Source organism: Vogesella lacus (assembly GCF_979366295.1).
In genome coordinates this window covers 394494-451504 of the sequence record NZ_CEETQT010000001.1, presented here as the reverse complement: position 1 = coordinate 451504, position 57011 = coordinate 394494, and the positions used below count along the sequence as shown (strand labels likewise).

General features: G+C 59.1%; 50 protein-coding genes (2 of these 50 cut by a window edge). 29 read left to right on the top strand and 21 right to left on the bottom strand.

Annotation, left to right across the window (positions count from 1 at the left end; genetic code table 11):
* The 12 genes from hypA to ACZ9W6_RS02015 all read right to left on the bottom strand — a co-directional run.
* Window positions 1-247: the 5' portion of a hydrogenase maturation nickel metallochaperone HypA gene (gene hypA / locus ACZ9W6_RS02070; protein ID WP_465189400.1), read on the bottom strand. Its footprint begins 95 nt before the window's first position; the window shows 247 of its 342 coding nt (coding positions 1-247); the start codon lies at window positions 245-247; its stop codon lies beyond the left edge, outside the window.
* Window positions 240-1235: a hypothetical protein gene (locus ACZ9W6_RS02065; RefSeq protein WP_465189399.1), complete on the bottom strand. Its 996-nt coding sequence runs from the start codon at window positions 1233-1235 to the stop codon at window positions 240-242. The genes hypA and ACZ9W6_RS02065 overlap by 8 nt, the downstream gene beginning before the upstream one ends.
* Complete coding sequence (gene hybE, locus ACZ9W6_RS02060; RefSeq protein WP_465189398.1) at window positions 1232-1717, bottom strand: [NiFe]-hydrogenase assembly chaperone HybE; 486 nt, start codon at window positions 1715-1717, stop codon at window positions 1232-1234. Before hybE ends, ACZ9W6_RS02065 begins: the two co-directional genes overlap by 4 nt.
* Complete coding sequence (locus ACZ9W6_RS02055) at window positions 1714-1926, bottom strand: rubredoxin (RefSeq protein ID WP_465189397.1); 213 nt, start codon at window positions 1924-1926, stop codon at window positions 1714-1716. Before ACZ9W6_RS02055 ends, hybE begins: the two co-directional genes overlap by 4 nt.
* Window positions 1923-2810: a hydrogenase expression/formation protein gene (locus ACZ9W6_RS02050; protein ID WP_465189396.1), complete on the bottom strand. Its 888-nt coding sequence runs from the start codon at window positions 2808-2810 to the stop codon at window positions 1923-1925. The genes ACZ9W6_RS02055 and ACZ9W6_RS02050 overlap by 4 nt, the downstream gene beginning before the upstream one ends.
* Complete coding sequence (locus ACZ9W6_RS02045) at window positions 2807-3259, bottom strand: thioredoxin domain-containing protein (RefSeq protein ID WP_465189395.1); 453 nt, start codon at window positions 3257-3259, stop codon at window positions 2807-2809. The genes ACZ9W6_RS02050 and ACZ9W6_RS02045 overlap by 4 nt, the downstream gene beginning before the upstream one ends.
* Before the next feature lie 18 nt (window positions 3260-3277).
* Window positions 3278-3595 (bottom strand): HypC/HybG/HupF family hydrogenase formation chaperone, encoded by a 318-nt coding sequence (locus ACZ9W6_RS02040; RefSeq protein ID WP_465189394.1) that lies wholly within the window; start codon window positions 3593-3595, stop codon window positions 3278-3280.
* Complete coding sequence (gene hybD, locus ACZ9W6_RS02035; protein WP_465189393.1) at window positions 3595-4212, bottom strand: HyaD/HybD family hydrogenase maturation endopeptidase; 618 nt, start codon at window positions 4210-4212, stop codon at window positions 3595-3597. Before hybD ends, ACZ9W6_RS02040 begins: the two co-directional genes overlap by 1 nt.
* A 145-nt stretch (window positions 4213-4357) precedes the next feature.
* Window positions 4358-4672 (bottom strand): HigA family addiction module antitoxin, encoded by a 315-nt coding sequence (locus ACZ9W6_RS02030; RefSeq protein WP_465189392.1) that lies wholly within the window; start codon window positions 4670-4672, stop codon window positions 4358-4360.
* A gap of 114 nt (window positions 4673-4786) precedes the next feature.
* Complete coding sequence (gene cybH / locus ACZ9W6_RS02025; RefSeq protein ID WP_465189391.1) at window positions 4787-5491, bottom strand: Ni/Fe-hydrogenase, b-type cytochrome subunit; 705 nt, start codon at window positions 5489-5491, stop codon at window positions 4787-4789.
* Between the two features lie 160 nt (window positions 5492-5651).
* Window positions 5652-7442 carry a nickel-dependent hydrogenase large subunit gene (locus tag ACZ9W6_RS02020; protein ID WP_465189390.1) on the bottom strand — a complete coding sequence of 597 codons (1791 nt, stop codon included), beginning with the start codon at window positions 7440-7442 and terminating at the stop codon, window positions 5652-5654.
* Window positions 7442-8548, bottom strand: a complete 1107-nt coding sequence (locus ACZ9W6_RS02015) for a hydrogenase small subunit (protein WP_465189389.1) — start codon at window positions 8546-8548, stop codon at window positions 7442-7444. The genes ACZ9W6_RS02020 and ACZ9W6_RS02015 overlap by 1 nt, the downstream gene beginning before the upstream one ends.
* 335 nt (window positions 8549-8883) lie before the next feature.
* On the opposite strand from ACZ9W6_RS02015, the gene ACZ9W6_RS02010 reads away from it, so the two are divergent.
* Window positions 8884-11361: an EAL domain-containing protein gene (locus ACZ9W6_RS02010; protein WP_465189387.1), complete on the top strand. Its 2478-nt coding sequence runs from the start codon at window positions 8884-8886 to the stop codon at window positions 11359-11361.
* Here ACZ9W6_RS02010 and ACZ9W6_RS02005 read toward each other — a convergent pair.
* The 5 genes from ACZ9W6_RS02005 to ACZ9W6_RS01985 form a co-directional block, all read right to left on the bottom strand.
* Entirely contained in the window at window positions 11342-12127 is a 786-nt protein-coding gene (locus ACZ9W6_RS02005) for a substrate-binding periplasmic protein (RefSeq protein WP_465189386.1), read from the bottom strand. The two genes, ACZ9W6_RS02010 and ACZ9W6_RS02005, sit on opposite strands and share 20 nt — an antisense overlap.
* A 56-nt stretch (window positions 12128-12183) precedes the next feature.
* Window positions 12184-13965 (bottom strand): aminopeptidase P family protein, encoded by a 1782-nt coding sequence (locus tag ACZ9W6_RS02000; protein WP_465189385.1) that lies wholly within the window; start codon window positions 13963-13965, stop codon window positions 12184-12186.
* 168 nt (window positions 13966-14133) lie between these two features.
* Window positions 14134-15315, bottom strand: coding sequence for an acetyl-CoA C-acetyltransferase (locus tag ACZ9W6_RS01995; protein ID WP_465189384.1), 1182 nt, complete (start codon window positions 15313-15315; stop codon window positions 14134-14136).
* Window positions 15316-15385: 70 nt separating this feature from the next.
* A complete protein-coding gene (locus tag ACZ9W6_RS01990) occupies window positions 15386-17152 on the bottom strand; it encodes a PHA/PHB synthase family protein (RefSeq protein WP_465189383.1) in 1767 nt (588 codons plus the stop codon).
* A gap of 189 nt (window positions 17153-17341) precedes the next feature.
* Entirely contained in the window at window positions 17342-18952 is a 1611-nt protein-coding gene (locus ACZ9W6_RS01985; protein WP_465189382.1) for a methyl-accepting chemotaxis protein, read from the bottom strand.
* Window positions 18953-19081: 129 nt separating this feature from the next.
* Here ACZ9W6_RS01985 and ACZ9W6_RS01980 point away from each other — a divergent pair, with 129 nt between their 5' ends.
* From ACZ9W6_RS01980 to ACZ9W6_RS01970, 3 genes are all read left to right on the top strand, one after another.
* Window positions 19082-19714 carry a fumarylacetoacetate hydrolase family protein gene (locus ACZ9W6_RS01980; protein ID WP_465189381.1) on the top strand — a complete coding sequence of 211 codons (633 nt, stop codon included), beginning with the start codon at window positions 19082-19084 and terminating at the stop codon, window positions 19712-19714.
* On the top strand, window positions 19711-20121 hold the full coding sequence (locus ACZ9W6_RS01975; protein WP_465189380.1) for an RNA-binding S4 domain-containing protein: 411 nt from the start codon (window positions 19711-19713) through the stop codon (window positions 20119-20121). Before ACZ9W6_RS01980 ends, ACZ9W6_RS01975 begins: the two co-directional genes overlap by 4 nt.
* 103 nt (window positions 20122-20224) lie before the next feature.
* Window positions 20225-21388 (top strand): MFS transporter, encoded by a 1164-nt coding sequence (locus tag ACZ9W6_RS01970; RefSeq protein ID WP_465189379.1) that lies wholly within the window; start codon window positions 20225-20227, stop codon window positions 21386-21388.
* 199 nt (window positions 21389-21587) lie between these two features.
* Here the strand turns inward: ACZ9W6_RS01970 and ACZ9W6_RS01965 are convergent, their stop codons facing one another.
* Window positions 21588-22382: a helix-turn-helix transcriptional regulator gene (locus ACZ9W6_RS01965; protein WP_465189378.1), complete on the bottom strand. Its 795-nt coding sequence runs from the start codon at window positions 22380-22382 to the stop codon at window positions 21588-21590.
* A gap of 312 nt (window positions 22383-22694) precedes the next feature.
* Between ACZ9W6_RS01965 and nagB the strand changes: the two genes are divergently transcribed.
* The 18 genes from nagB to ACZ9W6_RS01875 all read left to right on the top strand — a co-directional run bounded on the left by nagB (window position 22695) and on the right by ACZ9W6_RS01875 (window position 42523).
* Entirely contained in the window at window positions 22695-23426 is a 732-nt protein-coding gene (gene nagB / locus ACZ9W6_RS01960; RefSeq protein WP_465189376.1) for a glucosamine-6-phosphate deaminase, read from the top strand.
* A 203-nt stretch (window positions 23427-23629) separates the two neighbouring features.
* The gene (leuC, locus tag ACZ9W6_RS01955; RefSeq protein WP_465189375.1) at window positions 23630-25036 is read left to right on the top strand and encodes a 3-isopropylmalate dehydratase large subunit; all 1407 of its coding nucleotides are present in this window, start codon (window positions 23630-23632) and stop codon (window positions 25034-25036) included.
* A gap of 62 nt (window positions 25037-25098) precedes the next feature.
* Window positions 25099-25221 carry an entericidin A/B family lipoprotein gene (locus ACZ9W6_RS01950; protein WP_465189373.1) on the top strand — a complete coding sequence of 41 codons (123 nt, stop codon included), beginning with the start codon at window positions 25099-25101 and terminating at the stop codon, window positions 25219-25221.
* Window positions 25218-25856, top strand: coding sequence for a 3-isopropylmalate dehydratase small subunit (leuD, locus tag ACZ9W6_RS01945; protein ID WP_465189372.1), 639 nt, complete (start codon window positions 25218-25220; stop codon window positions 25854-25856). The genes ACZ9W6_RS01950 and leuD overlap by 4 nt, the downstream gene beginning before the upstream one ends.
* A 72-nt stretch (window positions 25857-25928) precedes the next feature.
* A complete protein-coding gene (gene leuB, locus ACZ9W6_RS01940; RefSeq protein WP_465189371.1) occupies window positions 25929-26993 on the top strand; it encodes a 3-isopropylmalate dehydrogenase in 1065 nt (354 codons plus the stop codon).
* A gap of 149 nt (window positions 26994-27142) precedes the next feature.
* Window positions 27143-28249, top strand: coding sequence for an aspartate-semialdehyde dehydrogenase (gene asd, locus ACZ9W6_RS01935; protein ID WP_465189370.1), 1107 nt, complete (start codon window positions 27143-27145; stop codon window positions 28247-28249).
* 63 nt (window positions 28250-28312) lie between these two features.
* Window positions 28313-29326, top strand: a complete 1014-nt coding sequence (locus ACZ9W6_RS01930) for an aspartate-semialdehyde dehydrogenase (RefSeq protein ID WP_465189369.1) — start codon at window positions 28313-28315, stop codon at window positions 29324-29326.
* Between the two features lie 201 nt (window positions 29327-29527).
* On the top strand, window positions 29528-31711 hold the full coding sequence (locus ACZ9W6_RS01925) for a motility hub landmark protein FimV (protein ID WP_465189368.1): 2184 nt from the start codon (window positions 29528-29530) through the stop codon (window positions 31709-31711).
* Between the two features lie 20 nt (window positions 31712-31731).
* A complete protein-coding gene (locus tag ACZ9W6_RS01920) occupies window positions 31732-33825 on the top strand; it encodes a type IV pilus assembly protein FimV (RefSeq protein WP_465189367.1) in 2094 nt (697 codons plus the stop codon).
* Window positions 33826-33972: 147 nt separating this feature from the next.
* Entirely contained in the window at window positions 33973-34440 is a 468-nt protein-coding gene (locus ACZ9W6_RS01915; protein WP_465189366.1) for a hypothetical protein, read from the top strand.
* Window positions 34437-35234 (top strand): tRNA pseudouridine(38-40) synthase TruA, encoded by a 798-nt coding sequence (gene truA / locus ACZ9W6_RS01910; RefSeq protein WP_465189365.1) that lies wholly within the window; start codon window positions 34437-34439, stop codon window positions 35232-35234. Before ACZ9W6_RS01915 ends, truA begins: the two co-directional genes overlap by 4 nt.
* Window positions 35231-35887, top strand: a complete 657-nt coding sequence (locus tag ACZ9W6_RS01905) for a phosphoribosylanthranilate isomerase (protein WP_465189364.1) — start codon at window positions 35231-35233, stop codon at window positions 35885-35887. The genes truA and ACZ9W6_RS01905 overlap by 4 nt, the downstream gene beginning before the upstream one ends.
* 49 nt (window positions 35888-35936) lie before the next feature.
* Window positions 35937-37139, top strand: coding sequence for a tryptophan synthase subunit beta (gene trpB, locus ACZ9W6_RS01900; RefSeq protein WP_465189363.1), 1203 nt, complete (start codon window positions 35937-35939; stop codon window positions 37137-37139).
* Window positions 37136-37465 (top strand): antibiotic biosynthesis monooxygenase family protein, encoded by a 330-nt coding sequence (locus tag ACZ9W6_RS01895; protein ID WP_465189362.1) that lies wholly within the window; start codon window positions 37136-37138, stop codon window positions 37463-37465. Before trpB ends, ACZ9W6_RS01895 begins: the two co-directional genes overlap by 4 nt.
* Window positions 37462-38256: a tryptophan synthase subunit alpha gene (trpA, locus tag ACZ9W6_RS01890; RefSeq protein ID WP_465189361.1), complete on the top strand. Its 795-nt coding sequence runs from the start codon at window positions 37462-37464 to the stop codon at window positions 38254-38256. The genes ACZ9W6_RS01895 and trpA overlap by 4 nt, the downstream gene beginning before the upstream one ends.
* A gap of 77 nt (window positions 38257-38333) precedes the next feature.
* Window positions 38334-39209, top strand: coding sequence for an acetyl-CoA carboxylase, carboxyltransferase subunit beta (accD, locus tag ACZ9W6_RS01885; RefSeq protein ID WP_465189360.1), 876 nt, complete (start codon window positions 38334-38336; stop codon window positions 39207-39209).
* A 378-nt stretch (window positions 39210-39587) separates the two neighbouring features.
* Window positions 39588-40190 carry a hypothetical protein gene (locus ACZ9W6_RS01880; protein ID WP_465189359.1) on the top strand — a complete coding sequence of 201 codons (603 nt, stop codon included), beginning with the start codon at window positions 39588-39590 and terminating at the stop codon, window positions 40188-40190.
* Window positions 40190-42523 carry a putative bifunctional diguanylate cyclase/phosphodiesterase gene (locus tag ACZ9W6_RS01875; RefSeq protein ID WP_465189358.1) on the top strand — a complete coding sequence of 778 codons (2334 nt, stop codon included), beginning with the start codon at window positions 40190-40192 and terminating at the stop codon, window positions 42521-42523. Before ACZ9W6_RS01880 ends, ACZ9W6_RS01875 begins: the two co-directional genes overlap by 1 nt.
* A gap of 267 nt (window positions 42524-42790) precedes the next feature.
* Here the strand turns inward: ACZ9W6_RS01875 and astE are convergent, their stop codons facing one another.
* Window positions 42791-43843 carry a succinylglutamate desuccinylase gene (gene astE / locus ACZ9W6_RS01870; protein ID WP_465189357.1) on the bottom strand — a complete coding sequence of 351 codons (1053 nt, stop codon included), beginning with the start codon at window positions 43841-43843 and terminating at the stop codon, window positions 42791-42793.
* Window positions 43844-43946: 103 nt separating this feature from the next.
* Entirely contained in the window at window positions 43947-44744 is a 798-nt protein-coding gene (locus ACZ9W6_RS01865; RefSeq protein WP_465189356.1) for an alpha/beta fold hydrolase, read from the bottom strand.
* A 166-nt stretch (window positions 44745-44910) separates the two neighbouring features.
* On the opposite strand from ACZ9W6_RS01865, the gene ACZ9W6_RS01860 reads away from it, so the two are divergent.
* From ACZ9W6_RS01860 to ACZ9W6_RS01830, 7 genes are all read left to right on the top strand, one after another.
* Window positions 44911-46677 (top strand): GGDEF domain-containing protein, encoded by a 1767-nt coding sequence (locus ACZ9W6_RS01860; protein WP_465189355.1) that lies wholly within the window; start codon window positions 44911-44913, stop codon window positions 46675-46677.
* A 475-nt stretch (window positions 46678-47152) separates the two neighbouring features.
* On the top strand, window positions 47153-48277 hold the full coding sequence (locus ACZ9W6_RS01855) for an ABC transporter ATP-binding protein (protein WP_465189354.1): 1125 nt from the start codon (window positions 47153-47155) through the stop codon (window positions 48275-48277).
* 10 nt (window positions 48278-48287) lie between these two features.
* Window positions 48288-49202, top strand: coding sequence for an ABC transporter permease subunit (locus ACZ9W6_RS01850; protein WP_465189353.1), 915 nt, complete (start codon window positions 48288-48290; stop codon window positions 49200-49202).
* Window positions 49195-50049, top strand: a complete 855-nt coding sequence (locus tag ACZ9W6_RS01845) for an ABC transporter permease subunit (RefSeq protein ID WP_465189352.1) — start codon at window positions 49195-49197, stop codon at window positions 50047-50049. The genes ACZ9W6_RS01850 and ACZ9W6_RS01845 overlap by 8 nt, the downstream gene beginning before the upstream one ends.
* Window positions 50050-50153: 104 nt before the next feature.
* Window positions 50154-51443, top strand: a complete 1290-nt coding sequence (locus ACZ9W6_RS01840) for an NAD(P)/FAD-dependent oxidoreductase (RefSeq protein WP_465189351.1) — start codon at window positions 50154-50156, stop codon at window positions 51441-51443.
* 358 nt (window positions 51444-51801) lie between these two features.
* Entirely contained in the window at window positions 51802-53682 is a 1881-nt protein-coding gene (speA, locus tag ACZ9W6_RS01835; protein ID WP_465189349.1) for an arginine decarboxylase, read from the top strand.
* Window positions 53683-53842: 160 nt separating this feature from the next.
* Window positions 53843-55216, top strand: a complete 1374-nt coding sequence (locus tag ACZ9W6_RS01830; RefSeq protein WP_465189348.1) for a UPF0149 family protein — start codon at window positions 53843-53845, stop codon at window positions 55214-55216.
* A 72-nt stretch (window positions 55217-55288) separates the two neighbouring features.
* Here the strand turns inward: ACZ9W6_RS01830 and ACZ9W6_RS01825 are convergent, their stop codons facing one another.
* A protein-coding gene (locus tag ACZ9W6_RS01825) for a M48 family metalloprotease (RefSeq protein WP_465189347.1) crosses the window boundary here: on the bottom strand, window positions 55289-57011 show its 3' portion. It continues 137 nt past the right edge of the window; only the last 1723 of its 1860 coding nucleotides appear in the window; its start codon lies off the right edge, out of view; it ends in the stop codon at window positions 55289-55291.

Here is a 57011-nt window from a genome sequence, read left to right as displayed (position 1 = left end):
GCACCGTCACCGGCGTGCTGCAGGCCAGGCACCAGCCTTGGCCGGGGATGCGTTCGATGTGCACCTGTGCACCGTCGGCCAGGGTGTCGCGCAGTACCACGTCGAGACAGAAGCTGAGTGCCTCGACTTCTACGCCGGCCAGTTCGCCCACTTGCAGCCACAGCTGTTTGACGCGGCGAAATTGCTGCGAGGTGGCGTGTTCTTCTAGTAGCTGGACAATGCCTTCGGCCAGTGACATTTCATGCATGGCAGCTTTCCTTGTCATTTTGGTTTGCCAGTGTAATGGCAACGCAGGGGTCGATCAGCAAGAGTCGGCGATAAATGGCTTCATCACTGCCGCTTTGCGCTGCTTGTGCCATGCAGCCAGCGGGGTGGGCATGCCATAGCGTCGGCGGCAGGATGCGGTAAGCCGCCACGCGGCCATCGTCGCCCAGTGTGGCCAGATGCAAGAGCGGGCCGCGGGCGGTTTGCACACAGGCCAGCCCGGCCGGGCCCAGCCGGCTGGATGTGGCGGCGGGCAGTTGGCCGCACAGGGCATCGGCCAGCCCCAGCAGGCGGGCAAGCAGACGGTCGGCGCTGACGTGGCCGGCGTCCAGCCAGTCTTGCAGCAGCGGCTGGTAAGTGGCGAGTGCGCCGGTTTCTACCGCGCGGCCTTGCCACTGCGGCTGGGTGCTTAGCCAGTCTGTCTCTGTGGCGAGGGTTGCTGCATCGGGCAGGATCTGCAACACCGGCAGGGGCTCGGGTTTATCATCCAGCAGCCTGGTCAGCGCGCGGGCGGCGGCGGTGCTGCCCTGGCTTGCCCAGTGTTGCCAGCCCGCCAAGTCGCAAGCTCGCCAGTTGGCGATATCACCGCCGAAAACGCTTTCAGCGGCGAGTCTTTGCAGGGCTGGCATCGACCCGGCCTCGCCCAGTGCGCGTACTTCGTTCGCGGCAATGCGTTGGCCGCAGGCTGGTGCCCAGTCCAGCAGCCAGCGGCGCAGGGTTTCGCGGATCGCTTCTTGCTGCACGGCGTGCAAGGCATCGTCACCGGCGCGAATAGGCATGCCTGCGGCAGCAGCCAAGGCCAGGCGTGCGGCCAAGCCTTGGGCGTGGCCACACAACGCAAACAACGACGGTGCCAGCCAGCTCACCTCATCCGGCAGACGGCCGACAAACAGCTGCTCGGCCGCCAGTCGTGGCCAGTGCACGCGCACGCCGTCGGCGCTGCGATGGATGCTGATGGCGTCGTTGCTCATGCACGTAGCCCGAACAGACGGCGCCGACTCAGGTCCGGCCCGGTGGACGGCGGCGGCGCGGGCGGCGTGCACAGCAGCTGCAACACCTCGCGGGCGGTGGCTACTGCGCTGTCGTGATCGGCAAACTGTGGCAGCGGCGAAAACAGCGAACACATCAGGTAAGGGCCGATGGCCGCCTCGTGCCCGCCGATAAACGGCATCTGGCCTTCTGGCAGCGCCAGCAGGGTTTCTTCGCCGCTGGCGACCGCCGGCAAGGGCGCTTCCCCCGGCAACAGCATCAGGTTGATGAACCACGGCGTTACCATCACCCCCAGCCAGCCGCCTTGCCAGGCGTGAAACCCCACCGCCTCGACGCGGATGGCCGGATTCAGGATGGGCACATCCTGCATGCGGGTGGCGTGGATCAGCCGGTAGGTGGTTTCCAGCTCGAACGAGGGGTCATGCGGCCAACCTTCGCGGGCAGGGTGCGGGCGGGCGCTCATGGCAGCACCATGAACTGCTCGTGCGCACCGTCGCACACCGGGCAGCGCCAGTGCGCCGGCAGCGCGCTGAACGAGGTGCCGGGCGGAATCTGCCACACGGCATCGCCCTCGGCCGGGTCGTATACCCACCAGCAGATTTTGCATTCCAGCCGTGCGTCGTCGGCAATGCGATTGTCGTGGCCGAGGAAACTGCCTTCAAAGGTATTCATGCGGCCTCGCCATTCAGCCAGAGCAGTGCTTCTTGCAGGCGGTCGATGGCATCGGCGATGTCGTCGGCCGCGGCCAGCGCCACCTCGGGCAGGCGGCTGATTTCCAGCGTATCCAGCAGAATGGCGTTCATGCCGTTGAAGTACTGTACCCGCCACACGTTTTGCAGGCGGGTGGCCATCACACGGCACTTGCCGTAACCGCGCGAGAACACACCGCTGTTGCCGCCGCCCAGGTTGGCGTCGATATAGGCCATGTCTTCCGGCGTCATCGGCAGCAGGCTGAAGTTGATCACATGATCTTCGTCGCCATCGTGATAATTGGCCACCCGCTCGGCCACCTCGGCCAGTACTGCCGGCGCATTCATCAGCGCCACGCCGGCCGGGTCGAAGGGGGTGAAGTCGCGGCTGCCAAAGGCTCGCGCCTGTTGCCAAACCGCCACCGGCATCGGGCCGGCCTCGATGCTGTCGGTCAGCGGCTGGCCATCGGCGGCCAACTCCAGCACGCGCCACACGCCAGCAAACACCGACTCCTGGATCAGCAACTCGCGGCCATCCACACATTTGACGCGGGCGCTGACTTCACCTTCGCCCAGCAGCTGGCTGATCAGGGTGCGGCTTTCGCGATCCAGATGGTTGAGTGTCAGCGACGGGTAGGGCTCGCTGTGGCCATCCCACGCCTGCATGCGGCGAATGAGCTCGCCGACCAGTGCCTTGGCATCAGACAAATGGGCGGTTTCTTCGGCCGTTGGCAGATAGGGCATGTCGAAGCCGTCCAGCTCGCGCGGCATCGGCATGTAGCTCAGGTCGGGGTCGACCGGTTGCGAGCCGGGGCCGATGCCGACTACCGGAATCGGAAACGCTTTGGGCATGATGAACTGGCTCATGACTGGCAGGCTCCGGCAGGGGTGGCACGGTTGACGGGGATGCCGACGGACGGCGGGCGGCGGGTCGGGGCGGCCAGCAGTTCGGCAAAGCGGTGCACCACCTCCGGCCAGTCCATCAGCCCGACAATCACGCCGGTGTACTCGCCACCACGCAGGAAAACCAGTGCCGGAAACTTCAGGACACCAAAGCGTGCGGCCAGCTCGCGGCTGTCGGCCGGATTGGCCCAGCAGACCTGACAGGTGTGGCCTGGCAAGGCTTTCAGCACTTCGGGCACGATCACCGCGTTATCGGCGACTTCGGGAAACTGGTGCGGGTCGGCGCTAAGCATCACGATCAGGTGGTCGTGGCTGGCGGCCAGGGCGTCAAGGTTGGCCGCAGCGGTCTGCGGGTAGCCCAGCGCGCTCAAGCGGCTGGCAACGCTGTCAAAAGTGGGGATGAAGGATTGCATGACAGGCCTTTGCAGGAATCAGGAAAGCGGTTTGGCTGGAGGCTGCAGATGTGGCGGCAGTTGCGGCTCGCGCGACAGCAGGTCGGCGAAATAGTGTTCGGGCTGATAGTTGCCGGCTAGTGCGGCTTCCAGTGCGGCAATGGCAGCGAGCAGATCGGCGGCGCGGTGCTCGTCCAGCTGTTCGCGGGCCGCGCCGGTAAAGGTGAGCAGCCAGTCGCCGGCAGCGGCTTCGCCGACCAGGCGCGTGTCGATCTCGACCAGCTGGCCATCACGGTCGCGGCAGCGGGCGCTGAACCAGCCCGGCTCGACCACCTGCATCGGTACGCCCAGGCACATCAGCTGCACTCCCCGTCAAACAGTACGCGGGCGTCGCCCACGCGGCAGGCTTGCTCGGCGCTGGGGCGTTCGTTCTCGTAACGCTGCATGTCGAGGCTGGCATCGTTGAGGCGGCTCTCGCCCGGTGATCTTGGCGTGGCGGTGATGCCCCATACGGCCAAGGTCTGCACCGCCAGCTCGAGCGCGGCCGGCAGTTGGCCGCGCACCGCTGGTGACAGGCTACCGCCGTAGTCTTCCAGCTCCACCGGCTGTACGCCGATCAGGGTAATTGCCTGCGGCAGTGCGCCTTTGAGGTCGGCCAGTGCCAGCACCTCGGAAAAACCGGTCTGGTGCAAGCTCATTTTCTTGGCGGTGAGGTAGGCGGGCACGGCGTCGTCGTGATAGGCGCGCAAGGTGCCGGGTGGCAGGCCAAAGTCGATGGCGTCGAGAATCAGCAGCTTGTCGGCCTGTTCGACATAGGGCAGCAACAACAGCCCCTGGGTGCCGCCATCGATGATCTCGACATTGGCCGGCCAGTCAAAGCGGGCGTACAGCGCTTCGGCCAGGCGCACGCCGAAGCCTTCGTCGGCCCACAGGATGTTGCCCAGGCCAAGTATGGTGATATTGGGAGCTGTCATGCCGCGTCTTTGCTATGTAACGGATGGCGTTACATACACAAAAGCCGTGCCAACTTTGGCAGGGCACGGCAGGGCGGGCAAGTGACTGATTTTATGGAGTTAAGCAGTGATCGTGCAGCGGAAGTCATGCGGCATGTGGTAAGAGTTATTCCACTTTGGCAGTTGTGCTGGATGATTGCTTTTCGTTGTAGCTCGGGCGGGCCAGCTGTGCCAGATCCCAATCGCCCTGCAGGGCCAGCCAGAAGCGCGCATGCAGGCCGAACAGCTGGCCCAGCTTGATGGCCGTGTCGGGGGTAATGGCGCGGTGGCCCTGGATGATCTCGTTCAGCCGGCGGCGCGAGATGCCCAGCAGCCGTGCGGCTTCGGTCTGGCTGAGTCTGGCCGGCTGCAGAAAGCGGCTGTGCAGGAAGCGGCCGGGTGCAATGGGGGTGCGGGGGGCGGCTGACCGTCTTGTTTGCATATCGGCTCCGGAAAAAGAGGGCCGGTCAAAGACCGGCCCAAGCACTACTACACTCACAACACAGTTACCTGCTGGCCAGCGCTGCCGGGGCAGCGTGTCGTGGCCATGACTTGATCAATCCTTGAACATGCGAAAGCCGCTGATCATGGTGGAGACCATGCTCTGCTTGGACATGATGTCTTCGCGAATGGCGGCATAGACGTGAATCATCACGAACAGCAGGATCGCCCACATGCCGAGGCGGTGCCAGCTGTGTACATCGAGGCTGTTGCCGAAAGCGACGATTACCCAGTGGAAGGCGCTGTGTGCCCAGCTGCCTTCGCCGGTGCCTTCGCCATATAGCGCAAAGCCGGTGGCAATCATGAAGATGCAGGCCCACAAAAAGCTGGCCATTGCAATCTGGCCGACCGGGTTGTGGCCGATGTACTTTTTCGGATAGCGCTCGAGAAACAGATACCAGCGGATCTCGAAGAAGAATTCCTGCCACCATGCCTTGTCCCACACCGGCACCAGAATGATTTCGCGCGCATGGTGATTGCCGACCAGTGCCCAGTACAGGCGGCCGATCAGGCCGGCGGCCAGGATGTAGCCGGCGGCAAAGTGGGCAAAACGGATATAGCCCATCAGGTACTGGAAGGTGGCTTCGCCGGGCATGCTGGGCAAGGGCTTGCCGATAAAGTAGCCGGTCAGCGACAGGGTGATGATGCAAAGCACGGTTACCCAGTGCCACAGCCTTACCGGCGCCTCGTAAACATAGACCGAGGTTACCTTGCGACCCAGCCCTTGCGGAGCCTTGCCGTCAAAGTCGTAACTCTTCATATTCTTGCTCCTGTTGAATCGGCAGTAACCCGCGGCAATGACTGCAGCCATTGCCGCGGGGCTGACGATGATCCGGGCCGGTGCGGCCATGTGCGCGGGATAGCACCGGCTGGCGGATCAGAGGGGTAAACAGGGTTGGCCGCAGGCGGCCAACGTTTGCCTAGCGCACCTGTACCTTGACCAGCTCGCCACCGTCATCGCCGATGACGTGGGTGGAGCAGGCAAGGCAAGGGTCAAAGCTGTGCAGGGTGCGCAGGATTTCCAGCGGCTGATCCGGCACGGCCATTTTTGTGCCCATCAGCGAGGCTTCGTAGGCACCGATCTGGCCCTTGTCATCGCGCGGGCCGGCGTTCCAGGTGGTGGGGACCACGCACTGGTAGCTGTCGATCTTGCTGTCCTTGATCTTCAGCCAGTGACCCAGTGCCCCGCGTGGTGCCTCGGTAAAGCCCACGCCCTTGACCTCGGCCGGCCAGGTGGATGGGTCCCACTTTTCCACGTTGGCGGTGGCGGTATCGCCGTTCTTGATATTGCTGATCAGCTGGTCGTAGAAGCTGCTCATCTGGCGCGCTGCCCACACCGATTCGAGGGCGCGCGCAGCGGTGCGGCCAAGGGTCGAGAACATCACATCGATCGGCGCATTGAAGTGCTTGAGCAGCGCATCGACCGGTTCCTTGAATTCGGCCTTGTTCTGGTGGTATCCAATCACATAGCGTGCCAGCGGGCCGACTTCCATGGCATGGCCTTTCCAGCGCGGCGATTTGATCCACGAATACTTGGCCGATTCGTCCAGCGATTCGATGCGCGTCTTGGTGCCTTTGTGATTTGGGCCCAGCTCGAATTTCGGCTCGGTGATACCGTCAAACGGATGCAGGCCTTTCTTGTCATCGCCATAGCTGTACCAGCTGTGGGTGACGAATTCCTGGATTTCGTCCGGCGCGTACAGGTCCACCGGATGGATTTCGCTGAACTTGCCATTGATGATGGCGCCGCGTGGCAACAAGAGGTTGGCCGCAGAGTAATCGTTGGCCTTGTCGGGGAAGTCGCCGTAAGACAGCAGGCTTTGGCTGGCAATGCCGCCGCCGATCTTGAACCACTCCGGATAAAAGCCGGCGATGGCAATCACGTCCGGCACATAGACCTGTTCGCAGAACTCGATGGTGCGGTCGATCACCTGTTTCACCAGATTCAGACGCTCCATGTTTACCGCGCCGACGGCACCAGTGTCGTGCACATTGATGGCGCATGGCATGCCGCCGACCAGCCAGTTCGGATGCGGATTCTTGCCGCCGAAAATGGTGTGGATCTTGACGATTTCCTTCTGGAAATCCAGCGCTTCCAGATAGTGCGCCACCGCCATCAGATTGGCTTCCGGCGGCAGTTTCATCGCAGGGTGACCCCAGTAGCCGTTGCGGAAGGGGCCGAGCTGGCCGCTTTCGACAAAACGTTTCAGCCGCGACTGCAAGTCACGGAAGTAGCCGGGGCTGGACAAGGGCCAGCTGGAGATGCTTTGCGCCAGCTCGCTGGTTTTTTTCGGATCGGCCTTCAGCGCCGAGATCACATCGACCCAGTCCAGCGCGTGCAGGTGGTAGAAGTGCACCAGGTGATCGTGCACATACAACGCCGCCTGCATCATGTTGCGGATCAGGTTGGCATTGGCCGGGATGTCGATTTTCAGTGCGTCTTCCACTGCGCGCACCGAGGTCAGTGCGTGGGTGCCGGTGCAGACGCCGCAGATGCGCTCGACAAAAGCCCAGGCATCGCGCGGGTCGCGGCCTTTCAGGATGACTTCCAGCCCGCGCCACATGGTGCCGGTGGAGACGGCATTGGTAATGATGTTGTTGCTGTCGATGTTGACTTCGCAGCGCAGGTGGCCCTCGATGCGGGTTACCGGATCAACCACCACGCGACGACCGCTGTTGTCGAGGGTGAAGCCTTGGGTCTGGTAGGCCATTACACGTTCTCCTTGCTCTTGTCGGCTTCATCCACCGGCTTCAGGTCCTGTTTTTTCAGGGTGGTGCTCTTGATGGCGCTGACGGCGGCGTGAGCCGCAATCGCCGCGCCGACACCGCCGGCCACGGTCAGGCCGATCTGGTCGGCATTGGCCTCGATGCCGAATTGCGGAATGCTGGTGACGCGGTCGTAGAAAGAGCCCTTGTCCCAGAAGCCGTCTTCCGAGCAGCCGATACAGCCGTGACCGCTTTGCACCGGCCAGCTGACGCCGCCGTTCCAGCGGATCGTCGAGCAGGCGTTGTAGGTGGTCGGGCCTTTGCAGCCAACCTTGTACAGGCAGTAGCCCTTGCGCGCGCCTTCGTCGTCCCAGGTCTCGACGAACTGGCCGGCGTCGAAGTGCGGGCGGCGATAGCATTTGTCGTGAATGCGCTGGCCGTAGAACATCTTGGGCCGGCCCTGACGGTCCAGCTCCGGGATGCGGTCGAAGGTGACCATATAGGTGATGACGGCGGCCATGACCTCTGGGATCGGCGGGCAGCCTGGCACCTTGATGATGGGCTTGTCGAGGATCACCTGATGCACTGGTGTAGCGCGGGTCGGGTTGGGTTTGGCGGCCTGCACACAACCCCAGCTGGCACAGGAACCCCAGGCAATCAGTGCCTTGGCATCGGCCGATACGCGTTTGAGTTTTTCGACGAAGGGCTCGCCACCCGGAAAACAAAACATGCCGTCTTCGTTCAGGGGCGGATTGCCTTCGATGGCGACGATATATTCGCCTTTGTGCTTGGTGATGATTTCTTCAAGGATGGCTTCGGCCTGATGACCTGCGGCCGCCATTATTGTATCGTCATAGTCAAGCGAGATCAGAGACAGAATGGCATCTTTGGCCAGCGGATGTGCCGAGCGGATAAATGATTCGGTACAGCAGGTACACTCAAGACCATGCAGCCAGATCACCGGGGTGCGCGGCTTGGTTTCCAGCGCCTGGGCGATGCGGGGCACGAATGCCGAGCCCAGCCCCATCGAGGTGGCGGTCAGGCTGCAGAACTTGAGAAAGCTGCGACGGGTAACGCCTTGTCGCCGCATGGCCTGGTAGAAAGTCTCCATCTTGGTCTCTGCCTTGTTCTGGTTGTGGGTGAATCAGGACCGGACAGAAAGACAAAATGCGTGCCAAGTGGCGGGGTGAGGATTAATTCATTTAATTCAATGGCTTGGCGGTTTGCGTCGTAGCGTGGACTGGAAGTTGCTTGTGTAAAGTGGAAAGCTGGCTGGCAAGCCGGATTCCGCTTGCGACTTGATAGCAGTAGCCGGGCTTGCCGCTGAGCTGCTGCATGTGAAATTTATTGAACTCTGATGATATTTGAAATTTTTATTGCTAACCGCAATTGAGAATATAATTCACATCATTCATATCAGAATGTGTGCCACCGTGGAGCCATGGCGTGAGTGTTCACTACCCCGTTGAGACGATTATTACCAGGGACATCCTGACCTGTAGTCCGGATTTGCCCGTGCGTGAGGCAGCCAAGCTCATGTGCCATAATCGTTGCGGCTCTATTCTGGTGGTGGACGATAGCGGTGATCCGATAGGCATCTGGACGGAGAGTGACGCTCTGCAAACGGCGCGCAGCGCTGATGTCCCGGTTGCCGAACTGATGTCGTCGCCGGTAATGAGCGTGCCGGTTGACTCCGCCATTCAGGATGTTGCCGAGATTTTCTACTCACGCAAGATCCGCCATCTTCTGGTGCGTGATCTCGAACACAAGCCTGTCGGCATCGTCTCCGCCACTGATGTGGTGATCAATCAGGAATCCGAGTTTTTTCTGCATCTGAAACGACTGGATGCCGTGGCGCACGCACCCCTGCTGCGGGTTGAGCCGCAGCTGCCCATGCATCAGGTGATGCAGCGCATGCACGATGCCAAGGTCGATGCCGTGGCTGTCGAGGGTAGCCCGCTGGGCGTCGGCATCATTACCCAGCGCGATATCGTGCGCTGTATTGCCGAAAACCAGTTTGATGCACCGGCTGGCGAGCTGGCGAGTTTCCCATTGCAAACCATTGCCATCAGCAGCACCTTGCTTAATGCGCGCAAGCTGATGATGGCTCAGGGCGTACGTCATGCAGGGGTGTTGAACGAGCATGGTGGCCTGCTGGCCATCATCAGCATGCGTGACATTCTCGATACCATCGAGCACGAAATGCTGCTGGAGCTGCGCAGCGCCTTGAAGGAACGTGACCAGGCGCTGTTGCGCTCGCAGCAAAGCCTGCTTTTGGCTGACAAGGTATTCGAGTCGACAATGGAGGGCATCGTGATTACCGATGCCCATGCCCGCATCCAGTCGGTTAATCCGGCGTTTACCCGCATAACCGGTTACAGCAAGGAAGAGGCGCTGGGCCAGACGCCGGCGTTGCTCAAGTCAGGCAAACAGGGCGATGACTTCTACCAGAAAATGTGGGGACAATTACTGCTGAACGGTTTCTGGCAGGGCGAGGTCATCAACCGGCGCAAGAATGGCCTCCTGTATACCGAGCATCTGACTATCACCGCAATCAAGGATGAACTCGGCGAAGTGCGCCATTATGTGGCGGTTTTTGCCGATATCACCCAAAGAAAGCAGGCCGAGGAGCGTTTGCATTTTCTGGCCAACCACGATGCGCTGACCGGCTTGCCCAATCGCACGCTGTTTGGCGAACGGCTGCAAGGTGCCGTCGAGCAAGCCATGGAAACCGGCCGGCCATTTGCCTTGTTGTTTATTGATCTGGATCGTTTCAAGCTGATCAACGATACCCTCGGTCACCAGGCTGGGGATGAGTTGCTGATCAAGATTGCGCAGCGCCTCCAGGGCTCTGTGCACAAGGCGGCGTCCGCGGCCAGATTGTCGGGTGATGAATTCACCGTGCTGCTACAGGATGCCGACAATCCCAATCAGGTGGCCACGGCAGCCCAGCGGCTGCTGGATGCGATTACCGGCGAAGTCATTCTGAATGGCAGTAACAAGGTGATCGTGTCGGCCAGCATGGGCATTGCGGTGTGGCCGGCTGATGGTCGTAATGCCGAGACTTTGCTGGTCAATGCCGACGCCGCCATGTATCGCGCCAAGAGTCGCGGCAAGAATGCCTTCCAGTTTTATACCTCGGACATGAATGCCAGTGCGATGGCGCGATTGAAGCTCGAGTACAGCCTGCATCGCGCGATTGGCCGGCAGGAGTTCGAGGTCTGGTATCAGCCCAAGGTTGCGACGCAAGACCGCAGCATTGTCGGTATGGAGGCATTGATTCGCTGGCGTCATCCCGAAATGGGGCTGGTGCCGCCGGCAGATTTTATCCCGGTAGCCGAAGAATGTGCCTTGATCGTCCCGATCGGCAGCTGGGTGCTGGAAGAGGCGTGCGCTTATACCGCCAAGCTGGTCAAAGAGTGCGGGTTTACCGGGAAGGTGGCCGTCAATCTGTCGGCGCGCCAGCTGAAACTGGGCAATATTGTCGCAGTGGTTGCCGATGTTCTGAGCCGGACAGGATTGGCCGCACGCCATCTTGAGCTTGAGATTACCGAGAGCACCGCCATGGACAGCGATGTCGAGGTTAGTCGTGCGCTGGATGGCCTTTGCGACATGGGTGTGGCGATTGCGATTGATGATTTCGGCACCGGTTACTCTTCGCTTTCTTATCTCAAGCAGTTGCCGGTTCAGGTGCTGAAGATTGACCGCTCCTTCATCAAGGATCTGGATCACGACAAGGACGATGCGGCGATTGCCTCCGCGATCATTTCGATGGGCAAGAGCCTCGGCCTGGCTATCGTGGCAGAGGGTGTCGAGTGCGAGGCACATCTGACTTTCCTGCAGCAGGCAGGCTGCCAGATGGCGCAAGGCTATCTGTTTGGCAAACCGATGACAGCTGACGAATTTACCGGCCTGCTTCGCTGACGCCATCAGGGTTGGCCGCAATGCCGATGACTTCGGTCAGCATCGGGGCGGGCAGGCCGGGCAGCCAGCGCTGGTGTATACGCTGAAAACTGCCATCTTTCTTCATGTCACGCAGGGCATCCTCCCAGAGCCGGATCTGGCTGCGCGTAGTGCCGGCAGAGAATGCCAAGTATAGCGATAGGCTTTGCAGGGTAGCGACTTTCTCTACCTTGTCTGCAGCAATGCCCAGCTCGCGTAAAACCCCGCCCATGACCAGATTGCCTTCTGACCATAATTGCACCCGCCCGGCCAGCAGCATGCGTGCTGAATGGCTTGGCGAATCGGTGCGATAGACTTGCAGGCCGGCATCGCGTGCAGCGGTTTCAAAAATGCTGCCGCGGTAAGCTGCGGTCAGCTTTTGCGGCCAACTTGCCGGTTGCTGACGCAGTGTTTCGGCATTGCCTGCCAGTGCAAACAGGTCGGTGCTGGAGATGGCAATCGGGCCGAGCAGGGTCATCCTTTTTTCGCGTTCGGTATTGCGGCCAACAGAAAACAGCATGACATCAGGGGTGCTGAGCAGTATCTGGTAGGCGCGAGCCCAAGGTAGAACCTGGATGGGTTCTTTGCGACCCAGGCGTTTTTGCAGTTCGCGGACAACCTCGACCGCCATGCCATCCGCCTGGCCTGCCTGATTGGTGAAGCTGACCGGTGGCCAGTCTTCGGTATAGATAGCCATGGCCTGAGCGACGATAGGCAGGCAAAGCAGCAGGGCAAGCAGGAGTCGCATCGGTGTGGCGGTACCTATACAGAAAAATGCCGCCCCATGCAGGGGCGGCAACGTTATTACAAACTTCGAGTCGCGTTCTGCAACCAGGCAAGCGGCTCGCCTTGCAGATGCGGCGCCAGCTTGTCGTGTACCAGTTGATGATAGGCGTTCAGCCAGCTGATGTCAGCTTCGCTCATCAGGCTACGTTCGATGCAGCGCAGATCGATAGGGCACAGGGTCAATGTTTCGAATGCCATGAAGTCACCGAAAGCATTGCTGGCGTGCGGGACGTTCAGCACGAGGTTCTCGATACGCACACCCCACTGGCCAGGACGGTAGATACCCGGCTCGTTGGAGGTGATCATGCCCGGCAGCATGGCCATCGTGGCATCCGGCACGCTGCGCGAGATCGATTGCGGGCCTTCATGCACATTCATGAAGTAGCCCACACCGTGGCCGACGCCATGACCGAAGTCGATAGCGTGTTCCCAGATTGGAGCGCGCGCCAGCGCATCCAGCATCGGCGACAGCGTGCCTTGCGGGAAACGGGTGCGCGACAGATTGATCATGCCCTTGAGCACCAGGGTGAAGTCACGCTTTTGCTCGGCAGTCGGGGTGCCGACTGCGACCACGCGGGTGATGTCGGTGGTGCCGCCCAGATACTGGCCGCCGGAGTCGATCAGCAACAGGCCGTTACCTTCGATAACCGCATGGCTTTCTTCGGTGGCACGATAATGCGGCAGCGCGCCATTGGCATTGAAGCCGGCAATGGTCGCGAAGCTGGCGCTGACAAAGTTTGGACGACGGGCGCGGGCGGCGGTGATTTCGTCATCGATAGTCAGCTCGGTGATGCGGGTCTTGCCGATATTGGCTTCGAACCAGCAGAAGAATTCGGCCAAGGCAACGCCGTCCTGCATCATGGCGGCGCGCACGTGTTCCGCTTCGGCTTCGGTCTTGCAGGCTTTCAGCAGGGTGCTCGGATTGATAGCTTCCACCACCGTGGCCGCAATAGCCTGGCGCAGGCCGAAGGTGACGCGGCGCGGATCCAGCAGCACTACCGACTGCGCTGGCAGTGCGGCCAACGTTTGCTTGCTGTTTTCGTAGTTGACGAGCTGTACGCCGTCTGCGGCCAGGGTTTGTTGCAGCTCGGCTGGGATTTTGCCTTCACCGACAAACAGCCAGGCCTGATCGGCAGCCAGCAGCAAGTGCGAAACGAATACCGGATTGTAATTGACGTCGGCACCACGCAGATTCAGCAACCAGGCAATATCATCAAGCGTGGAGATGAAATGGTGGCTGGCACCATGCTGCTGCATCGCCTTACGCACTGCGGCCAACTTGTCGTGGCGGCTGGTGCTGGCGAATGGTGGCAGATGTTCGTAAATGGCTTGCTGCGGCAGGCTCGGGCGATCTTGCCAGATGCTTTGCAGCAGATCGATATCGGTACGCAGCTTGATGCCGGTATTTTGCAGTGCAGCCTGCAGTGCCTTGCTGGCGGCAAGGCCAAGTACATCGCCATCAACCGCAACAGTCTGGTCTGCCTGCAGGTTGGCCGCAAGCCAATCCAGATGCAGTGCTTGGGCGACGGTCTGGATCTTCATCAGCGCAATGCCGCTGCCAGCCAGCTCTTGCTCGGCTTGCACCCAGTAGCGGCTATCGGCCCACAGACCAGCAAAGTCAGCCGTGACAACCAACGTGCCGACCGAGCCGTGAAAACCGGACAGCCAGCGACGGCCCTGCCAGTAGCCCGGCAGGTATTCGGACAGGTGCGGATCGGAAGAAGGGACCAGTACGGCATCAATGCCGGCCGCCGACATGGCTTGGCGCAGGGAGTGCAATCTGTGGGTAATGGCTGTCATGATTTTTAGTGATACTTAAATTTGAGAGGATCCCGCGCATTTTGCGTGGCATGACAGCACGTTGGCAAAATTTTTATGTGCTTTCGGGGCAGGCTATGCTGTGATGTAGGCGTAGCAGCAACAAAAAAGCCGGGTTTCCCCGGCTTTTTTGCTATGGCGAGAGTGTGATCAAGGACGCTCGACCGCCAGTGCCACGCCCATGCCACCACCGATGCACAGGGTAGCCAGACCTTTTTTGGCATCACGACGCTGCATTTCATGCAGCAGGGTAACCAGCACGCGGCAACCGGACGCGCCAATCGGATGGCCGAGGGCAATGGCGCCACCATTGACGTTGACCTTGTCGGCACTCCAGCCCAGTTCGCGAGCCACGCCCAGAGCCTGTGCGGCGAAGGCTTCGTTGGCTTCTACCAGATCCAGGTCTTCCACGCTCCAGCCGGCCTTTGCCAGCGCCTTGCGGGTAGCGGCAACCGGGCCGATGCCCATGATTTCCGGCTCGCAGCCGGTCAGTGCGTAGGACTTGATCACGGCCAGTGGTTTCAGACCCAGCTGGTCAGCCTTGGCGGCAGTCATCAGCATCACGGCGGCTGCGCCGTCATTGATGCCGGAGGCGTTGCCGGCAGTTACCGAACCATCTTTCTTGAAGGCTGGACGCAGTTTGGTCAGCGCATCGGCGGTTGCGCCAAGCTTGATGTACTCATCCTTGGCAAAGGCAACCGGGTCGCCTTTGCGCTGCGGTACCAGTACCGGCACGATTTCAGCATCAAACTTGCCGGCAGCCTGGGCGGCTTCGGCACGGTTTTGCGAGGCCAGTGCCAAGGCGTCTTGCTCTTCGCGGCTGATGCCGTATTTGGCAGCAACGTTTTCGGCAGTGATGCCCATATGGTACTGGTTGTACACATCGGTCAGGCCGTCAGCCACCATGGTGTCTACCAGCTGGGTATTGCCCATGCGGAAGCCATCACGCGAGCCCGGCAGGATGTGCGGGGACAGCGACATGTTTTCCTGGCCACCGGCAATCACGATTTCGGCATCGCCATTGGCAATGGCCTGAGCAGCCAGATGCACGGCGCGCAGACCGGAGCCGCAAACCACGTTCAGGGTAGAGGCGGGGGTAGTAACCGGCAGGCCGGCCTTGATGACCGCCTGACGCGCCGGGTTCTGGCCAACGCCGGCAGTCAGAACCTGCCCCAGAATCACTTCACTCACGTCTTCAGCTTTGACGCCGGTTTTCTCCAGCAGGCCTTTGATGACGGTAGCGCCCAGTTCCGGTGCGCCGATCTTGGCAAGGGAACCACCAAAGCTGCCAACGGCGGTACGCAGTGCTGCAACAATCACGACTTCTTGCATTTGTTTCTCCATGATCTTGTCGGGGTGTACGGCATTCTACTCTGCAAGCAGGGTAGGGTTCGGGTGCAAATCAGCTCAAGGTCGCCAGCTGTGGCAAGGCCTTGGCCAGTACATATTCGCCGGGCGCATCGCACAGCGCAGGCAGCTCTTTGCTGCCGAAGGTCTTCGGTGCGGCGACTTTTTCGCCAGACTGTGGCGCCAGCCAGTTGTCCCAGTCTTTCCACCAGCTGCCAGGCTGGCTGCTTGCGGTCTCCAGCCAGGAGTCGGCATCCTGGGCAATATTGTCATTGACCCAGTAGTTGCGCTTGTCCTTGGTAACCGGATTGATGGAGCCGGCAATATGACCGGACGCGCCGAGGATGAAACGACGCGATGCTGCGCCCTTGAGGTAAGGCAGGCCGGTAAATGCAGACTTCCATGGCACGATATGGTCTTCACGTGCGGCAAAGATATAGACCGGAATGTCGATGGTGCCAACGTCGATGCTGATGCCGCACAGGGAGATGCTGCCCGGCTTGGTCAGCGCATTGTTGCGGTAGAACTCTTTCAGGAAGAAAGTGTGCATCGGCATCGGCAGGTCGACCGCATCGTTGTTCCAGTACAGCAGGTCGAACGGTGGTGGGGTTTTGCCCAGCAGGTAGTTGTTGACGACGTAGTTCCAGACGAGGTCGTTGGCGCGCAGGCTGGCAAAAGTGCGACCCAGCTCCTTGCCGCTGACGATGCCGCCATTGCCCTGAGCCAGCTTGGCATCGCGGCCTTTATAGAAATTGTCGTCAAGGAAGACCTTGATCTCGCCCGGATCGGTATGGTCAATCAGCGAGGTCATGAAGGTAGCGGAGTCGAAATACTTGAGTCCTTTGGCCTTGGCCACGCACAGCGCGGTGGTCAGGATCACGCCGCCGATGCAGAAGCCCAGCACATTCATGCTGGCCTGGCGGGTAATCTTTTTCACGGCCTCGGCGGCGGCAAACACACCCTCTTCGATGTAATTGTCCCACTTGTACTGACGCATCTCGGGTGTGGCCGAACGCCAGCTGACCAGGAAAACACGATAACCCTGGGCGACAAAGTGACGCACCATCGAGTTATCAGCCTGCAAGTCCATCAGGTAGTACTTGTTGACGCATGGCGGCACGATCAGTAGCGGCTTTTCGTACACTTCGCCGGTGGTCGGGGTGTACTGGATCAGTTCGATCAGTTCATTGCGGAACACCACTTTGCCGGGTGTGGCCGCGATATTCTTGCCGATCTCGAACTTGCTTTCGTCCGACATCGAGATGTGACCCTTGTTAAAGTCTTCCAGCATGTTTTTCATGCCATCCACCAGGCTTTCGCCCTTGGTTTCGATGGCCTGTTTGATGACTTCGGGGTTAGTCAGCATGAAGTTGGTCGGTGCCATGGCGTCGATATACTGACGGGTGGCGAAAGACAGTCTTTCCTTGTCATCGGCATCGAGTTGCGCCTGATCGGCCAGCTCGGTCATCCATTTGGCGGTCAGCAGATAGCTTTGCTTGATGAAGCTGTAGAAAGGGTGGTCATTCCATTCCGGCGCGGAAAAACGGCGATCGCTGGCCGGTGTCTGGGTGTTGGCCGCAGGGGACGCCTGGCCAAGAAACTGCATCCACAGATTGAGTTGTTGCTGGTACAGACTACTTTGCAGGCTGATGAACTGGTTGGCGTTATTCATCATCTGCTGCCAGGCATTGGCTGGATTAGCCAAGTCATCAGTGTTCAGACCATTGCTCATGGTGTTGACGAACTGTTGCATCCATTGCTGATTGCTTTGCGACAAATTGGCAAAAAAACTGTCTAGCGGGGATTGGGTTTCCTGGGTCATGACGTCTCCTTCGAAATTGGGAATCAGGCAGCATCCGAGCCTTGTAGCGGCGATTTGTTTTGCTTGATGCGGAGATTAACTCTGACTGTAACACTGCTTTATGACAAAAAGCATATTAAATGTTGCAGTGCATAAATGTCGTTGCGGCCGTGCAAATCTGCACGGCCGCAAGCGAAAGGCGAGGGGGGGTCAGACAGTGAAGTCGCGCACTTTGGTTTCCAGGTGTTGCGATTGGCTGGAGAGTGTCTGGGCATAGCCATTCAGTGCATCGGCATTGCTGGCATTTTCTTCTGACAAGGCGGCGATCTGCTCGACCTGATGAGCAATGCCGTTACTGGCCTGTCGCTGTTCGGCAAGTGCGTCTGCAATGTCATTGGCGCTGTCGGCGACGGAGGAGACTTCGCTGCGGATCTGGTTGATGGCAGTCTGCATCGATGCAGTCAGTGCCTCCCCCTTGGCTACCCGCTCAACACTGTCCTGCATTGCGATCGTCGCTTCCTTGGCCGACTGGCTGACGGCGGTAATCATGGTGTCGATTTGCAAGGTGGACTGTGCGGTGCGCTCGGCCAGTTTGCGTACTTCATCCGCCACTACGGCAAAGCCTCGCCCCATTTCGCCGGCGCGGGCGGCTTCGATGGCGGCATTCAGGGCCAGCAGATTGGTCTGGTCGGCAACGTCACGAATCACATCGAGGATGCTGGTGATCTCCTGGCTCTGGCGTGCAAGGGCATTGACCTGCTGTTCGCTATGGCGGATGGCACTGCCAACGGCGGTGATTTCGCGTAGCGTTTCCTGCAGGGCTGCATCGCTGTCTACCGTGACTTTGCCGGCGATATCAGCCTTTTGCCGAGCGAGATTAGCGCTCTCGGCAACGTGGGCAATGCTGACGGCAAACTGCTCGATGGTGGAGGCGATGGTGGCGGTGGCGTCATTCTGTTGTTTGGAGCTGTTCATGATGCCGTTCGAGGCATGATCCACCTGGATGGACTGTTGATGAATGCTCTGGCTGCTGTGGCGAATGTCGCCAATGATCATGGCAAACTGGCTGAGCAGCTCATTCAGGTATTGGCCGATCTGCGCCAGTTCGTCGCGGCTGTCGGTCGGTACTCGCAGGCTCAGATCACGACTCTTGGCAATTTGCTGGCAAGTCTGCTGAAACTGGCCGACATTGCGGCTGAGGCGGCGCGAGATGCGCCAGGTGATGATGATGCCTATCAGCAGACCGGCAGCAATTGCCAGCGAGGCGAAGGTGGTGCTGGTGTGCAGATCGGTTACGCTGCTGTTGTAGTTGTGCTCGGCTTCGGTAAGCTGCAACTCGGCCAGCTGGCTGATGGTATTGCTCAAAGGGTCTACGGCCGGGTAGAGCTTGCTGTCGGCCAGTGCCTTGAGCGCGGGCATGTCGCCGGCCTGCATCAGGCTTTTTGCTTCGTTGGCTACCCCAAGCGCCTTGCTGATCTGGGCATTGGCCTGATCTATCAGCTTTTGCTCGTCAGCGGTCAGCTGGGTTGAGGTGTAGGCTTGCCATTGCTTATTGAACTCCTCTTCCGCGGTGGCAATTGATTGACTGCCTTGTGCAGGTTGCATCGTGCCGGCGTTGGTCTTGTGAATGGTGTCGACGACATTGACGGCAAACATGTCGGCACTGATCTTCAGCTGCTTGAGCGGAACGACACGGTCGTGAAAGGTCGTGGCAAAGGCATCGTTGCTGTGATTGAGCAGGTACATCAAGGCGCCGCTGATCAGGATCATGATCGCAAGCAGGGTACCGGTTAGCCATGTGATACTTGATTTTATGGTCATGGAGCGTTTCCTTTGGATAACAGGTAGACGGGTTAGTCTTATTATTAAGTTTTATTTATGAGCGCCACTTTGCCCTTGGGCAAAGACATGACAAATTTACCCTTTAAACATATTTCTATGGAAATTTTGATGTCCAATTTGAATGTCAAAAACATATTTTGCATCGGGCGGAATTACCTTGCACACGCTGTCGAACTGGGGAATACGGTTGAGGAAGAGCCGCTGGTGTTTCTGAAGCCTGACAGCGCCCTGCTGGCCGCAGGTCAGCCATTGCATTTGCCGTCGTGGTCGCGCGATGTGCATTACGAGTGCGAGCTGGTGCTGCAGATTGGCGTGGATGCCGACAATATTGCCGAGCAAGACGCGATGTCGGTGGTGAGTGGCTACGCTATCGGGCTGGATCTCACCGCGCGTGATGTGCAGAGCGAGGCCAAGAAAAAAGGCCTGCCGTGGACCAAGGCCAAGGGCTTTCGTGGTGCGGCTTGCCTGTCGGATTTTGTGCCTGCGGCCAACGTTGCCGATCCGCATGCGCTGAGCTTTACCCTGCATATCAATGACGAGTTGCGCCAGCGTGGCGATGTCGGTTTGATGGTTTACTCGCTGCCGGTATTGATCAGCTATCTGTCGCGGATTTATGGTTTGCGCGCGGGCGATATCATTTATACCGGCACGCCGGCCGGCGTCGGGCCGTTAAACGTCGGGGATGTCTGCCGTGTCGATCTGGATGGCCATGTGCAGGCTGAGTGGCAGGTGGTGGCATGAGCAAGGCGAAGTTGGCCGCAGAGGCTGATGACAAGGTCAGGCTGGATAAATGGCTGTGGGCCGCGCGTTTTTTCAAGACGCGACAGCTGGCACACGAAGCGCTCGAGCTGGGGCGGGTGCTGGTTAACGGCGAGCGGGTGAAGGCCTCGCGGGTGGCGAAAGAGGGCGATCTGCTGCAGATCCGCATCGAGCAGCTGCAATATCAGATCACTATCTTGCAGCTGGCCACCCAGCGCCGCCCGGCGGCCGAAGCACGCTTGCTGTATAGCGAGTCTGAAGAGTCGATGGCGGCGCGCGAGCATCAGCTTGGCCTGCAGAAAGCCGAGCGTGCCAGCTTCCCTTATGGTGATGGCCGTCCGACCAAGAAGGCGCGACGCGACATCATCCGTTTCAAGGATGGCTGGTAGTTTTCACGGCTAGCACGGCGGGCTTGCCGTCTTCATGGTGGCGGGGTTTTGCGCTATAGTGATGCCCCGGTGCCTGGCACCCGCTTCCCGGCTTTGCTTCAAGATGTCTGCTTCCAATCCGCTTGCTGCCATGGCGGCATTCTATTTTTCTTATTTCGCCCTGCAGGGTTTGTTCGGACCGTTCTGGTCGCTCTATCTCGAATCCCTGTCTTTCAATACTGTCCAGATTTCCATTCTGATGGCCTTGTCGACGCTGGCGCGTATTGTGGCGCCAATGTTCTGGGGCTGGCTGGCTGACCGGCGCGGCAAACGTCGCAGCATCATGTTGTGGACCTCGCTGGTCTCTGCGGCCAGCTTCGTGATGGTGGCCTGGCAGCAAAGCTTCTGGGGCATGTTCATCTGGCTGGCGGTCAATCATTTCTTCTGGGCAGCAGCTTTGCCGCTGGCCGAGGCCTCAACCGCCCATCTGACGCGCAGTCAGCCAGGCATGTACAGCCGGGTGCGGGTGTGGGGCTCGATCGGCTTTGTCTGCCTGGCCGCCAGCGGCGGTTATCTGCTGGATCTGGTGACGCTGGCCAATCTGCCGTGGTTGCTGGTTGGCGTGCTGTTTCTGATCGTACTGTCGTGCTGGCGCGTGCCCGAAGTGCGCATCGAGCCGCGTAAGACGCAATCCAGCCCGATCTGGCATACCGTGCGCCAGCCGCATGTGTTTGCGCTGTTTGCCTGCTGCTTTTTGCTGTCGTTTGCGATGGGGCCGTATTACAACTTCTATTCCATCGGCCTGAAAGAGGCTGGTTATAGCGCGACGATGACCGGCTTGCTGTGGTCGGCCGGCGTGATGGCCGAGATCGTGGTGTTCTGGCAGATGCCGCGGCTGATGGGGCGCTTCTCGCTCGAGCGGCTGATGCTGGCTTCTTTGCTGGTGTCGGCTGTGCGCTTTGCGCTGATGGCGACCCTGCTGCCGGTGGCGGCGATCGCGGTGCTGGCCCAGCTGGGTCATGCGTTTACTTTTGGCGTACACCATGCCGCGGCTGTCGGGCTGATTCACCGCAATTTTGCCGATCAGCACCAGGGGCGGGCGCAAGGGCTGTACACCGTGGCGTCCTTTGGTATCGGTGGCAGTCTCGGTGGTTTGCTCGGTGGTGTACTGTGGCAATACGGCGGGGTCGGGCTGACTTTTGGTGTGTCGACACTGACCCTGTTGTTGGGTGTCGCGGTGTGTGTGAAATGGCTGAAGCCCGCCGAGGCAGGGGCGAACCCTGTCTAGTCTTGTTGCGGCCAAGGTTGGCCGCAACAGGTTTTACCGTGGCCAGCATGCTGCCGCTCTTTAGGTTCCAGCCGCTTGGTGAAGATCTGCCAAGCCGGCTGGCAATCATGCCGAATTCAGCCTCGGGATCGGCTATCCCATGGTCTGTGCTGGTGATGGCCCGGCGTTCACCAGGCTTGGTGAAGTTGGTCGTTGCGGCTTAGCTGCTGGGGGCCTCTGGCAGTAGCATCACCAGCTTTAATTCCGGGTTGGGGGCGAGGCGCAGCGTCAGCTGCTGAAAATGCAGCTCGCCGGCGCTGACGTGCATGAAACGGCGCGAACCACCCTCGCGAGCCTGTACCGCTTGTTGTTGCCACAGCAGGGCGAACTCCTGGCTGGCGGCGCGCAGGCTGTCGACCAGTGCACTGGCTTCGGCATGCTCTTCCAGCCGGCTGTGCTCGGCACGGAATTCGGCCACCATTCTTTGTGCCCGTAGCGGCCAGTCGGCTACCAGTCTTTGTGCCAGCGGCTGCAGAAACATGAAATGCAGCAGGTTCTTGGTGGTATCAGACTGGTCTAGCCAGCCGCTGAACAAATCGCCGGCTGCTTGATTCCAGCTCAAAACCTGCCACAAACCATCCAGCACATAAGCTGGTGTGCTGATATTGGCGGTGGCCGCTTGCAGTAAAGCGTGATCGATGGCGTGGGCTGCCATCAGCGGCGCGGGGTCTTTCTGGCCGGCAAGGTCAAACAGGTAGGCGCGTTCGGCGGCATTCAGCTGCAGTGCGCCGGCCAGTCGTGACAGGGTGTGGCTGGATACCGCCTGCGTGCGTCCTTGTTCGATCCAGGTCAGCCAAGTGGTTGAAATGCCGCACAAGCTGGCAACTTCCTCGCGGCGCAAGCCGGCTACCCGCCGGCGACTGCCGGCTTGCAGGCCCAGTTGCTGGGGTTGCAGTTGTTCACGGCGAGTGCGCAAGAAAATGCCGAGGGTGTTGTCGTGTGTAGCTCTTGTCACGGTACTTGGCGATGTAGGCAGGTCAGGAGTGCCGGATTATAACCCCAAGCGTTGCGGCGACCCGGCCTGACGGGCGCGGTCAGACCGGCTTGATGTTGCTGTAAGCCACAGTTCGCCAGCGGGAGCACGGTAAATTTATCGAGCAGCTGGGTATTTTGGACTTGCAGTGGTATTAGTGTGGTATGTATTCTGTGCGTTTGTCCCTGAAGGCAGAGAGTATTCATGCGATCAGGGTGTTTCAACACAGGGTGAGAGCGGGTGCCGTATCGGCATGTCCTTGTTTTCATCCCGCCCGTATCTGAAAGCTGTCCCATGATTCTGCATAAATTCAAGACTCAGGCGGATCTGGATCGTGCCGCTGCCGATCTGATCATTTCCACTGTCCGCATCAAGCCGAATGCCATCCTTGGCATGGCAACTGGTGGCACACCAGTGGGTTTGTACAAGGAAATCGTCAAGTCCTACCAGGATGGTCTGGTCAGCTTCAAGGATGCGCGCACTTTCAATCTGGACGAGTATGTCGGCCTGCCGGTTACCCATCCGGAGTCCTACCGTGCCTTCATGCAGCGCAATCTGTTTGATCACATCGATATCCGCGCGGAAAACACCCACGTACCCAATGGCAATGCGACGGATATCGACGAAGAGTGCCGTCGTTACGATCACATGATGTATGAGCAGGGCGCGGTTGATCTGCAGCTGCTGGGCATTGGTCACAATGGCCATATCGGTTTCAACGAGCCGGACACCCATTTGTCCCGCTTCACCTACAAGGTGACGCTGAAGGAAGAAACGCGCGAGGCCAACAAGCGCTTCTTCAACAGCCTTGAAGAAGTGCCGACCCACGCCGTTACCATGGGCATGGGCTCCATCATGCAGGCCAAGACCATTCTGCTGGTGGTGAAGGGTGCTGAAAAAGCCGCCATTCTGGATGCTACGCTCAACGGTCCGATTACCACCCAGGTGCCGGCATCGCTGCTGCAAACCCATCCGCGCGTCATCGTGATGACCGACTGTGATGTGGAGTACAAGCGCCAGCCTTGATGCTTGCATCGTTGCTGGATTAAGAAAGGGCTGGCCATGTGCCGGCCCATTTTGCATTTTGGCGCAGCTGGCTGTTAGTTTCAGTACTAGTATAAATCCTTATCTTGTACTAGGAGTCAGGCTGGTTCAAGATAGCCTCATCCGCCGCGCATTGCGGCCAACGTTGGCCGCAAGCCGGCACCGGACGAGGAGAAGATCAAGCCATGACCGCCAAGACGCTCTACGACAAACTGTGGGACAGCCATGTCGTCCATACCGAGGCCGATGGCACGGTATTGCTGTATATCGACCGCCATCTGGTGCACGAAGTCACCAGCCCGCAAGCCTTCGAAGGCCTGAAGCTGGCCGGCCGCCCGCTGTGGCGCGTGGATTCGGTGGTTTCGACTGCCGACCACAATACCCCGACCAATGATTGGGACAAGGGCATTCAGGACCCGATCTCGCGTCAGCAGGTCGAGACGCTGGACGCCAATATCAAGTCTTTCGGCGCGCTCGCTTACTTCCCGTTCAAGGACAAGGGTCAGGGCATCGTGCACGTAATGGGGCCGGAGCAGGGGGCCACCCTGCCGGGCATGACTGTGGTCTGTGGTGACAGCCATACTTCCACCCACGGTGCGTTTGGCGCACTGGCGCACGGCATCGGCACTTCGGAAGTCGAGCACGTGATGGCCACCCAGACGCTGGTTGCCAAGAAATCCAAAAACATGCTGGTGCGCGTCGATGGCAAGCTGCCGGCCGGCATCACCGGCAAGGATGTGGCGCTGGCGATTATCGGTGTGATCGGCACCGCCGGCGGTACCGGCTACGCCATCGAGTTTGGTGGCGAAGCGATCCGCGAGCTGTCGATGGAAGGTCGCATGAGCTTGTGCAATATGGCGATCGAAGCCGGAGCGCGTTCCGGCCTGGTGGCCGTCGACCAGAAAACCATCGACTACGTCAAAGGCCGTCCGTTCGCGCCGAACGCCGAGCAGTGGGATGCCGCTGTGGCCTACTGGAACACGCTGCACTCCGACGAGGGTGCACACTTCGATGAAGTGGTGGTACTCGATGCGGCCAACATCCAGCCGCAAGTGACCTGGGGCACTTCGCCCGAGATGGTGACCGACATCAACGGTCGCGTGCCGGATCCGGCGGCCGAGGCTGATCCGGTGAAGAAAGGCTCGATCGAGCGCGCGCTGGCCTATATGGGCTTGCAAGCCGGCACGCCAATGAGCGAGATCGCAGTGGATGTGGTGTTTATCGGCTCCTGTACCAACTCGCGTATCGAAGACCTGCGCGAAGCCGCAGCGGTGGCCAAGGGGCGCAGCAAGGCGGACAACGTCAAGCAGGTGCTGGTGGTGCCGGGCTCCGGCCTTGTCAAGGCGCAGGCCGAGGCCGAGGGGCTGGACAAGGTCTTCGTGGCTGCCGGTTTCGAATGGCGCGAGCCGGGCTGTTCGATGTGTCTGGCGATGAATGCCGACCGTCTGCAACCGGGTGAGCGTTGCGCCTCGACCTCCAACCGTAACTTCGAAGGCCGTCAGGGCCAGGGTGGCCGTACCCACCTCGTCAGCCCGGCCATGGCCGCGGCGGCAGCAGTGGCTGGTCATTTTGTTGACATCAGAACCCTGTAAGTCGCGGCAGGTCAGACGTATCATTGACTGATTGCTGACCTGTACCGAAAAGGATTATTGCCATGACTACCCGTATTCTGACTGCGCTTGCCATTGTACTGAGCCTGGCCGCCTGCAATACCGTCTCCGGTGTGGGCAAAGACATCAAGAAGGCGGGGGCTGCCATAGAAAGGGCTGCACAATGAAAGCATTTACTACTCTGAACGGCCTCGTGTGTCCGCTGGATCGTGCCAACGTTGATACCGATGCCATCATCCCCAAGCAGTTTCTGAAGTCGATCAAGCGTTCCGGTTTCGGCCCCAATCTGTTTGATGAGTGGCGTTATCTCGATCATGGCGAGCCAGGCATGGACAATAGCGTCCGTCCGCTGAATCCGGATTTCGTGCTGAACTTTGCGCGTTATGCTGGTGCCCAGGTGCTGCTGGCGCGCGAGAACTTCGGCTGTGGCTCCTCGCGTGAGCACGCGCCGTGGGCACTGGAAGACCAGGGCTTTCGCGTGATCATCGCGCCGTCTTTCGCCGACATTTTTTTCAATAACTGCTACAAGAACGGCCTGCTGCCCATCGTGCAGCCTGCCGAAGTCGTCGATCAGCTGTTCCGCGAGTGCGAAGCGACCGAAGGCTATCAGCTGAATGTCGATCTGGCGGCGCAAACCATCACCACGCCAGCCGGCCAGACATTTGCCTTTGATATCACCGAGCATCGCAAGCATTGTCTGCTTGGTGGTCTGGACGAAATTGGTCTGACTTTGCAGCACGCCGACAAGATCAAGGCTTATGAAGCGCAGCGTCGCGCCGCTCAGCCGTGGCTGTTTGCCTGACATCAACAAAGGTTGGCCGCATGCGGCCAACCTTTGCCAAAAGAACAACGCCGTAAACAAGGGATAGAGATCATGAAAATTGCAGTTCTGCCGGGTGACGGCATCGGTCCGGAAATCATTAGCCAGGCAAAACGCGTGCTGGAAGTACTGCGTAGTGACGGCCTGCCGATCGAGATGGAAGAAGCGCCACTGGGTGGTGCGGCTTATGACGAATTCGGCCAGCCCTACCCGTCGTTTACCCAGAATCTGTGCCGTCAGGCAGATGCGGTGCTGCTGGGTGCGGTAGGCGGCCCGCAGTACGACAAGCTGGATCGACCGCTGCGTCCGGAGCGTGGCCTGCTGGCAATTCGCAAGGATCTGAACCTGTTTGCCAACCTGCGCCCGGCGATTCTGTATCCGGAGCTGGCCAATGCCTCGACGCTGAAGCCAGAAGTCGTGTCTGGCCTCGATATCATGATCGTGCGCGAGCTGACCGGCGATATCTATTTTGGCCAACCACGCGGTATCGCGGTGAACGAGCTGGGCGAGCGCGAGGCTTATAACACCATGCGCTACAGCGAAAGCGAGATTCGCCGCATCGCCCACGTGGCCTTCGGTATTGCGATGAAGCGCAACAAGAAGCTGTGCTCGGTGGACAAGGCGAATGTGCTGGAAACCACCGAGTTCTGGAAAGAAATCATGATCGACGTGGCACGCGAGTATCCGCAGGTGGAACTCAGCCATATGTATGTCGACAACGCCGCCATGCAGCTGATCCGTAATCCGAAACAGTTCGATGTGATGGTGACCGGCAATATCTTTGGTGACATCCTGTCCGACGAGGCCTCGATGCTGACCGGCTCGATCGGCATGTTGCCGTCCGCTTCTCTGGATCAGAACAACAAGGGCCTGTACGAGCCTAGCCATGGTTCCGCCCCGGACATCGCCGGCAAGAACCTTGCCAACCCGCTGGCAACCATCCTGTCGGCGGCGATGATGCTGCGTTACACCTTCAACCAGGAAGAGGCCGCACAGCGTGTCGAAAACGCGGTCAAGCGCGTGCTGGCACAGGGTTATCGTACGGCGGATATTTTTGAAGCCGGCTGCGAGAAAGTCAGCTGCTCCGGCATGGGTGACGCGGTGATTGCTGCGCTGTAACTGGCTGTTTTAATGCAGTTGCAATAAAAAACGGCTACCCCATTGTGCAGAGCGCTGTTGCCCTGCACAATGGGGTAGACCACTTCATAGCCACCGCCAAGAATGGTGGCGGATAAATTTGAACACCCGAGACATTCAGGAGAAATATCGTGCGAGTAGGTTTTGTAGGCTGGCGCGGCATGGTCGGTTCCGTGCTGATGCAGCGCATGCTGGAAGAGAATGATTTTTCTGTCATCAAGGAGCCGGTGTTCTTCACCACCTCCAATGTCGGTGGTCAGGCGCCAAACGTTGGCCGCGACGTACCGCCGCTGAAAGATGCGCGCAATATCGACGAACTGAAGGCCATGGATGTAATCGTGACCTGCCAGGGCGGTGATTACACCACCGAGGTGTATGGCAAGCTGCGCGAAGCCGGCTGGAATGGCTACTGGATTGACGCAGCCTCCACACTGCGCATGGCTGACGACGCTGTCATCATCCTCGACCCGGTAAACCGCAACGTGATCGACGCGGCACTGGCCAAGGGCGTGAAGGATTACATCGGCGGCAACTGTACCAACTCCATCATGCTGATGGGCATGGGCGGTCTGTTCCGTGAAGGTCTGGTCGAGTGGGTTTCCTCGATGACCTACCAGGCAGCTTCCGGTGGCGGTGCCAACCACATGCGCGAACTGCTGAAGGGCATGGGCGTAGTGCATGCAGCCGTCGCTGACGAGCTGGCGACTCCATCGTCCGCGATTCTGGATATCGACCGCAAGGTGGCTGCCTCCATCCGCGAAGACGTGCCGACCGAATACTTCGGTGCACCGCTGGCTGGTGGTCTGATCCCGTGGATCGACAAGCAGCTGGAAAACGGCCAGTCCAAGGAGGAGTGGAAAGGTCAGGCCGAAGTGAACAAGATTCTCGGCACCGACGCTACCATTCCGGTAGATGGCCTGTGCGTGCGCATCGGCGCCATGCGCTGCCACAGCCTGGCGCTGACCGTAAAGCTGAAGAAAGACCTGCCGCTGGCAGAAATCGAAGCCATCATCAAGTCGGGCAACGACTGGGTGAAGTGGGTGCCGAACGATCGCGAGATCAGTGTGAAAGAGCTGACACCGGCATCGATCACCGGTGGCCTGCAGGTTGGTGTTGGCCGCGTGCGCAAGCTGAACATGGGTGGCGAGTATCTGTCGGCCTTCGTGATCGGCGATCAGCTGCTGTGGGGCGCGGCCGAACCGCTGCGTCGTATGTTGCGCATCCTGATTGAGCGTTAAAATAGACGTATAGCTGTCCCGAGGGCGCCGCTGGCGCCCTTTCTCATTTTTACAGGGTTGATCATGTCTGAACTGAATATTGCCGTAGTGGGTGCAACCAATCTGGTAGGCGAGGCCGTGCTGGAGCTGTTGTCTGCCCAGTCTTTGCCGATTGGTCGCGTTTTTGCGCTGGATGCTGCCGAAAAGGAAGACGAGGTGGTTTCCTATGGCAATCTGGAGCTGGAAGTCGTTTCGGTAGAGGATTTTGATTTCGCCAATGTTTCTGCTGCCATCTTTGTTGCCGGTGGCGAAATGTCGCGTCGTCTGGTGCCCGAAGCACGCCAGGCCGGTTGTGCGGTCATCGATTTCAGTGGTGTGTATCGTCACGAGCAGGATGTGCCGCTGTTTGTGCCGGGTGTGGGCGAGCGCTTGCTGGATGGCCTCGATGCGCCGGTGCTGGTGTCGATCCCAAACTGCACCGTGACACCGGTGGCGCAGGCGCTGGCTGCCTTGCAGGCACTGGGTCTGCAGCGCGCAACCGTAACGACCTACCAGTCCGTATCCGGCACTGGCCGCGAGGCGCTGGAAGAGTTGGCAAACCAGACAACGGCATTGTTCGGTGCGCGCGATGTCGAGATTGAAGTCTATCCGAAGCGCATCGCCTTTAATGTTTTGCCGCAAGTGGGCGATATTGCGGAAGACGGCATCAGTAGCGAAGAGCGTTCGCTGGAGCGTGAGCTGCAGAAAATTCTGGCACAGCCTGAGCTTGAAATTGAGGCCAGCTGTCAGCGTGTGCCGGTCTTCTTTGGCCATGGTTGGTCGGTAACGGTGAAGACTGCCGGCGAGGTGACCGCGATCAAGGCGCGCGAGCTGTTTGCTGCGGCAGGATTGCAGGTGGTGGACGAGCCGGCTGGCGAGTTGCCTTATGTTACGCCACAAGAAGCCTCAGGCAATGAGGCGGTGTGGGTAAGTCGTGTGCGCTGCAATACCTCGGGTAGCCTGTCTTTTTGGTTGGCCGCCGACAATGTTCGTGCCGGTATTGCACAGCCAGCAGTGGCGCTGCTTGCAGCATTAATGAAACGTGGGTATTTTGCCTAAGGCGCCACGCTGAATTGATATTTGGGTATACTTCATGCCGTCAGATTGCAAGTCTTGTTATATGCTCTAACAAGAAGTGTGCTGACGGTATGAGTTCGCATGTTATTTCAGTCTTTTGCTGCTTTTGTTTGTAACTATTGTTGATAGCATGGCTGTGACGGCGTAAAACAGAATAATCAGACCGAAGGGTAGCCCGTGAGAATGCTGGCCAAGAAAAAACTGAGTGTAATGGTATTGTCTCTGGCATTTGCGTCGAGTGCATTTGCCGGGCTTGGCGGTATTGCTGTTCGCTCGAATCTTGGTGAGCCTTTACGGGCAGAGATTGATTTCAGTGGTAGTGACGGTGATTTGTTGCGTGTTGGCTTGGCCTCGCCAGACACTTTCAAGGATCTTAAGGTTGAATACACCGGCATTCTGAACTCTCTGCGCTTTACGCTGGCACAACGCTCCAATGGCCGTTCGTATATCCGTGTGACGTCCAATGCGGCAGTCAGTGATCCCTATTTGCGCTTTGTAGTCGAGGCCCGGATGCCGAATGGCCGTTCGATCCGCGAATACACCATCCTGCTGGACCCGGTTGATTACGAGCCACGTCAGCAAGTTGCCAAACCAGCTCCTGTGCCGGTTTTTGTTCCTGAAATTCCAGCTGCTGGCAAAAAGCCGGTGCTCACTCCGTCTTTGCCAGTACGGCCGTCCGTAGCAAGTACCCCTGATAACATTTTGGTCCGTCCGGGCCAGACGCTGCAGTCGATTGCCTCTCGCTTGTCTATGCCCGGAGCAAGTCAGCGCCAGATTATGGCCGCTATCGTTCAGGAAAACCCGGGTGCATTTACTGCTGGTGATCCTTCGAAGCTGAAAGCAGGCTCGCGCTTGCGTGTCCCTGGTCAGGTCAAGGCAAAGGGGCTGTCTGCGGCGGAAGTCGACACTATCTTGCGAGCTCGAACTGAGCCATCCGCGCAGGTAGTTGAGCCAGCCAAGCCTGCACAGGCGATGCCGAAGCCGGCTGCTGCGCCTGTCGCGCCAACGCCGGTTCCTGAGCAGGTTGTGAAGCTTGAACCAGTTGATGCCGGTGCTTCTGCCGCTCATGCCGAGGCCAGCTCCGCAGCACTATCCGAGCAGGCGTTGTTGCTCCAGCAGGCCCAAAAGAAAATTACCGAGCTTGAAGAGAGGCTAAAAGCAATGCAGGCTACTTCTGCCGCCAAGGCTGTAGCCCCTGCTGCGCATGAGGAAGAAACTGGGCCTTCATTCCTCGACAGTATCATGGACTTCCTGCCTGCGATTGGCGCGGCAGTAGCAGCTGGTTTACTTGGCGTTGCCGGCCTGATCCTGTATCGCAGAAGAAAGTCCAAAAAAGGCGTAGCCAGCAACCTCGGTGCCGTTGGTGCCATGCTCGACCAGGATTCGGTAGAAAAGCAGAATCTGGAAGCTGCTGCGGGTGGCAATACATTCCTGACTGATTTTACCCGTACCGGCATGCCTGCCTCTGAGGATGGTGATGTTGATCCGATTGCCGAGGCTGAGGTTTATCTGGCTTACGGGCGAGATCAGCAAGCTGAAGAAATCCTCAAGGATGCCCTGAATAAAGACCCGACCCGACATGATGTCCGTGCCAAGCTGCTTGAGGTTTATGCGGCACGGCAGGATAAACAGTCATTCGAGCATCACGCCAAATCCTTGCACGCTGCGATGGATGGGCAAGGCTCTATCTGGGAAAAGGCTGCCAAGCTTGGTCGCAGTATTGACCCAGGCAATCCGCTGTACGGTGCTATTGCCGCTGGTGCGGTAGCTGCCGAGACAGGTTCAGCAATGACGGCAGTGGACATCGATCTGGATAATGAGCTGATGGGCATGTCCGCTGACGAGCCGAAGCCTCAAGCACCTGCGCCGGTAGAGGATCTCGATGATGATTTGCTGCGCGCTGCATTGCTGGGCGATGAGCCTGCCATAGAAGCGACCCCGGTGCCAGATGGCGAAGCAGCCGAGCTTGATATCGAGGCCTTGCTTGATGCGGAGCCCGAGACCGAAGAACCACCGGCCAATGAAGATAAGCACATGCTGGATTTTGACTTTCAGCTTGATGATTTGCCTGCCCCGGTTGCCGAGTCAGTGGAGGTTTCGCCGCCAGCTGATGACAATTCGGTAGATTTCGACTTTGGTCTGGATGTTCCAGATCTGGCTGCCGACGCCGCGGCAGAAGAAGCACCCGCAGTGAGTACCGAGGGCTTGTCTGTTTCGGATGATCCTTTGGCAACGCGCCTGGATCTGGCCAGGGTATATCTGGATATGGGTGACAAGGACGGCGCGCGCGAGGTGCTGGAAGATCTGGTGGCAGAGGCCGATGGTACCCTGAAGAAAGAAGCTGAAACACTGCTTGCTACCCTGTAACCAACCGGCGCGCTCGCTAAATGACAGTTAACAAGAGTAAGCGTTGTCTTCGTCTTAAGCCGGTTGTCACCGGCTTTCTGCTGGCATTGTCGGCTCAATACGCTTTCTCCGGGCTTGGAGCATTGCGGATATTGTCTTCGCCTGGCGAGACTTTCTATGCAGAGGTTGCCGTCGAGCCCGAGTATGGTTTGACTTCGCCCTCCGCTGTCCTTGCCCCGCTTGAACGCTACTCCATGTTTGGGCCTTACTCGGATAAGGCCGGGCAGCTGCGCTTTCGTACGATTGAGGTCGAGCCAGGCAAGTACATGATCAGTATTGCCGGTCCGGTATTGCCGCGAGAAGAGAATCTGCATTTCGCGCTGGAGCTATCCTGGGCTTCGGGCAAGGTGGTGCGCGAGTATCATGTGCCTGCCGGTGGTTTGCCGCCTGAGCGCCCGATCAGAAAAGAGCCTACCCCGCTCGCACCGCCTCACGAACAAAAGTTGATGGCTGGGCCGCAGCCGCCAACACTTGGCGAGGCGAGGCTGCTGTCGTCCAGGGGGGTGCCGTTCCGGGTAGAACTGGAGTTGTTGGGTAGTTGGCCGCAAGAGGAGGGGCTGGCGCAGCAGTTCTATCTGACGGATTTGTCTGGCGTGCCGGGAAAGCAGGCTAGTCGGTTCGAGCTGCTCAAGCGCAAGGGGAGGACCTGGTTGCGGATTGCTGGGCAGGAAATACCTGCGGATGCCAAGCTGGCTTTCAAGTTGAATATCGATCTGGGGCAAAGCAAGCTGAGTCGTCAGTTTTCATTCCGTGTGCCGGATGCAGGACGGCGTGTACACCGTCAGGCGCTTGTGCAGCCGGGGGAAACCTCGACTGCGGGCTATCAGGTCAAGGCCGGTGACTCTCTCTCTGCCTTGGCCAGAAAGTACGCGCCAAAATCTGGCGAAGCGGAGTGGATGGCAGAGGTAGTGCGCAAGAATGCACATGCATTTGCCAAAGATAATCCCGATATCCTGTTTGCCGGTTCCTGGTTACGGTTCCCGAATGGTGAAGCTGCAATGCCTGACGCTGCCCTGGAAGGCAAGGCAGTGGTTGGCGAAGTGCCTGTAGCACCCAAGACCGAAGCCTCAGCAGGCAAGGCTGTGCCGCCGCCTGCGCATAATCAGGCTTCTGCACCGGTCATGAGTAGTGCCGAGCAAGCGCTGATCAGCAAGCGCCTGCAAGAGGCACAGGAGCGAATGCGCTGGCTCGAAGACGAGATTGCGCGCCTGTCTGCGGCCAGCACCATGAAGGAGTCCATACCTGCGCCGCTGGCGAAAGAAGAAGAGCATTTTCTGGACGAGAATCTGCATGACTGGCTGCTGTGGGGTGGTGGCGGTATTTCGGTTGCCAGTCTGCTGGCATGGATGCTGTGGCGGAGCCGACAAAGAAAGGCTGTCAAGCCTGTGAAGTTGTTCACTGCGCTGGCTCAGCCGGTAACTGCCTCGATGTCCTTGCCGGATGGTCAGCGTCCCTTGGTGCAGCCTACTGTTGATGCCATCAATATTGATGCGATCGACGTGTTTGCCGAGGCCGATGTGCTGATGGCTTACGGTCGTTTTGACGCGGCTGAAACCCTGCTGCGCGACACGCTGCGTGCCGAACCGGAGCGCGAGGATGTGCGCATCAAGCTGCTTGATCTGATTGCCCGCAAAGGCAACAAGGGCGAGTTTGAGGAGGTCGCGCTGGATGTGCTGGCGGTGTTCGGACCAGATAGCGGTTTGTGGTCAAGAGTGCAGTCGCTTGGCCAGACGGTGGATGAGGCCAACCCGCTTTATCGCAATGTCGAGCGTCAGGCTCGGGCAACTTTCGTGCTGGATGAAATGGCTGCCGCGCCTGCGGCTGAGCCGGAGCAGACAGATCCGGATGAAGGACGTGATTTGCTGGCTGAACTGGCTTGGCCGGAAGAAGAAAACGTTACCGTGATGGATATGGCGGCCAACGACCGGCGCGAGATATCCATGGCCAAAACGTTGCCGCCTAGCGCCGAAATTGCCGAGCTAGTGAAGCTTTATCGCGAGATGGGGGATAACGAATCAGCCGATGCCTTGCTGCGCGAGGCCGGTATTCTCCCCGAGGCAAGAGAGTCAATCTAGTTGGCCGCAGGCTTTCATCCGGTTTTGCTGCTGCTGGGCTGGCTCTTGCTTGCCATTCCGTTTGCCCGGCTTGGCTGGTCTTTTCCACTTTTAGTGCTGCTTGTTTATTTTCCGGTCTGGTCTATTGCCTGGCAGTCTTGCCGGCGGATGAAATGGTTGCTGCTGGCCATGGTGTTGTCACATGGCTGGGCGCTGCCAGGGCCTGCGCTGCTGTCGGCCTATGCATGGTCTCCATCGCTAAGCGGCTTGCGTTACGGTCTTGAGCAGGCCTTGCATTTGCTCTGGCTGGTCTGCGGCCTGCGTTACTGCTGGCAATTACTGGGCAGGCAGGGTATGTGGATGGCGTTCTCTGCGCTGCTGTCTCCCTTGCGGCTGTTGGGACTGCCCGTCGAGCGCTTGCTGCTGCGGCTGACGCTGACCATGCAGCTGGCCGAGTACTGGATGCAGCATCCGCCGCGCTGGCGGCTTGACGAGTGGCAGCGAGTGCTGGCCGAGCCGCCACCACAAGTCACGCCGGATGAGGTAAAGTTGCTTACTTTGCCATGGACATGGCGTGACAGCCTGCTGCTGTTGATCCTGCTTGCTGTGTCCTTTCTGCTTTGGAATCTGGGATGACGAGAATCGTTTTGGGTGTGGAGTATGATGGCCGCGCCTATGCCGGCTGGCAGACCCAGCCCTGCGGCAATACCGTGCAAGACAAACTGAATGCGGCGATTGCCGCCATTGCCGGTCACGAGATTACAACCTTGGCTGCAGGTCGCACCGATGCCGGCGTGCATGCGCTGGTGCAGGTCGTGCATTTCGATACCACGGTTACACGCCCTTTGAATGCCTGGGTGCGCGGCGTCAATGCGCACTTGCCGGCTGGCGTGGCTGTGCTGTGGGCGCGCGAAGTGCCTGATGAATTTCACGCCCGTTTTTCTGCTTTTTCCCGCTCTTATTGTTATTTCCTGCTGACCCATCCGGTACGACCGGCACTGACGGCTGGCCGGGTTGGCTGGTATCACCAGCCGCTGGATGTGGCCGCCATGCGGGCGGCGGCGGCGGTGCTGATCGGCAAACATGATTTTTCCAGCTTCCGGGCCGCCGAATGCCAGGCCAAATCACCAGTCAAAGACCTGCAGAAACTGGCAATCACCGAGTCCAATGGCCTGTTGCGCTTTGATCTGACGGCCGATGCCTTTCTGCATCATATGGTGCGAAATATCGTGGGTGCCTTGCTGTATGCCGGCAAGGGCGCGATGACGGTGGAGGAGATGATCCGCCTGCGCGATGCGGCAGACCGCAAACTGGCCCCGCCTACCTTCATGCCTGACGGCCTGTATCTGGCCGGTGTCGGTTACCCCGAACACTTTGATTTGCCGACGGCGGTGCAGCCGGAGCGACTCACCTTGTGGAGCATGGCATGACGGTTCGTATCAAGGTTTGTGGCTTTACCCGAGCGGAAGATGCCCGTGCCGCGTGCGAAGCCGGTATTGACGCCATAGGTCTGGTGTTTTACGAGAAAAGCCCACGGCATGTGACGATTGCCCAGGCGCAAACCATCATCGCGGCCTTGCCGCCGTTTGTGACGGTGGTTGCGCTGTTTGTGAACGCCTCACGCGAATTTGTCGAATCCGTGCTGGCTGCCTGCAGCATCGATGTGCTGCAGTTTCATGGCGAAGAAAGCGGCGAGTTCTGCCGCCAGTTCCAGCGCCCTTATCTGAAAGCGGTGCGTGTACAGCCGGGTCTTGACTGGGCTAGGTTGGCCGCAGAATACGCCGATAGTCGCGGCCTGCTGACTGATGCCTTTGTCGAGGGGGCGCATGGCGGCACCGGCAAGACCTTTGACTGGACACTGCTGCCAGCGCAGTGTGCCTTGCCGCTGATCCTGTCGGGCGGGCTGGATGCGGCCAACGTTGCCGATGCCATTGCCCGTACCGGCCCTCTTGCCGTGGATGTCTCCAGCGGGGTGGAAGAGGGCAAGGGTATCAAGTCAGCCAGACGGGTTGCCGAGTTTGTGTTGGCGGTGCGTACTGGCGAACAATTGCGTTCTGTGGCAAGGTTGGCCGCAGACAAATAATCCATTTCAAGCATTACCTAAACCGAATCGATCCATCAAGGAGCAATACATGGGCAGTTACGACTTTCCGGATGAACGCGGCCGCTTTGGCCCGTACGGCGGTGTCTATGTCGCAGAAACATTGATGGCAGCATTGGACGAGCTGAAAGCCGAGTATGCCCGTGCCAAGGCTGACCCGGCTTTCTGGCAAGAATTTCATTACGAACTCAAACATTTTGTCGGTCGCCCGAGCCCGATCTACCACGCCAAGCGCTGGTCCGAACTGCTGGGTGGCGCGCAGGTTTACCTGAAGCGCGAAGACCTCAATCATACTGGTGCGCACAAGATCAACAATGCCATCGGCCAGGCCTTGCTGGCACGCCGCATGGGCAAGAAGCGCGTGATTGCCGAGACCGGTGCCGGCCAGCATGGTGTGGCAACAGCAACGGTCGCTGCCCGCTACGGCATGGAGTGCGTGGTGTATATGGGCGCGGAAGACATCAAGCGTCAGGCACCGAATGTATTCCGCATGAAGCTGTTGGGCGCGACGGTCGTGCCGGTCGAGAGCGGTTCCAAAACCCTGAAAGATGCGCTGAACGAAGCGATGCGGGACTGGGTAACCAATATCGATCACACTTTCTACATCCTCGGCACCGCCGCCGGTCCGCATCCTTACCCGATGCTGGTGCGTGACTTTGTCTCGGTGATCGGTGACGAAGCCAAAGTGCAGATGCCTGAGATCATCGGTCGTCAGCCGGATGTGGTGATGGCTTGTGTGGGTGGTGGCTCGAATGCGATCGGTACCTTCTACCCGTATATTGATGTGCCGAATGTGCGCCTGGTGGGTGTCGAGCCGGCCGGTGACGGTCTGGAAACCGGCCGTCACGCCGCGCCGCTGGCATCCAACGCGCCGGTTGGTGTGCTGCACGGTTCGCGCAGCTATCTGATGCAAGATGACAATGGCCAGATTGTCGAGACCCACTCGATTTCTGCCGGCCTCGACTATCCTGGCGTTGGCCCCGAGCATTCCTGGCTGAAGGACAGCGGTCGCGCCGAGTATCTTGCCGTAACCGATGACGAAGCGTTGGCCGCATTCCATGATTGCTGCCGCCTGGAAGGTATCATCCCGGCACTGGAGTCCAGTCATGCGCTGGCACAGGCCGTCAAGCTGGCACCAACCATGGGCAAGGACAAAGCCATTCTGGTGACGCTGTCCGGTCGTGGTGACAAGGATATCAACACTGTTGCCGGCCTGATGGGTATCACGCTGTGATAAGCGCCCCCATTCTCGAGGCGGCTTATCTGCAGGTGAAGACTGGCGAAGAAGCTGCTTTCGAAGCAGCTTTTCGCACAGCCTCGCCCTTGATTGCGCAAACGCCGGGCTATGCCGGGCATAGCCTGCAGCGCTGCCTCGAAGTGACTGGCCGCTATCTGCTCTTGGTGCAGTGGCAGTCGCTGGATGCTCACACGGTGGGATTTCGCCAGTCGCCGCAATATCAAGAGTGGAAAGCACTGCTCCATCATTTCTATGATCCGTTCCCGGTGGTCGAACATTTCGAAACCGTGTTGAACCATCCCTGCAAGGACGCTGCCGTATGAGCCGTATTGCTGCAACATTTGCCCGCCTGCAGGCTGCAGGCGAAAAGGCACTGATCCCGTTTATCACTGCGGGTGACCCGCACCCGAACCTGACACTGGAGCTGATGCACGGTCTGGTTGATGGCGGTGCCGACATTATCGAGCTGGGTATTCCGTTCTCCGACCCGATGGCTGATGGCCCCGTCATCCAGCGCGCCAGCGAGCGTGCACTGGTGCACAAGGTTGGCCTGCGGGACGTGCTGGCCATGGTGAAGGCTTTCCGTGAAACCAACCAGACCACGCCTGTGGTGCTGATGGGCTATTTGAATCCGGTGCATGTGCTGGGTTACCAGCAGTTTGCCGCTCTGGCGGCAGAGGCTGGTGTGGATGGCGTGTTGACGGTTGACTGTCCGCCAGAAGAGGCGGAGGAGCTGAGCGCAGCGTTGGTGGCTGCCAAGCTTGATCCGGTTTTCCTGATCGCCCCGACCACACCGGCCGAACGGGTAGCAGAAATCGCCCGTCAGGCACGTGGTTATGTCTACTATGTATCATTAAAAGGCGTGACAGGTGCCGGAAATCTGGACATTGCCGACGTAGCGCGTAAAATTGCCGCCCTTAGAGAACATATCTCCGTGCCTATCGGTGTCGGCTTCGGTATCCGCGATGCCGAAACTGCCCGCGCGATTGCCGTTACGGCAGACGCCGTGGTGGTGGGTAGCCGTCTGGTGCAGGAGATCGAGGCAGCAACGCCTGCTACTGCCAAAGAGCAGCTCACCCGTCTGGTGGCCAGTCTGAAGGCAGCCACCCGTTAAGATTATCTGGACACCCGTGCCAGAACTTGCGGCCAACCGGCAACGTTGGCCGCATTGTCATGTTTCAAGGAGTCAGCATGAGCTGGTTGAACAAACTCCTGCCGCCTAAGATCAAGCGCGAACCGCGTGCGAGCAAGGCGTCGGCGGTACCTGAAGGCTTGTGGAGCAAGTGCCCCGCTTGCGAAGCCGTACTCTACCATACCGATTTGCAGAACAATCTGCAGGTCTGCCCCAAGTGTGACCACCATCACCCGCTGTCCGCGCGCGAGCGTCTGGATGTCCTGCTGGATGCCGAAGGCCGTCGCGAGATCGGCGCCGAGGTCAAGCCCATCGACATCCTGAAGTTCAAGGACAACAAGAAGTATCCGGATCGTCTGGCGGCGGCTATCGAGTCCACTGGCGAGGATGATGCGCTGGTGGTGATGCAAGGCAGCATGCACGGCATGCCTGTTGTCATCGCCGCATTCGAGTTCCGCTTCATCGGCGGCTCGATGGGTTCGGTGGTGGGCGAGCGTTTTGTTCGGGGTGTGCAGGCAGCAGTCGAAGCGCGTTGCCCGTTCATCTGTGTGGCAGCCTCGGGTGGCGCGCGCATGCAGGAAGGCCTGAACTCGCTGATGCAGATGGCCAAGACCTCGGCTGCGCTGCAATTGCTGACAGACCACCAGCTGCCGTTCGTCTCGGTACTGACCGATCCGACCATGGGTGGCGTCTCGGCTTCGTTCGCCTTCCTGGGTGACGTGGTTATCGGTGAGCCTGGTGCCCTGATCGGCTTTGCCGGCCCGCGCGTGATCGAACAAACCGTGCGCGAAACCCTGCCGGAAGGCTTCCAGCGCTCGGAGTTCCTGATCGAGAAAGGCGCACTCGACATGATTGTCGATCGCCGCGAACTCAAGAAGCGTATTGCCGAACTGATGGCGCTGATGCTGAAAGAGCCGGAGCCGCTTGCATCCTGATGTGATGCACTGCTAGCGCAGGCTAACGAGTAAAAAGCCACAAGACAAAACGTCCAGACGTTCTGCCTTGTGGCTTTTGCTTTTGCAGTGCTGTTGAGCTTCGTTGGAAGCGCGAATGGATTTGCCATTACTGTCCAATGATGGTTTTTGTGTATTGCTGGGGCAGCCTGTCTGCTAGCGAGGCGGTTGTAGTTGCTTTGATTTTTTTGCCGTGCGGCCAAGCTTGTGACCAGGTTGGCCGCACGGAATTTGCTAGGTGTCTGGCCGAGCCGAGGTGCGGTGTTGCACGGCCGTCGGCAGAATCTGCAAGCTGGCATGGCAGCAATTTGCTATACCGATGGAAAGTCACGCGCTGATGCGGATCGGGCAGGAGGGCTTATGCGCTGGATTGTGCTGCTTGCGGTTTGTTGCTGTCTTACCCCGGTCATGGCTGCCGAACGTATCGTCGTGCATGACCAGTCTGGCCGTGCATTGGCGGATGCAGTGGTGTATATCGACAGCCCGGGTTCACGTATCAAGTCGCCGCTGACGGGGCAGATTGCGCAGAAAGACAAGCAATTCATGCCGACAGTCAGCGTGGTGAGGGTGGGGGCCTCTGTCAGCTTTCCGAATCAGGATACGGTTCGTCATCACGTCTATTCCTTTTCGCCGGCCAAGACTTTCGACATCAGGCTGTATAGCGGCACACCGACAAGCCCGGTAGTTTTCGACAAGCCGGGGCTTGTGGTGCTGGGCTGCAATATTCATGACTGGATGCTGGCCTATGTGAAAGTGGTTGATTCGCCTTGGTTTGGCAAGACTGATGCGGCAGGCGAGCTGGTACTGGCCGGTGTGCCGCCAGGAGAGTATGTGCTGCGTGCCTGGTACCCCGGCATGCAGCGCGAGTGGGAGCGCAAGGTCAGCTTTCCGCTGGCCAGAAAAGTCGTAATTGATCTGGCTATTGCCCCGCAGGCAATGGCTGCACCTCCGGAGGACTACTGATGGCGTTGCCGATACGCTCCTTGCGTGGCCGGATGGCACTGTTTTTCTCTCTGTTGCTGGCATTGGTGCTGGGCGCTTTCTTCTATCTGACTACTACGGCCAACGAACGGATATTCACGCAGCAGGCAAGCCATGAGCTGGAGAGTGGCGAGCGGGTCTTTCACCGGCTGCTGGAGCTTAATCAGCGCCAGCTATTGCAGTCGGCGCGTGTGTTGGCAGCGGACTTCGGCTTTCGGGCAGCGTTGGCTAGCGGTGACAGGGCGACCATTCTTTCTGCGCTGCAGAATCAGGGTAATCGTATCAATGCCGAATTGGTGGTAATGAGTAATACCGAAGGGCATGTGCTTGCGGCCAACATGCAGGATGGTTGGGGCGCGGGAGGATATCCCTTTGCGTCGCTGCTGAAGAAAGCGCAGGTCGAGGGATTTGCCCAAGGGGTCGAGCTGGTTGGCAGCCGCGCTTATGCCTTGGTGTTGGTGCCAGTAAAAGCGCCGTTGACCATAGGTTGGGTCACCATGGGTTTGCAGCTGGATAATGATCAGGCTGCCGAACTGAAGTCATTGTCTGGCCTCGAGGTGTCTTTTGTGGCCAAGGGTGAGGGCTGGCGTTCAATCGGCTCTACCATGGCCAGTGCCGAGCTGGTCGGCCAGCTCGGGATGCTGGCTTATCCTGATACGCCGCAAACGGTAATGGTGGATGGCCGGGTGTATCAGTCGCGCTTGATGCCGCTGAATGCCGGGGGCGGGCAGCCCTTGTTTGCCCTGTTGCAAAAACCGTTGGGCGAAATCCTGACCCCGTTTTATCGTCTGCAGCAGTTCATGCTGATTCTGGCACTGGTGTCGCTGCTGCTGGCGGTGATTGGTAGTGCATTGCTGGCAAGACTGATCAGTAGCCCACTGTCTTTGCTGGTGGCGGCGGCAACCCGTATTCGTGATGGTAATTACCGTGAAGCCATACCACTGCCCGAAACCCGGGAGCTTGGGCAGCTGGCCGATGCACTTTCCCATATGCAAAGTGCCATTTTCACGCGTGAGCAGGAAATTCTGGCGCTGGCTTTTCGCGATACCCTGACCGGTCTCGTCAATCGTGCCGGTTTTGTGCGCGAGCTAGAGCTGCAGATGTTCTCCGAACTCGATGAGCTGACCATTGTGGTGCTGGATATCGACCGCTTCCAGTTGTTGAATGACACGCTGGGGCACGATACCGGCGACCTTGTCATTCGGCGTGTGGCGCAATCCTTGCAGCGACTGGCGTTCGAGCATGGTGCAGTGGTGGCGCGCCTCGGAGGTGATGAGTTCGCCCTGTCGCTGCCGCACGGGAGACATGCTTGCCAGGATATGCTGGATGCGGTGCAGGCTGTGTTCGAGCAACAGATGGAAGTCGGCGAGCGCAGTGTCGATGTCAGGGCAAGTCTGGGGCTGGCCTCATACCCCGAGCACGCGATTTCGGCAATGGATCTGCTGCGCTGTGCCGATGAAGCAATGTATGCGGCCAAGCGCAACAAGAGCACGGTGGCCACCTATGATGCGGCCAAGCGGCAATTCCGCGAAGAGCATCTCTCGCTGCTGGGTGATTTGCGACTGGCGGTAGAGGAGGGGCAGCTGATGCTGTATCTGCAGCCCAAGGTGCCCCTGTCCGGGCATGGAGCGTGCGAGGCCGAGGCGCTGCTGCGCTGGCAGCATCCCTTGCGTGGTTTTGTTCCGCCTTTCGACTTTATCCCCTATGCCGAGCAAACCGGTTTTATCCGCGAGCTGACCCGCTGGGTGCTGGCTCAGGGCTGCAAAGAAGCGGCGCTGCTGCGTGATGCCGGTATGCCGACAAGAGTTTCCTTCAATCTGGCAACGCGTGATCTGCTGGATGCATCCTTGCCTGAGTATGTATCGCATTGTATGCGTGAGGCAGGCTTGCCGGCGGAGCTGGTCTGCCTTGAAATTACCGAGAGCGGCGTAATGGAAGATCCTAATCGGGCGATGGATACGTTGTTCCATTTGCGTGAGTTGGGGCTGGCGCTGGCGATTGATGATTATGGCACCGGTTATTCATCGTTGGCTTATATCAAGCAGCTGCCTGTATCCGAGCTCAAGATAGACCGCACCTTCGTCAACGGGATATGTGACAGCGAGGCAGATGCCACGATTGTGCGTTCGACAGTCGAGCTTGCACATTCGATGGGCTTCACCGTAGTGGCCGAGGGGGTGGAGACCGAGCAGATCGCCAATAAACTCAGGGAGTTGGGCTGCGACTTTGCCCAAGGCTACTGGTACGCCAAGCCTATGCCTTTGCAGGACTACCTGGCATGGGTGAGAGCTTATGAAAGCGTGAGTGTGCGCTGATTTGCTGCTTGTTCTATATGTGTGCTGCTTGGACGGGCAGCCAATCCGGGGTTGGGTTGATACCGCTTTTGCACTCCTGTCGGGGTGCTTGATTTTTCTGATCGGGGTCTTGCCGGGAAATAATGGCAACTTGCAGGGTAAGAGATATTTTTTATCCCACTGCAATGACGGAGGGTGGCGTAGTTTTGCAGGTAGTGGCTTTGCCGTAAAAATGAACGGCGTCAGCAAGCTGCTGACGCCGTAACGGATTTTCAGTTTTTCAACAGCTTACCCACAGCTTTTTCCCTGTTTTGCTGTGGGTAACTCGTTTTCCAGTTGGCATGGTTCGATTACGATGCCGGCACGCAGGCCAAGACCAACCTTGGGGTTGGGGAACAGGATGCGTTCATCCCCGCCTTCGGCGAATATCTGTTTATCGCCATCCTCAGCCAGAATCATGCCATCCGGGAGTCGGGTGAAATTCTCGACGTCGTCGGCCAGATGCAGGCGGAAGTCTTCGCTACTGCGCACCAGATCGTATTTGGCGCGGAACAGTTGGCTGCGGGCCGGTTGCCAATGGATATCGCTGCGCAAGCCATGCTGCAGCAGCTGGCGCAAGGCCTGATTGATCGACTCGAAGCGCGCCAGCTCGTTCTGGCCGAACGGTCTGGCCTTGCCCAGCTCCAGCGTGAAAGCATGAGCCTGGCAGTGGTGGCTGGTGTAATAGCTGAATGTCGCGGCTGGTTTGCTGTGCAGCAAGACGGTGGCGATGCCGGCATCGGCCAGCCAGCCCAGCTGCTGCCGGTCGTGCGGGCGCTCGTCAGGGTAAGGGTAGATGGCAAACTGCTCGAAAACCGAACCGCGGATGGCGGTGTGCAGGTCATGGTGCAGGCGCAGTGCCATCTTGCCGGCCTGGGCAAAGAAGTTTGCGGCCAACTGTTCCAGCTCGGCAGCGCGCGCGGCTTCACGGCTGCCAGCCTGTTGCTGGTGGCTGCCGTTGAACAGGCGATTCATGTCGTAGTCACAGAAACGCTTACCGATGCGCATTGCATCAATATTGCCAAACATCACCAGCACCCGCGCCTGCAGCGGCAACACTCCCGAGAAGATGTCGCTGATGATCTGATCCAGAATCTCGATCGGGGCGGTTTCGTTGCCGTGAATGCCGGCCGACAACAGGATATGCGGCAGCGTATCGCCATCTGTATCAGCGGGCTGGATTTGCAGCACGCCGGCGGCGATTTGCCGGTATTCGATGTTCGGATGGACTTGCGGTGGCGTGAAGCTCAGGCCGTCAAGAGTGGCGGTCAGAAAGTGCTGGCTGGCGGTGACGTTGTTCATGCATTTTCCATGTGCTGTGTTTAGGCCATTGTGTGGAAAAGCTGGCTGCCCGCCAATCAGGCTGTCACCTGGCTGTATCTTGCCGGCGCATCGATGCAATAAATCAGGCCGGATCCGGCTGGCCAAAGCGCAGGATGGCACGGGCAAACGCTTCTGTGGCTTCGAGGTGGATGGCATGGCCGGCACCGGGCAGCAGCTCCAGCGTGGCGCCCGGAATGCCCTGCTGCAGCAATCTGGCCTGATATGGCGGTGTCAGCCGGTCTTCATCGCCAACCAGCACATGGGTCGGAACGTGGATATCGCTCAGCCAGCTGCGCGCGTCGTGATTGCGTACGCCGGCCAGAATGCGCTGGGTGGCGGGCCAGTCTACCGTGGCGGCAATACGGCGCAGATCGGGCAGCATAGCTGCCTGGGCGGCAAAGAAACGGCTGGAAAACAGCCATGGCAGGCTGACATCAAATCGCAGATCTGCTCCGCCAACCTTGTCGGCAGTATCCCAGCTCTGGGCGATATAAACGTTGGCCGCATCCGACCAGGCCAGCGTCGAGGCCAGCAGCAACCTTTGCAGGCGCGATCCGTGCCGGCGGGCAAAGTGCAGCGCCACCATGCCGCCGTAGGAAAGGCCGGCCAGATAGCAGCGGTCTATGCCCAGATGATCCAGCAGGGCGGCCGCATCATTGGCTTGTGCTGACAGCGCATAGGCGTCTTGCGGGCTCTTGTCACTCAGGCCCTGCCCCTGAAAATCCAGCCGGATGACATGGAACTGGCTTTCCAGCTGCGGCATCAGCAAAGTCCAGGCAGCGGTGCTCATGGTGAGACCGTTGAACAGCATCAGCGGTGCGCTGCCTTTGCCGCTGGTCTCGTAATAGATCTGTCTTTGCTGCTGGCTGAAGAAGGGCATGGTGGCGCTCCCTGAGAATTTGCTTTCAGTCTGGCCCAGAGTGGTGCACGGCGCCAGTGCGAAAAGGTTACAGACAACCAGATTGTCATAATTGACTGCTAAGGTGCGCGCAGGGAGGCAGGGTGTGTTCACCGTGCCAGACAGATTTTTGCGGAGGGCAGGTTTCATGGCGGGTGGTGAAAAGCAGCTGTTGCAGATCATGCGTGGCGGAGAGGTGCAGGTATTGTTCCAGCCCATCATCCGTTTGCAGGATGGCCAGCTCTACGGTTTCGAGGCGCTGATTCGCGGCCCGGCTGATTCGGTCTTCCACTCGCCGGTGATGTTGTTCGAGCAGGCGGCGATGGCCGGTCTGTCCGGATGTCTTGACCAGGTTTGCATGGCCGCCATTTTTCGCGAGTTTGCCGAGCAGCGTTTGCCCGGTGTGCTGTTTGTCAATGTGCTGCCCGATACCTTGCTCAACGAGGATGTGTCGGTCGAAATGCTGCAGCACATGCTGGCAGTCAATGGCATTGCCGGTAGCCGCGTGGTGCTCGAACTGACCGAAACACGGCCGCAAGGCGGCTATCCGGCCTTGCGGCTGGTGGCTGATCGCCTGCGTACCGCCGGTTTGCGCCTGGCGCTGGATGATCTGGGCGAGGGATTTTCCAATCTGCGCTTGTGGTCGGAGTTGCGGCCCGATGTGGTGAAGCTCGACAAGTATTTCGTGCAGGGGATTCACGCTGACCCGCTGAAGTCGCAGTTTGTACGCTCGCTGGTGGATATGGCGCGCGCATCCGGCGCGGTGCTGATTGCCGAGGGTATCGAGCAGGCTGAGGAGTTGCATGTCTTGCGCCAGCTTGGCGTGGCGATGGGGCAGGGTTATCTGATTGCCCGTCCGAAGGACAAGCCGGCGCTGACCGAGTTTTATCCCTTGCCGCAATCCAAAACCAGCGAAGTCACGGTGCGTCGCAAGCCGGTGGTACACGATTTGCTTCAGGAGGTGGCATACCTGACGGTAGATTGCAGCTGCGAGCAGGCTTACCAGATGTTTGCCGGCACGCCGTCACGATTTGCTATTCCGGTGATCAGCCAGCAGCGGCCGGTTGGCTTGCTGACACGCCACCACGTGCTGGAGAGCTTCGCGCGGCCATTCAGTCACGAGCTGTTTGGCAAGAAGTCCTGCATGGCGCTGGCTGACATTCATCCGCTGATCGTGCCGCATGATATGGATATCCAGACCCTGTCCGGCAAGGTAGTGGCTGCCGAGCAGCGCTATCTGGTAGACGGCTTCATCGTGGTGCAAGACGGGCAATATCTGGGCATGGGTACCGGTTATGAACTGGTGCGGCTGATCAGCGACATGCAGTTGGCCGCAGCACGTTATGCCAACCCGCTGACCGGCTTGCCGGGCAATGTGCCGATAGGTGAAGAAGTCCAGCGGCTGCTGGATGAGCGCCAGCGCTTCGTGGTGGCGTATGCCGACCTCGACCATTTCAAGCCATTCAATGATCACTATGGCTACGGGGCGGGGGATGAGTTGATACGCGCCCTCGGGCGCATGCTGCAGGATGCTGTCGATGCGCCGCTGGATTTTGTCGGCCACATCGGTGGTGATGATTTTGTAATTTTGTTGCAAAGTTACAACTGGATGTCGCGTTTAGAAAAGATTATCGAGCAGTTCAGTCGCGAGGCGCTGTGCTGTTTTGACAGCAAGGACGTTGCGGCAGGGGGCTACGAGGTTGCCGGCCGTGATGGCAGCCAGCAGTTTTTCCCCCTGACAACCTTGTCTATCGGTGTGCTGCAAGTAGAGCCGGGGGCGTATACCTCGCACTATGAAGTGGCTTCTGCGGCAACCCAAGCCAAAAAAATGGCCAAAAAACAGCAGGGTAGCGTGATTCATGTTGATGCCGTCGCGCCTTTGCCCAGAATGGCGACGGCTTTGCTGGGTGTTTGAATGATTAAACGATAGCTGAGCTGTTTCGAGGTCTGAGGCGAGCCGTGCTGCATTGCAGTACGGATCTTGTGCTTTTAAGGCGGTATTTGGGCGGTTTTTCCGATTTGCCACACTGTTTGTCGTGGTGGATCGCTAAACGTTGTCAATTTTATTAAACATCGGCTAGTCTGCTCTTGCCGTTGTCGCCGCGAGTGGTTTTCCGGCGATGGTTATCCGGGGGATGGGCCTGCCATATCACCTTGTCCGGCCTGCTCTTGAATCTGCCATTTCCGCTTGGTTTTGCGCGGGAATTATTGTGTAAAAGCCTTGTCTGGCGCTATTCCCGCCGTTTTATGGCCGGGAATGGATATTGCCTACATGGCACTCTCAAGCTAGGGTGTCGGTTTATATTGAACGCCATTACGCCCGCAGCATATTTCGGTGCTGCGAGTGACCATTCACAAGAGGACGCATGCGTCCTGCAGAGGAAACAATCATGGTAGATGCAGTGCAACAGTCTGCTGGCGAAAAACCATATCTATCGATTAGCAATATCGTCAAACGCTTTGGCGATACGACTGCTGTAAACGATGTGACGCTGGACATTCACCGTAACGAGATCTTTGCCTTGCTGGGGAGCTCGGGCTGCGGCAAGTCCACCTTGCTGCGCATGCTGGCCGGCATGGAGCGGCCAACCTCGGGCAAGATCATTCTGGATGGTCAGGACATTACCGGTCTGGCACCTTACGAGCGTCCGATCAATATGATGTTCCAGAGCTATGCACTGTTTCCGCACATGAGCGTGGCCGACAATATTGCCTTCGGTCTCAAGCAGGACAAGCTGCCCAAGGGTGAAATCGAGGCGCGTGTCGCCGAGATGCTGGATCTGGTGCAGATGCGCAAATACGCCAACCGCAAGCCTTACCAGCTGTCCGGTGGCCAGCAGCAGCGGGTTGCACTGGCGCGCAGCCTGGCCAAGCGACCGAAACTGTTGCTGCTGGACGAGCCGCTGGGTGCACTCGACAAGAAACTGCGTCAGCAAACCCAGCTGGAACTGGTAAACACGCTGGAACAGGTGGGCGTGACCTGCATCATGGTGACCCATGATCAGGAAGAGGCGATGACCATGGCCAGCCGCATCGGCATCATGAGCGAGGGCGAACTGCTGCAGGTTGGTACGCCGGCCGAAATCTACGACTTCCCGAACTGTCGCTTTACAGCCGAATTCATTGGCGAGACCAATCTGTTTACCGGTGAGGTGGTAATCGACGAGCCTAGCCATGTCGAGATCCGCTCTGACGAGCTGGAAAGCCACATTTATATCGATCACGGCATTACCGGACCAAAAGGCATGCAGGTCTGGGCCAGCATCCGTCCGGAAGACATTCGCGTTGATCGTGATGCGCAAGCAGCCGGCCCGAATGTAGCCAAGGGTGAGGTGACCGAGATTGCCTATCTGGGCAGCTATTCGATCTATCACGTCAAGGTGGCCAGCGGCAAGGTGATCAAGGCCATGGTGCCGGTCAACCGCTGGTACGAAGCCGGTATCGAGCCGCCGACCTGGGGCGACAGCGTCTTCATCAGCTGGCGTGCCGACATGCCGGTCGTGCTGACCCGCTAAGGAGGCCATGATGGATCTGAGCAAATTCCTGCGGCAGAGCAAGCTCGGCAAACGCGCCGTGATTGCCTTGCCGTACAGCTGGCTGTTGCTGTTCTTCCTGGTGCCGTTCTTCATCGTGCTGAAGATCAGCTTCGCCGAGCAAGAACTCGCCGTGCCGCCGTTCACCCAGCTTTTGCAGCTGGAAGAGGGGCTGCTGCACATCACGCTGAATCTGGCCAACTACGACTTCATCCTCAATGACAGCTTTTATGCGGCCACCTATCTGTCTTCGGTGAAGGCGGCGCTGTTTACCACGGTGATGTGTCTGTTGATCGGCTATCCGATGGCGTATGCGATTGCGCGTACCGATCCGGCGCGCCGCAACGTGTTGCTGATGCTGGTGATGCTGCCGTTCTGGACGTCCTTCCTGCTGCGCGTTTATGCGTGGATGGGCATCCTCAACGACAACGGTCTGATCAATAATTTCCTGCTGGGTATCGGGCTGATCGACGAGCCGATCAAGATGTTCCACACCAATTTCTCGCTGTATCTGGTGATGGTCTACGCCTATCTGCCCTTCATGATCCTGCCGCTGTTCGCCCATCTGGTGAAGATGGACGGCCGTCTGCTGGAGGCTGCAGGTGATCTGGGGGCAGGGCCGATCAAGTCCTTCTTTACCATCACCTTGCCGCTGTCCAAGAACGGCATCATTGCCGGCTCTATGATGGTGTTCATCCCGGCCGTCGGCGAATTCGTGATTCCCGAGCTGGTGGGTGGCACCGACACGCTGATGATAGGCAAGATCTTGTGGAACGAGTTCTTCGACAACAACAACTGGCCGATGGCATCTGCTGTGGCGATCGTGATGCTGCTGTTGCTGATCGTGCCGATTGCGATGCTGCACCGTTACGAAACCCGCGAGCTGGAGGGCAAGGGTCATGACTAATCACGCCAAACTCTCGCCTTTCCTGAAGACCATGCTGGGTCTGGGCTTGCTGTTCCTGTACATCCCTATCGTCAGTCTGGTGGTGTACTCGTTCAACAAGTCCAAGCTGGTGACGATCTGGGGCGGCTTCTCCACCAAGTGGTACTTCTCGCTGTTCCAGGACGAGCAGCTGATGGATGCGGTGAAACTGTCGATCAGGATCGCGCTGGCCAGTGCGATTGCGGCGGTGATTCTCGGCACGGTGGCCGGCTTCGTGCTGGCGCGCTTCAAGCGCTTCCGTGGCAGCACCATGTTTGCCGGCATGATGACGGCACCGATGGTGATGCCCGAAGTGATTACCGGTCTGTCGATGTTGCTGCTGTTCATCTCGATGCAACAGCTGATCGGAGTGCCGACCGAACGCGGTTTCTTCACCATCTGGGTTGGCCACACCACGCTGTGTATGGCGTACGTGGCGGTGGTGGTGCGTTCGCGCCTGCTGGAAATCGACAAGTCGCTGGAAGATGCGGCGATGGACCTCGGTGCACGTCCGCTGAAGATCTTCTTCGTGATCACCTTGCCGCTGGTGGCACAGGCGATTGCCTCGGGCTTTTTGCTGTCGGTGACGCTGTCGCTGGACGATCTGGTGATGACCGCCTTCCTGTCCGGCCCGGGGTCTACCACCTTGCCGCAGGTGATCTTCTCGCGTGTCCGACTCGGTCTGAACCCTGAAATCAATGCACTGGGCAGTATTACCGTGCTGGTGGTTGGCGTGCTGGTGATTGTGGCCAACTATCTGATGATGAGTTCGCAGCGCAAGAAAGAGCGCGCCATTGCCGCGGCAATGCGCGACAGCAGCCACCATTAAGGTTGGCCGCAAAACGAAACGGCGGGCTGGTCCCGCCGTTTTTTTGTCCCTGGAGAATGTCGAATCCCGGCTCGTAGTACTCACTCAAGCAAGGAAACCCGCTCATGCTGAACTTTGCCCATCAAGCTCATGCCCCTTCCTGGTACGCTGCCACGGCTATCCCGTGGGAGCCTGGGGCAGCCTTGCAAGGCGAGGCCGAGTGCGAGGTTTGCGTGATCGGCGGCGGCCTGGCCGGAGTGTCGACTGCGCTGAATCTGGCCGAGGCCGGGCGGGATGTCATCTTGCTGGAAGGCTCGCAAATCGGTTTTGGTGCCTCCGGCCGCAATGGCGGTCAGGTGATTGCCGGCTATGCCTGCGAGATGGATACCCTGCACCAGCAGCTGGGCGACAAACTGGCTCGCCAGCTGTGGGAGATGTCGGTCGAGGCCATTGAGATCATCGATCGCCGCGTCCGGCAGCACGATGTCGCCTGCGACTGGACGCGCGGTTACTGTACCGCCGCCAGCAAGCCGGCGCATTTTGACGAGCTTGCCCGGTGGCAAGGCTTGGCCGCAGAGCGTTACGGCTATGACCATTACCAGCTGTGGTCGCGCGACAGCCTGCAGCAGCAGCTGGCCAGCCAGCGCTATCACGGTGGTCTGTACGATCCGCTGGCCGGGCACATCCACCCGCTCAATTATCTGCTGGGGCTGGCCCGCGCCGCGCGTGCGGCGGGCGCGCGTATCTGCGAACAAAGCCCGGTGCTGCGTTTCGAGCATGGCGAGCACATTACCGTGCATACCGCCAAGGGGCGGGTGCGCTGTCGCCAGCTGGTGCTGGCGGCCAACGCCTATATCGGCAAACTGGCTCCGCAGCTCACACCGCGCATCATGCCGGTCGGTACTTATGTGATTGCTACCGAGCCTTTGGGCGAGGCGAGGGCACGTAGCCTGATTGCCAACAATATGGCGGTGTGCGATACCAATTTCGTGCTCGATTACTACCGCTTGTCGGCCGATCATCGCCTGCTGTTTGGCGGCAAAGTCAGCTATTCCGGCCGCGAGCCGGCCGATCTGGCGGGCAGCATGCGCGCCGACATGTTGAGGGTGTTTCCGCAGCTGGCCGATGCCCGCATCGACTACGCCTGGGGCGGCTTTTGCGATATCACCATGAACCGTGCGCCGGATTTCGGCCGGCTGGCGGCCAACGTTTATTACGCGCAAGGCTTCTCCGGCCATGGCGTGGCAGTGACAGGCCTGGCCGGCAAGGTGATTGCCGAGGCGATTGGTGGTGACGACAGCCGGCTGGCGTTGTTCGAGCAGCTGCGCCACCGCCGCTTTCCGGGGGGTGAATGGCTGCGCACACCGGCACTGGTGTTGGGCATGGCCTGGTATCGGCTGAAGGATTATCTGTAACGGCGGGCCGAGTCAGCCATGGCAGGTGTTGTCATTGTGCTGACTGACTGTTTAAAAAAACAAACAGCAAACAAAAAATACGCCCGTCATGATTGGTCGTGACGGGTATTTTCATGCCGCAAATCTGTAAAAAATGCCTGCTAGCATCGTGATCACGCAATCAGCTATTGTTTAGGAAGTTGCACGCACTAAAATTCTGCTTGTCAGCTGGTGAGAGCTTGTTAAAATCCGCCCTCATTTTGCGGCCGCCAGGCCGTTTATTGCGCGCTCCGACATCCCAGGCCCACATGAAGCTTTCTAGCCCGAAAGCCGCGCACTAAGGAGCTTTTTTTCCCTTTTTTATCCAGGAAATCCTTTCATGGCTTGGACTGTGGCAGATAGCCGGAGCCTCTACGGCATCCGGCATTGGGGCGCTGGCTACTTTAATGTCGGCGAAAACGGTTTTGTCAAAGTGCGCCCGAACGCCAAATACCAGCGCGAGGTGAATCTGCACGAGCTGGCGCATACTCTGGCCGGTCGGGGCCTCGACATGCCGCTTTTGGTGCGCTTCCCCGACATCCTGCAAGACCGCGTTACCCGTCTGTGCCGCGCATTTGATAACGCGATTGCCGCCCAGGGCTATGGCAACCGTTACACCGCGATTTACCCGATCAAGGTCAACCAGCAAGAGGCGGTGGTCAAGAGCATCATCGCCACGCCGGATGTCTCCATCGGCCTCGAAGCCGGCTCCAAGCCCGAGCTGATGGCCGTGCTGGCACTGGCGCCAAAAGGCTGCACCATTGTCTGCAACGGTTACAAGGATCGTGACTTCATCCGTCTGGCGCTGATCGGTCAGCGTCTGGGCCATGAAGTGTTCGTGGTAATCGAGAAAGAATCCGAAGTCGAACTCCTGATCGAAGAGAGCGAAAAGCTGGGCGTGAAGGCCAATGTCGGCCTGCGTGTGCGCCTGTCTTCGCTGGCTTCCAGCAAATGGGCCGACACCGGTGGCGACAAGGGCAAGTTCGGCCTGTCGGCTTCGCAGCTGATTTCGGCAGTCGACAAGCTGGTTGCGGCCAACTATGGCGACTTCGTGCGCCTAATGCACTTCCACATGGGTTCGCAGATTGCCAACATCGGCGATTACCGCGCCGGTTTCCGCGAGGCGATCCGCTACTTCGGCGAGCTGCGCTCGCTGGGTCTGCCGGTTGACCACGTCGATGTCGGCGGTGGTCTGGGCGTGGATTACGACGGTACCCACTCGCGCAATGCCAGCTCGATCAACTACGACATGGACGAATACGCCCATGTGATCGTGTCGATGCTGCACGAATTCTGCGACGAGAACGGCATTCCGCATCCGCGCATCCTGTCCGAATCCGGCCGTGCGATGACTGCACATCACGCCGTGCTGCTGATGAATGTCACCGACGTCGAGCGTCTGCCGGACGCTGTGCCACAGGTAGACGACATTCACGCGCTGACCAAGCCGGTGCGCAAGCTGTTCGAGCTGATGAATCTCACCGATGCCGAGATGGTCACCGAGACTTACTACCGCGCCAGCCATCTGGCCTCGGAAGTGTCGGAAATGTATGCCGAAGGCCGCCTGAGCCTGAAAGAAAAAGCGATGGCCGAGCAGCTGCACGCCGCGCTGTGCCGTCGCCTGCTGTCGCAGTTGACTGCCAGCCAGCGTTCGCAGCGTCAGGTGTATGACGAGCTGAACGAGCGTCTGGCCGACAAGTACTTCTGCAACTTCTCGGTGTTCCAGAGCCTGCCGGATACCTGGGCGATTGATCAGGTGCTGCCTATCATGCCTATCCACCGTCTGGACGAGCAGCCAACGCGTCGCGCTGTGCTGCAGGATCTGACCTGCGATTCGGACGGCAAGGTCAAGCACTACGTTGACCAGCAGTCGATCGAATCCAGCATGCCGGTGCATGCGGTCGAGCCGGGCGAGGAATACCTGATTGCCGTGTTCCTGGTTGGCGCGTATCAGGAAATCCTGGGCGATATGCACAATCTGTTCGGCGATACCGACTCGGTCAACGTCTATGTGCGTGACGGTGGTGTGGTGACTTACGAAGGCGTCGAGGAACACGACACCATCGAAGACATGCTGCGCTATGTACACCTGTCGCCAGAAGAAATCCTCAACTGTTACGAAGCGAAAATGCGTGCGGCCAACCTGTCGACGGCCGAGCGTTCCAGCTATTTCGCCGAGTTCTGCCGTGGCCTCAAGCAGTCGTCTTACCTGAGCGTGTAAGCCCCAGGACAGACATGTCACACCAATCGGCCGCCAATCCGCAAGGACAGGCGGCCGATTGCATTTTCGGACAAGCAGGATGGTGTGGTCTTGCTGGTCCATTGCGAGCGGCGGCTTCTGCTAAGCTTGGCATCTTTGTTTACCAACCATGAATCACATCATGCTGACGATCTTCTGCACCAGTGCCGCTACTGACGCCTTGTCAACCCGGCGCGGCCAGGTGGTGTATGACGCGTTTGTCCCGGCGGCGGCAGATGTTCATGCCGATACCACACCGGCTGCCTGGCAGTGCCATGCGGTAACGATAGCGCGCAAGCGTGTGCTGATCCTGATGCAGACCGGCAGTCGTTTTGCGCTATGCCTGTGGGGGCTGCCCAAAGGGGATGTGGCCGCCATGCAGGCGGCCGTACAGGCGAGACTGCTGCGCCATCAGCGCCAGTATGCGCAAAGCCTGGGCGTGCTGGACGAGGTCGCGCTGTCATCGGCCTTGCAGATCTATGCGGCCAACCTTGATGTGCAGCTGATTGCCGGGCAGACCAGCCGCAGCGTGCAGGCTCATCTCAATGATGCAGTATCGCTGCTCAAGCGCATCGTGGCGGAAAACGGCTTCCCGCCGGATGAGGATGCCGAGGTGTTTTGCGAGGACGAGATCAACCGTGGCATTCGCAGCATCAAGGGTGGCGACTATTTCTATCCGGCTGAAGCATGGCACCAGGCCTGGCTGCGCGATGTGGCACGGGTGGATGCCGGCGTACTGGCGCAAGTCAGCGAAAAATGGCGCGACCTTCGCCGCCAGTGGTTCGGCAGCGTCACGGCCTTGCCAGACGGTGATGTGCCATCCGCGCAGGCGATGACCGATCTGGTGCGGCTTGACGAGCTGATGGTCAAGGCGGGCGACAGCTGCATGAATCTGGCCATGCTGGACGGCTTTTTTACTGCTTTGGTTTCGGCACCGAATCTGGTGCTGCCCAGCCAGTATCTGGATGTGATCTGGTCTGGCGAGCGGGTTTTCGAGTCGAAAGCGCATCTGGAAGAAACCCTGGGCCTGCTGACGCGGCACTGGAACCATGTACTGGAGCAGTTGCAGCTTTGTATCGAGTCGCAAACGCCGTTCGAGCCTTTCTTGTACGAGCCGCACGCGGATGACATTCACGGCGCGGACTGGGCGCTGGGCTATATGACCGGCATGGGCCTGTGGTCAACAGGCTGGGAGCAATGCTTTGCCGAGGATGATTTCGAGATGTTGCTGTCGCCAGTCTTTTTGCTGGTACAGGCTGCCGATTCGGAATCAGACCTGGGCGACGAGGCCGTGCACTATAGCCAGCAGGATTATCAGGAAATACTGCACGCCATGATGATGACTGTGCCGGTCATTCATGCGCTGTTCGAGCCATACCGGCATGGCCAGCCCTTGCCATCAGTCCGGCCTGTCCGTCAGGCCGCAGCCAAGGTTGGCCGCAACGAGCTGTGCCCGTGTGGCAGCGGCAAGAAGTTCAAGCAGTGCTGCGGCAAGGCAGGCAATACCCTGCATTAGTTGTCGTGCTGGCATTGAGCAGCCAACGCCCCCGGAAACTTCGGGGGCGTGCTGTTTTGGCGGCGCGGGTGCTCAGATCACCCTGATGGCCGGCAGCGCTTGCAGGCGTTTGCGCAATGCAGCGTAAGGGCCGTGCAGGCCAAGGACAAAGGTTTCGTGCCCGATTTGCAGGTTTTGGCGGATGCGGTCAGCCAGCGCCTGGCTTTTTTCATTGAAGTAGAACAGGTGTGGTTTGTGGCGCAGGCACAGCACATAGCAAGGCTGTTCGGGCAGATGTTCTACCGTCTTGGCGACCAGCCAGGCCTCGGCCAGATCGGGGTAGTCGCGCAGTTGCTGCCTGAGGCTGGCCAGCAGGGGCGCTTCTACCGTGGGGATGTGGATAGGGTCGCCAAAGATGAAGTGCTCGCGCTCGGCACGGGCCTTATCCAGCACGTCTTGCCAGTAAACAAACTGGCCGTGCCAGTTGTCAGCCTCGTCTTCCCGGCCCTGATGCCAGTAGTAATCACGCAGCGCTTCGCTGCAGATCGCCTGCCAGCCATGACCATGGGTCTGCAGCGCCTGCAGCAGACTGATGCCTTCGGCTGCCTGGCTTTCATCATGCAGCAGGCGCAAGGCAAGGTGGTATTGCCATTGCTGCTGTTGCGGGAAGTCGCGCTGCAGTCGCCGCCAGATGATCAGCGCGCTGGCAGCGTCTTGTTCCAGCTGTTCGCACAGCTCGGCCCACTCTTGCAGTTGCTCGCTCTCCAGCGCTCGTCCTTCGCTGTCTGCCTGCCGGAGCCAGGCGAGGCGCTGTTGCCGGCGTTGAATGTGTTCATGCTGATCTTGCCAGGCCGGCGCGACGTCTTGCTGCCATTGCCGGTCCAGCTGTTGCAGGAGTGAGTCCAGCCGCGGTTCCAGCAGCATGGCCGCCGCCTCGTGCGGGCCCGGAAAGCGGAAATCGGCAGACTGGTCTAATGCGGCCAACCTGTCGGCCAAGGACGGATGGGTATCGTCCAGCCCGGTTTCAACCGCCGTCAGTTGTTGCCGGATGGCGGCATCGTCCGTGCTATCCCTGGCCAGCAGTGCTGCCGGCAGGTCGCGGAAGGGGTGGAAGTCCGGGCTGAGCTGCGTTCTGACATGCTGGTGGATGCTCGGCCAATAGTGGTTGTCCAGCCAGTAGGCAGCCAGATCAATCGTGGACAAAGCTCGAGCCATGGCCTGGGGCGAGCTTTGTCTGGCTGCTATCGCATCGGCCAGGTATTCATCCTGTCGCGATAGCGGGAAGGAGTAGGCAAGCAAATACGGCGCATAGCGATCCAGAAAGGGCTGCAGCAGCCAGCTGCCGCTGTCATTTTCGCGAAGCACCTCTTGCCATTGCGCCCAGCGTTTGCGCTGGTGATAGACCCAGTTGCTGATACGACCGTCACCCCGTGACAGATGGCCGAACTCGTGGGCGAGTACGGCCTTGAATGCATCCTTGCCCAGTGTCTGCAGCAGCGGCATGCCGATCAGCAGATAGTTGCGATAGCCGGCAAGGCCGCACAGGCGGGGGTGCTGGACGACGGCGGCGTTCATGGCCGGGGTCAGCAGCACCTGATGAAAGGTCGGTATGCCCAGCGTTTGCTGCAGCTGGCGAATCAGGGCGAACAGCCTGGGGTGTTCTTGTGCTTGCAAGGCGATGCCTTGTGGCGGTGCCGGGCGGATATACAGCGCTTTCAGCAAGCGATACAGCAGGTTGCCGCAGAGGGCGAGCAGCACGAAACCAAAGATCTTGAGTACCGGCAGGGCCGCTACCGTTGCGGCTAGCAACAGCAGA

Excerpts from the sequence above, each read along its gene's own strand:
- hybD (WP_465189393.1), bottom strand. The coding sequence starts at position 4,212 with ATGACAGCTCCCAATATCACCATACTTGGCCTGGGCAACATCCTGTGG.
- ACZ9W6_RS01980 (WP_465189381.1), top strand. The coding sequence starts at position 19,082 with ATGTCCAATTTGAATGTCAAAAACATATTTTGCATCGGGCGGAATTAC.
- hybE (WP_465189398.1), bottom strand. The coding sequence starts at position 1,717 with ATGAGCGCCCGCCCGCACCCTGCCCGCGAAGGTTGGCCGCATGACCCC.
- ACZ9W6_RS02040 (WP_465189394.1), bottom strand. The coding sequence starts at position 3,595 with ATGTGCCTGGGCGTACCGATGCAGGTGGTCGAGCCGGGCTGGTTCAGC.
- leuD (WP_465189372.1), top strand. The coding sequence starts at position 25,218 with ATGAAAGCATTTACTACTCTGAACGGCCTCGTGTGTCCGCTGGATCGT.
- astE (WP_465189357.1), bottom strand. The coding sequence starts at position 43,843 with ATGAACAACGTCACCGCCAGCCAGCACTTTCTGACCGCCACTCTTGAC.
- ACZ9W6_RS01975 (WP_465189380.1), top strand. The coding sequence starts at position 19,711 with ATGAGCAAGGCGAAGTTGGCCGCAGAGGCTGATGACAAGGTCAGGCTG.
- ACZ9W6_RS01985 (WP_465189382.1), bottom strand. The coding sequence starts at position 18,952 with ATGACCATAAAATCAAGTATCACATGGCTAACCGGTACCCTGCTTGCG.
- ACZ9W6_RS01970 (WP_465189379.1), top strand. The coding sequence starts at position 20,225 with ATGTCTGCTTCCAATCCGCTTGCTGCCATGGCGGCATTCTATTTTTCT.
- ACZ9W6_RS01950 (WP_465189373.1), top strand. The coding sequence starts at position 25,099 with ATGACTACCCGTATTCTGACTGCGCTTGCCATTGTACTGAGCCTGGCC.
- ACZ9W6_RS01850 (WP_465189353.1), top strand. The coding sequence starts at position 48,288 with ATGGATCTGAGCAAATTCCTGCGGCAGAGCAAGCTCGGCAAACGCGCC.
- ACZ9W6_RS02015 (WP_465189389.1), bottom strand. The coding sequence starts at position 8,548 with ATGGAGACTTTCTACCAGGCCATGCGGCGACAAGGCGTTACCCGTCGC.
- ACZ9W6_RS02050 (WP_465189396.1), bottom strand. The coding sequence starts at position 2,810 with ATGAGCCAGTTCATCATGCCCAAAGCGTTTCCGATTCCGGTAGTCGGC.
- ACZ9W6_RS01990 (WP_465189383.1), bottom strand. The coding sequence starts at position 17,152 with ATGACCCAGGAAACCCAATCCCCGCTAGACAGTTTTTTTGCCAATTTG.
- ACZ9W6_RS02045 (WP_465189395.1), bottom strand. The coding sequence starts at position 3,259 with ATGCAATCCTTCATCCCCACTTTTGACAGCGTTGCCAGCCGCTTGAGC.
- ACZ9W6_RS01995 (WP_465189384.1), bottom strand. The coding sequence starts at position 15,315 with ATGCAAGAAGTCGTGATTGTTGCAGCACTGCGTACCGCCGTTGGCAGC.
- ACZ9W6_RS02065 (WP_465189399.1), bottom strand. The coding sequence starts at position 1,235 with ATGAGCAACGACGCCATCAGCATCCATCGCAGCGCCGACGGCGTGCGC.
- cybH (WP_465189391.1), bottom strand. The coding sequence starts at position 5,491 with ATGAAGAGTTACGACTTTGACGGCAAGGCTCCGCAAGGGCTGGGTCGC.
- ACZ9W6_RS01905 (WP_465189364.1), top strand. The coding sequence starts at position 35,231 with ATGACGGTTCGTATCAAGGTTTGTGGCTTTACCCGAGCGGAAGATGCC.
- ACZ9W6_RS02000 (WP_465189385.1), bottom strand. The coding sequence starts at position 13,965 with ATGACAGCCATTACCCACAGATTGCACTCCCTGCGCCAAGCCATGTCG.
- ACZ9W6_RS01915 (WP_465189366.1), top strand. The coding sequence starts at position 33,973 with ATGAAATGGTTGCTGCTGGCCATGGTGTTGTCACATGGCTGGGCGCTG.
- ACZ9W6_RS01925 (WP_465189368.1), top strand. The coding sequence starts at position 29,528 with ATGCTGGCCAAGAAAAAACTGAGTGTAATGGTATTGTCTCTGGCATTT.
- ACZ9W6_RS01930 (WP_465189369.1), top strand. The coding sequence starts at position 28,313 with ATGTCTGAACTGAATATTGCCGTAGTGGGTGCAACCAATCTGGTAGGC.
- ACZ9W6_RS01865 (WP_465189356.1), bottom strand. The coding sequence starts at position 44,744 with ATGCCCTTCTTCAGCCAGCAGCAAAGACAGATCTATTACGAGACCAGC.
- trpA (WP_465189361.1), top strand. The coding sequence starts at position 37,462 with ATGAGCCGTATTGCTGCAACATTTGCCCGCCTGCAGGCTGCAGGCGAA.
- ACZ9W6_RS01875 (WP_465189358.1), top strand. The coding sequence starts at position 40,190 with ATGGCGTTGCCGATACGCTCCTTGCGTGGCCGGATGGCACTGTTTTTC.
- ACZ9W6_RS01840 (WP_465189351.1), top strand. The coding sequence starts at position 50,154 with ATGCTGAACTTTGCCCATCAAGCTCATGCCCCTTCCTGGTACGCTGCC.
- ACZ9W6_RS02005 (WP_465189386.1), bottom strand. The coding sequence starts at position 12,127 with ATGCGACTCCTGCTTGCCCTGCTGCTTTGCCTGCCTATCGTCGCTCAG.
- truA (WP_465189365.1), top strand. The coding sequence starts at position 34,437 with ATGACGAGAATCGTTTTGGGTGTGGAGTATGATGGCCGCGCCTATGCC.
- ACZ9W6_RS02030 (WP_465189392.1), bottom strand. The coding sequence starts at position 4,672 with ATGCAAACAAGACGGTCAGCCGCCCCCCGCACCCCCATTGCACCCGGC.
- ACZ9W6_RS02020 (WP_465189390.1), bottom strand. The coding sequence starts at position 7,442 with ATGGCCTACCAGACCCAAGGCTTCACCCTCGACAACAGCGGTCGTCGC.
- ACZ9W6_RS01920 (WP_465189367.1), top strand. The coding sequence starts at position 31,732 with ATGACAGTTAACAAGAGTAAGCGTTGTCTTCGTCTTAAGCCGGTTGTC.
- ACZ9W6_RS02055 (WP_465189397.1), bottom strand. The coding sequence starts at position 1,926 with ATGAATACCTTTGAAGGCAGTTTCCTCGGCCACGACAATCGCATTGCC.
- accD (WP_465189360.1), top strand. The coding sequence starts at position 38,334 with ATGAGCTGGTTGAACAAACTCCTGCCGCCTAAGATCAAGCGCGAACCG.
- ACZ9W6_RS01845 (WP_465189352.1), top strand. The coding sequence starts at position 49,195 with ATGACTAATCACGCCAAACTCTCGCCTTTCCTGAAGACCATGCTGGGT.
- leuC (WP_465189375.1), top strand. The coding sequence starts at position 23,630 with ATGACCGCCAAGACGCTCTACGACAAACTGTGGGACAGCCATGTCGTC.
- ACZ9W6_RS01830 (WP_465189348.1), top strand. The coding sequence starts at position 53,843 with ATGCTGACGATCTTCTGCACCAGTGCCGCTACTGACGCCTTGTCAACC.
- nagB (WP_465189376.1), top strand. The coding sequence starts at position 22,695 with ATGATTCTGCATAAATTCAAGACTCAGGCGGATCTGGATCGTGCCGCT.
- ACZ9W6_RS01880 (WP_465189359.1), top strand. The coding sequence starts at position 39,588 with ATGCGCTGGATTGTGCTGCTTGCGGTTTGTTGCTGTCTTACCCCGGTC.
- leuB (WP_465189371.1), top strand. The coding sequence starts at position 25,929 with ATGAAAATTGCAGTTCTGCCGGGTGACGGCATCGGTCCGGAAATCATT.
- trpB (WP_465189363.1), top strand. The coding sequence starts at position 35,937 with ATGGGCAGTTACGACTTTCCGGATGAACGCGGCCGCTTTGGCCCGTAC.
- speA (WP_465189349.1), top strand. The coding sequence starts at position 51,802 with ATGGCTTGGACTGTGGCAGATAGCCGGAGCCTCTACGGCATCCGGCAT.
- ACZ9W6_RS01860 (WP_465189355.1), top strand. The coding sequence starts at position 44,911 with ATGGCGGGTGGTGAAAAGCAGCTGTTGCAGATCATGCGTGGCGGAGAG.
- ACZ9W6_RS01855 (WP_465189354.1), top strand. The coding sequence starts at position 47,153 with ATGGTAGATGCAGTGCAACAGTCTGCTGGCGAAAAACCATATCTATCG.